General features: G+C 52.1%; 57 protein-coding genes, 2 tRNA genes and 1 pseudogene (2 of these 60 running past the window's edge). 27 read left to right on the forward strand and 33 right to left on the reverse strand.

Going from position 1 to position 57671, the window contains the following annotated elements:
• A protein-coding gene (locus DHf2319_RS12195; RefSeq protein WP_243478630.1) for a hypothetical protein crosses the window boundary here: on the reverse strand, positions 1-335 show its 5' portion. It extends 193 nt beyond the left edge of the window; 335 of the gene's 528 nt are visible here — the first part of the coding sequence; its start codon is at positions 333-335; its stop codon lies off the left edge, out of view.
• 108 nt (positions 336-443) lie between these two features.
• Here DHf2319_RS12195 and gshA point away from each other — a divergent pair, with 108 nt between their 5' ends.
• Complete coding sequence (gene gshA / locus DHf2319_RS12200; protein WP_369810195.1) at positions 444-2027, forward strand: glutamate--cysteine ligase; 1584 nt, start codon at positions 444-446, stop codon at positions 2025-2027.
• 22 nt (positions 2028-2049) lie between these two features.
• Here the strand turns inward: gshA and DHf2319_RS12205 are convergent.
• Positions 2050-2124, reverse strand: a tRNA-Arg gene (locus tag DHf2319_RS12205).
• Between the two features lie 116 nt (positions 2125-2240).
• Here DHf2319_RS12205 and DHf2319_RS12210 point away from each other — a divergent pair.
• Complete coding sequence (locus DHf2319_RS12210; protein ID WP_243478632.1) at positions 2241-3161, forward strand: c-type cytochrome; 921 nt, start codon at positions 2241-2243, stop codon at positions 3159-3161.
• Positions 3162-3221: 60 nt separating this feature from the next.
• On the opposite strand, the gene DHf2319_RS12215 is transcribed toward DHf2319_RS12210, so the two are convergent.
• On the reverse strand, positions 3222-4748 hold the full coding sequence (locus DHf2319_RS12215) for a 3-hydroxyacyl-CoA dehydrogenase (RefSeq protein ID WP_243478633.1): 1527 nt from the start codon (positions 4746-4748) through the stop codon (positions 3222-3224).
• Positions 4749-4796: 48 nt separating this feature from the next.
• Here DHf2319_RS12215 and DHf2319_RS12220 point away from each other — a divergent pair, with 48 nt between their 5' ends.
• Complete coding sequence (locus tag DHf2319_RS12220) at positions 4797-5657, forward strand: NAD(P)H-hydrate dehydratase (RefSeq protein ID WP_243478634.1); 861 nt, start codon at positions 4797-4799, stop codon at positions 5655-5657.
• A 7-nt stretch (positions 5658-5664) separates the two neighbouring features.
• Here the strand turns inward: DHf2319_RS12220 and DHf2319_RS12225 are convergent, their stop codons facing one another.
• The 14 genes from DHf2319_RS12225 to DHf2319_RS12290 form a co-directional block, all read right to left on the reverse strand.
• The gene (locus DHf2319_RS12225; RefSeq protein ID WP_243478635.1) at positions 5665-7701 is read right to left on the reverse strand and encodes a UvrD-helicase domain-containing protein; all 2037 of its coding nucleotides are present in this window, start codon (positions 7699-7701) and stop codon (positions 5665-5667) included.
• Positions 7702-7707: 6 nt separating this feature from the next.
• The gene (locus DHf2319_RS12230; RefSeq protein WP_243478636.1) at positions 7708-9810 is read right to left on the reverse strand and encodes a primosomal protein N'; all 2103 of its coding nucleotides are present in this window, start codon (positions 9808-9810) and stop codon (positions 7708-7710) included.
• 313 nt (positions 9811-10123) lie between these two features.
• Positions 10124-11200 (reverse strand): uroporphyrinogen decarboxylase, encoded by a 1077-nt coding sequence (hemE, locus tag DHf2319_RS12235; RefSeq protein WP_243478637.1) that lies wholly within the window; start codon positions 11198-11200, stop codon positions 10124-10126.
• Positions 11201-11239: 39 nt separating this feature from the next.
• Positions 11240-11998: a helix-turn-helix domain-containing protein gene (locus DHf2319_RS12240; RefSeq protein WP_243478638.1), complete on the reverse strand. Its 759-nt coding sequence runs from the start codon at positions 11996-11998 to the stop codon at positions 11240-11242.
• A gap of 181 nt (positions 11999-12179) precedes the next feature.
• Positions 12180-12611, reverse strand: coding sequence for a F0F1 ATP synthase subunit epsilon (locus DHf2319_RS12245; protein ID WP_243478639.1), 432 nt, complete (start codon positions 12609-12611; stop codon positions 12180-12182).
• Positions 12612-12620: 9 nt separating this feature from the next.
• Complete coding sequence (gene atpD / locus DHf2319_RS12250) at positions 12621-14021, reverse strand: F0F1 ATP synthase subunit beta (protein WP_243478640.1); 1401 nt, start codon at positions 14019-14021, stop codon at positions 12621-12623.
• A 59-nt stretch (positions 14022-14080) separates the two neighbouring features.
• On the reverse strand, positions 14081-14998 hold the full coding sequence (atpG, locus tag DHf2319_RS12255; protein WP_243478641.1) for a F0F1 ATP synthase subunit gamma: 918 nt from the start codon (positions 14996-14998) through the stop codon (positions 14081-14083).
• Positions 14999-15037: 39 nt separating this feature from the next.
• Complete coding sequence (gene atpA / locus DHf2319_RS12260) at positions 15038-16579, reverse strand: F0F1 ATP synthase subunit alpha (protein ID WP_243478642.1); 1542 nt, start codon at positions 16577-16579, stop codon at positions 15038-15040.
• Positions 16580-16608: 29 nt separating this feature from the next.
• Complete coding sequence (locus tag DHf2319_RS12265) at positions 16609-17151, reverse strand: F0F1 ATP synthase subunit delta (protein WP_243478643.1); 543 nt, start codon at positions 17149-17151, stop codon at positions 16609-16611.
• Positions 17152-17163: 12 nt separating this feature from the next.
• The gene (locus DHf2319_RS12270) at positions 17164-17634 is read right to left on the reverse strand and encodes a F0F1 ATP synthase subunit B (RefSeq protein WP_243478644.1); all 471 of its coding nucleotides are present in this window, start codon (positions 17632-17634) and stop codon (positions 17164-17166) included.
• Between the two features lie 134 nt (positions 17635-17768).
• The gene (atpE, locus tag DHf2319_RS12275; RefSeq protein WP_243478645.1) at positions 17769-18008 is read right to left on the reverse strand and encodes a F0F1 ATP synthase subunit C; all 240 of its coding nucleotides are present in this window, start codon (positions 18006-18008) and stop codon (positions 17769-17771) included.
• 85 nt (positions 18009-18093) lie between these two features.
• Entirely contained in the window at positions 18094-18975 is an 882-nt protein-coding gene (gene atpB / locus DHf2319_RS12280; protein ID WP_243478646.1) for a F0F1 ATP synthase subunit A, read from the reverse strand.
• Positions 18976-19059: 84 nt separating this feature from the next.
• A complete protein-coding gene (locus DHf2319_RS12285) occupies positions 19060-19506 on the reverse strand; it encodes an ATP synthase subunit I (RefSeq protein WP_243478647.1) in 447 nt (148 codons plus the stop codon).
• A gap of 246 nt (positions 19507-19752) precedes the next feature.
• The gene (locus DHf2319_RS12290; protein WP_243478648.1) at positions 19753-20544 is read right to left on the reverse strand and encodes an enoyl-CoA hydratase; all 792 of its coding nucleotides are present in this window, start codon (positions 20542-20544) and stop codon (positions 19753-19755) included.
• A gap of 36 nt (positions 20545-20580) precedes the next feature.
• Between DHf2319_RS12290 and DHf2319_RS12295 the strand changes: the two genes are divergently transcribed.
• From DHf2319_RS12295 to DHf2319_RS12315, 5 genes are all read left to right on the forward strand, one after another.
• Positions 20581-22350 carry a M61 family metallopeptidase gene (locus DHf2319_RS12295; RefSeq protein WP_243478649.1) on the forward strand — a complete coding sequence of 590 codons (1770 nt, stop codon included), beginning with the start codon at positions 20581-20583 and terminating at the stop codon, positions 22348-22350.
• 2 nt (positions 22351-22352) lie between these two features.
• Positions 22353-23453 carry a tRNA 2-selenouridine(34) synthase MnmH gene (mnmH, locus tag DHf2319_RS12300; RefSeq protein WP_243478650.1) on the forward strand — a complete coding sequence of 367 codons (1101 nt, stop codon included), beginning with the start codon at positions 22353-22355 and terminating at the stop codon, positions 23451-23453.
• Positions 23454-23585: 132 nt separating this feature from the next.
• Complete coding sequence (locus tag DHf2319_RS12305; protein WP_243478651.1) at positions 23586-23951, forward strand: dihydroneopterin aldolase; 366 nt, start codon at positions 23586-23588, stop codon at positions 23949-23951.
• A gap of 14 nt (positions 23952-23965) precedes the next feature.
• Positions 23966-24871: a tRNA 2-thiocytidine(32) synthetase TtcA gene (gene ttcA / locus DHf2319_RS12310; protein WP_243478652.1), complete on the forward strand. Its 906-nt coding sequence runs from the start codon at positions 23966-23968 to the stop codon at positions 24869-24871.
• 79 nt (positions 24872-24950) lie between these two features.
• Positions 24951-25682, forward strand: coding sequence for an SDR family oxidoreductase (locus DHf2319_RS12315; RefSeq protein ID WP_243478653.1), 732 nt, complete (start codon positions 24951-24953; stop codon positions 25680-25682).
• A gap of 23 nt (positions 25683-25705) precedes the next feature.
• Here the strand turns inward: DHf2319_RS12315 and DHf2319_RS12320 are convergent, their stop codons facing one another.
• The 5 genes from DHf2319_RS12320 to hemA all read right to left on the reverse strand — a co-directional run bounded on the left by DHf2319_RS12320 (position 25706) and on the right by hemA (position 29979).
• Positions 25706-26290: a UbiX family flavin prenyltransferase gene (locus DHf2319_RS12320; RefSeq protein WP_243478654.1), complete on the reverse strand. Its 585-nt coding sequence runs from the start codon at positions 26288-26290 to the stop codon at positions 25706-25708.
• Positions 26287-26613, reverse strand: coding sequence for a Grx4 family monothiol glutaredoxin (gene grxD / locus DHf2319_RS12325; RefSeq protein WP_243478655.1), 327 nt, complete (start codon positions 26611-26613; stop codon positions 26287-26289). Before grxD ends, DHf2319_RS12320 begins: the two co-directional genes overlap by 4 nt.
• A gap of 64 nt (positions 26614-26677) precedes the next feature.
• Positions 26678-27562, reverse strand: coding sequence for a peptide chain release factor N(5)-glutamine methyltransferase (gene prmC, locus DHf2319_RS12330; protein WP_243478656.1), 885 nt, complete (start codon positions 27560-27562; stop codon positions 26678-26680).
• Positions 27513-28595 (reverse strand): peptide chain release factor 1, encoded by a 1083-nt coding sequence (gene prfA, locus DHf2319_RS12335; RefSeq protein WP_243478657.1) that lies wholly within the window; start codon positions 28593-28595, stop codon positions 27513-27515. The genes prmC and prfA overlap by 50 nt, the downstream gene beginning before the upstream one ends.
• 109 nt (positions 28596-28704) lie before the next feature.
• Complete coding sequence (gene hemA / locus DHf2319_RS12340) at positions 28705-29979, reverse strand: glutamyl-tRNA reductase (RefSeq protein WP_243478658.1); 1275 nt, start codon at positions 29977-29979, stop codon at positions 28705-28707.
• 237 nt (positions 29980-30216) lie between these two features.
• Here hemA and DHf2319_RS12345 point away from each other — a divergent pair.
• The 4 genes from DHf2319_RS12345 (at position 30217) to mazF (ending at position 31882) form a co-directional block, all read left to right on the forward strand.
• Positions 30217-30292: transfer RNA gene (locus DHf2319_RS12345), tRNA-Phe, on the forward strand.
• Between the two features lie 206 nt (positions 30293-30498).
• The gene (locus DHf2319_RS12350) at positions 30499-31203 is read left to right on the forward strand and encodes an NYN domain-containing protein (RefSeq protein ID WP_243478659.1); all 705 of its coding nucleotides are present in this window, start codon (positions 30499-30501) and stop codon (positions 31201-31203) included.
• A gap of 95 nt (positions 31204-31298) precedes the next feature.
• On the forward strand, positions 31299-31541 hold the full coding sequence (locus tag DHf2319_RS12355; RefSeq protein ID WP_243478660.1) for an AbrB/MazE/SpoVT family DNA-binding domain-containing protein: 243 nt from the start codon (positions 31299-31301) through the stop codon (positions 31539-31541).
• Positions 31541-31882, forward strand: a complete 342-nt coding sequence (gene mazF / locus DHf2319_RS12360; RefSeq protein WP_243478661.1) for an endoribonuclease MazF — start codon at positions 31541-31543, stop codon at positions 31880-31882. The genes DHf2319_RS12355 and mazF overlap by 1 nt, the downstream gene beginning before the upstream one ends.
• A gap of 378 nt (positions 31883-32260) precedes the next feature.
• On the opposite strand, the gene DHf2319_RS12365 is transcribed toward mazF, so the two are convergent.
• Complete coding sequence (locus DHf2319_RS12365; RefSeq protein WP_243478662.1) at positions 32261-32404, reverse strand: hypothetical protein; 144 nt, start codon at positions 32402-32404, stop codon at positions 32261-32263.
• 16 nt (positions 32405-32420) lie between these two features.
• Between DHf2319_RS12365 and DHf2319_RS12370 the strand changes: the two genes are divergently transcribed.
• From DHf2319_RS12370 to DHf2319_RS12405, 8 genes are all read left to right on the forward strand, one after another.
• The gene (locus tag DHf2319_RS12370; RefSeq protein WP_243478663.1) at positions 32421-33077 is read left to right on the forward strand and encodes an NYN domain-containing protein; all 657 of its coding nucleotides are present in this window, start codon (positions 32421-32423) and stop codon (positions 33075-33077) included.
• A 30-nt stretch (positions 33078-33107) separates the two neighbouring features.
• Entirely contained in the window at positions 33108-33605 is a 498-nt protein-coding gene (locus DHf2319_RS12375; protein ID WP_243478664.1) for an NYN domain-containing protein, read from the forward strand.
• A gap of 715 nt (positions 33606-34320) precedes the next feature.
• The gene (locus DHf2319_RS12380; protein ID WP_243478665.1) at positions 34321-34659 is read left to right on the forward strand and encodes a type II toxin-antitoxin system RelE/ParE family toxin; all 339 of its coding nucleotides are present in this window, start codon (positions 34321-34323) and stop codon (positions 34657-34659) included.
• A gap of 19 nt (positions 34660-34678) precedes the next feature.
• Entirely contained in the window at positions 34679-34933 is a 255-nt protein-coding gene (locus DHf2319_RS12385; RefSeq protein ID WP_243480104.1) for a helix-turn-helix domain-containing protein, read from the forward strand.
• Positions 34934-35165: 232 nt separating this feature from the next.
• Positions 35166-35783 carry a LysE family translocator gene (locus DHf2319_RS12390; RefSeq protein WP_243478666.1) on the forward strand — a complete coding sequence of 206 codons (618 nt, stop codon included), beginning with the start codon at positions 35166-35168 and terminating at the stop codon, positions 35781-35783.
• A gap of 169 nt (positions 35784-35952) precedes the next feature.
• Positions 35953-36207 carry a DUF2061 domain-containing protein gene (locus DHf2319_RS12395; RefSeq protein ID WP_243478667.1) on the forward strand — a complete coding sequence of 85 codons (255 nt, stop codon included), beginning with the start codon at positions 35953-35955 and terminating at the stop codon, positions 36205-36207.
• Between the two features lie 186 nt (positions 36208-36393).
• Positions 36394-37491, forward strand: coding sequence for a patatin-like phospholipase family protein (locus DHf2319_RS12400; protein ID WP_243478668.1), 1098 nt, complete (start codon positions 36394-36396; stop codon positions 37489-37491).
• A gap of 171 nt (positions 37492-37662) precedes the next feature.
• Positions 37663-38868, forward strand: a complete 1206-nt coding sequence (locus DHf2319_RS12405; protein ID WP_243478669.1) for a porin — start codon at positions 37663-37665, stop codon at positions 38866-38868.
• Between the two features lie 105 nt (positions 38869-38973).
• Here DHf2319_RS12405 and DHf2319_RS12410 read toward each other — a convergent pair whose 3' ends face one another.
• The gene (locus DHf2319_RS12410) at positions 38974-39909 is read right to left on the reverse strand and encodes a LysR family transcriptional regulator (protein ID WP_243478670.1); all 936 of its coding nucleotides are present in this window, start codon (positions 39907-39909) and stop codon (positions 38974-38976) included.
• Positions 39910-40019: 110 nt separating this feature from the next.
• Between DHf2319_RS12410 and DHf2319_RS12415 the strand changes: the two genes are divergently transcribed.
• Positions 40020-41501: an NADP-dependent isocitrate dehydrogenase gene (locus DHf2319_RS12415; RefSeq protein WP_243478671.1), complete on the forward strand. Its 1482-nt coding sequence runs from the start codon at positions 40020-40022 to the stop codon at positions 41499-41501.
• A gap of 33 nt (positions 41502-41534) precedes the next feature.
• On the opposite strand, the gene glpK is transcribed toward DHf2319_RS12415, so the two are convergent.
• Positions 41535-43028, reverse strand: coding sequence for a glycerol kinase GlpK (gene glpK / locus DHf2319_RS12420; protein WP_243480105.1), 1494 nt, complete (start codon positions 43026-43028; stop codon positions 41535-41537).
• Between the two features lie 138 nt (positions 43029-43166).
• Here glpK and DHf2319_RS12425 point away from each other — a divergent pair, with 138 nt between their 5' ends.
• A complete protein-coding gene (locus DHf2319_RS12425) occupies positions 43167-44738 on the forward strand; it encodes a glycerol-3-phosphate dehydrogenase/oxidase (RefSeq protein WP_243480106.1) in 1572 nt (523 codons plus the stop codon).
• Positions 44739-44757: 19 nt separating this feature from the next.
• Here the strand turns inward: DHf2319_RS12425 and DHf2319_RS12430 are convergent, their stop codons facing one another.
• Positions 44758-45207, reverse strand: coding sequence for a rhodanese-like domain-containing protein (locus DHf2319_RS12430; protein ID WP_243478672.1), 450 nt, complete (start codon positions 45205-45207; stop codon positions 44758-44760).
• A 131-nt stretch (positions 45208-45338) separates the two neighbouring features.
• Between DHf2319_RS12430 and DHf2319_RS12435 the strand changes: the two are divergent.
• Positions 45339-45446, forward strand: a pseudogene (locus DHf2319_RS12435) (amino acid transporter); the annotation flags it as partial.
• 17 nt (positions 45447-45463) lie between these two features.
• Here DHf2319_RS12435 and DHf2319_RS12440 read toward each other — a convergent pair.
• Both DHf2319_RS12440 and DHf2319_RS12445 read right to left on the reverse strand, forming a co-directional pair.
• Complete coding sequence (locus DHf2319_RS12440) at positions 45464-46231, reverse strand: metallophosphoesterase (RefSeq protein ID WP_243478673.1); 768 nt, start codon at positions 46229-46231, stop codon at positions 45464-45466.
• Positions 46232-46423: 192 nt separating this feature from the next.
• On the reverse strand, positions 46424-47332 hold the full coding sequence (locus DHf2319_RS12445) for a LysR family transcriptional regulator (RefSeq protein ID WP_243478674.1): 909 nt from the start codon (positions 47330-47332) through the stop codon (positions 46424-46426).
• 115 nt (positions 47333-47447) lie between these two features.
• Between DHf2319_RS12445 and DHf2319_RS12450 the strand changes: the two genes are divergently transcribed.
• A complete protein-coding gene (locus DHf2319_RS12450; protein WP_243478675.1) occupies positions 47448-47861 on the forward strand; it encodes a DoxX family protein in 414 nt (137 codons plus the stop codon).
• 39 nt (positions 47862-47900) lie between these two features.
• A complete protein-coding gene (locus DHf2319_RS12455) occupies positions 47901-48692 on the forward strand; it encodes a DODA-type extradiol aromatic ring-opening family dioxygenase (protein ID WP_243478676.1) in 792 nt (263 codons plus the stop codon).
• Positions 48693-48707: 15 nt separating this feature from the next.
• Here the strand turns inward: DHf2319_RS12455 and DHf2319_RS12460 are convergent, their stop codons facing one another.
• The 4 genes from DHf2319_RS12460 to DHf2319_RS12475 all read right to left on the reverse strand — a co-directional run bounded on the left by DHf2319_RS12460 (position 48708) and on the right by DHf2319_RS12475 (position 52914).
• Positions 48708-49064 (reverse strand): cupin domain-containing protein, encoded by a 357-nt coding sequence (locus tag DHf2319_RS12460; RefSeq protein ID WP_243478677.1) that lies wholly within the window; start codon positions 49062-49064, stop codon positions 48708-48710.
• Entirely contained in the window at positions 49064-49645 is a 582-nt protein-coding gene (locus tag DHf2319_RS12465) for a DUF2165 domain-containing protein (protein ID WP_243478678.1), read from the reverse strand. Before DHf2319_RS12465 ends, DHf2319_RS12460 begins: the two co-directional genes overlap by 1 nt.
• A gap of 93 nt (positions 49646-49738) precedes the next feature.
• On the reverse strand, positions 49739-51685 hold the full coding sequence (locus DHf2319_RS12470; protein WP_243478679.1) for a glycosyltransferase: 1947 nt from the start codon (positions 51683-51685) through the stop codon (positions 49739-49741).
• Positions 51685-52914, reverse strand: a complete 1230-nt coding sequence (locus tag DHf2319_RS12475; protein WP_243478680.1) for an HlyD family secretion protein — start codon at positions 52912-52914, stop codon at positions 51685-51687. The genes DHf2319_RS12470 and DHf2319_RS12475 overlap by 1 nt, the downstream gene beginning before the upstream one ends.
• Before the next feature lie 437 nt (positions 52915-53351).
• Between DHf2319_RS12475 and DHf2319_RS12480 the strand changes: the two genes are divergently transcribed.
• Positions 53352-54137 carry a substrate-binding periplasmic protein gene (locus tag DHf2319_RS12480; protein WP_243478681.1) on the forward strand — a complete coding sequence of 262 codons (786 nt, stop codon included), beginning with the start codon at positions 53352-53354 and terminating at the stop codon, positions 54135-54137.
• A 3-nt stretch (positions 54138-54140) separates the two neighbouring features.
• Positions 54141-56054: a sensor domain-containing diguanylate cyclase gene (locus tag DHf2319_RS12485; RefSeq protein ID WP_243478682.1), complete on the forward strand. Its 1914-nt coding sequence runs from the start codon at positions 54141-54143 to the stop codon at positions 56052-56054.
• A gap of 44 nt (positions 56055-56098) precedes the next feature.
• Here DHf2319_RS12485 and DHf2319_RS12490 read toward each other — a convergent pair whose 3' ends face one another.
• A protein-coding gene (locus DHf2319_RS12490) for a putative bifunctional diguanylate cyclase/phosphodiesterase (protein ID WP_243478683.1) crosses the window boundary here: on the reverse strand, positions 56099-57671 show its 3' portion. The gene runs 1073 nt beyond the window's last position; only the last 1573 of its 2646 coding nucleotides appear in the window; its start codon lies beyond the right edge, outside the window — the gene reads right to left on this strand; it ends in the stop codon at positions 56099-56101.

Below are 57671 nucleotides of genomic sequence, written 5' to 3' on the forward strand. Positions count from 1 at the left end.
TGCCCCATACTGGTAGCCAGGGAGTCCACCAGCGCTCTCTGTGCCGATTGACGCTGCTCGGCAGTACTTTGCGTCGGTAATTGTGCCCATCCAATGGAAAACACCACGTCGTTGACATCAGCACTGGTCAACACAAAAGTCACCGGCATTCCAGCGAGATCAAGATTGCGCTTGGCAGTATCAACCTTGGCGGGGAATGCTAACGTCGCGAGACCATCCGCAACTGGTATCTCTCGCCAGTTATAGGTCGGATAACAAGCCACTAACAAAAACAGGCTTGCGAGAACACCTGCGCGTTTGAGCGAGAACAGCTTAGTGAATGAGGTTCCAAACAATCGATTTCCTTGATCATGTGATGCAGCAATCCAACAGCAAAGCGCGTGCCGTACAATGGACACTCTAGCGCGGTTACCGCGATTTTAATTACGAACCGGGGATTGCGGTTGGCCTCTCAGTTACAAGAACGCCTCAACCTGCTTCGACAGGAATCGGGCATGCTCGCGGGTTGCCAGCGCGGCATAGAAAAAGAAGGCTTGCGAGTCGATCGACAAGGGTGGCTTTCCACACACTCACACCCTTTAGCACTCGGTAGTGCACTGACGCATCCGCATATCACGACCGACTACTCCGAGGCACTTCTGGAGTTAATTACCAACACGCACCACAGCGCCAATGGCGTTATCGAGGAGCTTGACTGGGTACATCGATTGGCCGTGGCCGGGCTAGGCGAGGAATTGCTGTGGAACCACTCCATGCCGGCCTTATTACCCGCTGAACCTGACATCCCCATCGCCTGGTACGGTGACTCCAACACGGGGATGCTCAAGCACGTATACCGTCGTGGCTTGGCAGTGCGTTACGGCAAATTAATGCAATGCATCGCAGGATTGCATTACAACTTCTCGCTACCTGAAGCATTATGGACTCATGAAGGCTTGTTTCCCCATAGCCACACTGACGAGTCTCACCAGTCCAGCCGCCAGTCAGAAGGCTACGTGGCTTTGATTCGCAACTTCGTGCGTCACAGTTGGTTGTTGATGTACTTATTTGGCGCTTCACCTGCCGTATCAAATAATTTTTTACGTGGTCAAGGTGATCACGGCTTGCAAACCCTCGGCTCGACTACCGCCTACCTGCCTTGGGCAACTAGCCTGCGCATGAGTGATCTGGGTTATCAGAACAAAGCCCAATCAACGCTAAAGCTTTGCTATAACGACTTGCCAACATTTCTGAATCGCTTGTACTCGGCGGTGACCTCCCCATGGCCTGCTTATGAAGCCATCGGCACCAAGCGAGATGGTCAATGGATTCAACTGAACTGTAATTTGCTGCAAATCGAAAACGAGTTTTACTCAACGATCCGGCCCAAGCGCACTACCGGTCGGGGTGAGCGCCCGATTACAGCGCTCGCTGAACGTGGCGTGCAGTACGTCGAGGTTCGTTGCCTGGATATTGACCCATTTGAACCTACCGGTATTTCTGCGCAAAGTGTGCGGTTCATGGATGCTTTCCTGCTGTATTGCGCGCTCGAACATAGCCCCCAATTCGGTGATGATGGCTTTTGTGTGGAGAGCGCACAAAACTTCAATTCGGTTGTGATCCAGGGCAGAAAGCCTGAGCTCGCGCTGTCTCGTAACGGCATCCCCGTGGGCTTAGCGCAATGGGCCTCAGAAGTACTGGAGCGGATCGCAGATTGTGCGGACCTGCTGGCAACCGAGCTGAACGACGATGGCTATCGTCAGGCGGTTATCACGCAACAGCACAAAGTCAACGATATCAGCCTGACCCCCTCGGCCCGAGTACTGGCCACGATTCAAGCCGGGCAGTCGTTTCATGAATTTGCGCTTCAGTTATCGCATGCTCATGCTGAGCATTTCAGAAACGCTGGCTTGACTGAACAGGAACGGCAATCCGCACAAGCGATGCGCGATGAGTCAATCGCCGCACAAAAGTTACTTGAAGCTGACAAAAGCGTGTCGTTTGAACAATACGTACAAGACTTTCATCTGGCGTTAAAAGCGCCTTGATCAGTCGGCAAATGCTGATGACTGGCGCGCCCGACAGGAATCGAACCTGTATCGAGAGCTTCGGAAACTCTAATTCTATCCATTGAACTACGGGCGCTCGGGTCACATTATACGCACAGCGCTCGTTTGATTTATCTCAACCAACATGGCATTTTTGGGGGCATTGCCGCTATAATGCCCCAAATTTTTGCGATCGCAACTACAGGGCGTCTTATGAGTAATTCCACCGAAAAGCAAGAGTCTATGCACGCTGAAGATCACGAAATGATCATCAAAACCCCAAAACAGTTGATCGTGACCGTGGTTTTGTCATTCGTTATTCCGGTCGTGGTGTTGATCATGCTGGCTAGCTGGGTGACCACGGGCGATCGCAAAGCTGCTGGATCCGATGCGCTAGGGCCAGAGGCGACGGCATTGCGGATTGCGCCGGTGGCTAAGATCGAACTCGTAGACGCAAGCGGTCCAGTCGAGCTCAGAAGCGGTGAACAAGTCTACGCGCTAGCCTGTGCCGCCTGTCATGACTCAGGTGCGGCAGGTGCGCACAAATTTGGTGATCAGGTTGCGTGGTCAACCCCAATTGGTACCGGGCTCGAAACCATGATCAACAATGTGATTAAAGGCAAAGGTGCCATGCCCGCTCGAGGCGGCAATCCAAACCTGCAGGACATTGAAATTGCCCGTGCGGTTGTTTATATGAGTAACGCAGCGGGTGGTAACTTTGAAGAGCCTGCTGCTGAGCAGACCAGTGCTGCGCCAGCTACGACGCCAGCACCTGCTCCTATGGCAGTTGCTGCGGCACCCGCTGCTGCCACGTCTGCACCCGCGCCAGCACCTGCCGCTGCCCCTGCGCCAGCAACGAATTCAGCCTCAACATTGCCTGCTGGTATTGATTTAGCGCTCGGTGAAAAAATCTACAACCAGGCATGCATGGCCTGCCACCGCTCAGGCGTAGCAGGTGCACCCAAGCTTGGTGACAAGGCGGCTTGGGCACCCTATGTCGCAACCGGTATGGATACCATGATTGAATTGGCCATCAAAGGTAAGGGTGCCATGCCCCCACGCGGTGGCATGATGAACGCCAGTGACAATGATATTGCATCAGCCGTTCACTACATGGTGCAATCGGTGCAGTAAAGCTTTCTTGGCACAAGTAATACAAAAGCGCCGCTATGCGGCGCTTTTGTATTTCGGGCTTCAAGCAGTTGCCGACTGTTCTAACAATGACATGCCTAGCTGTACCCGGCGCTTTAGCCACAGACTTGGGCGGTAACGCATGTCACCCGTCACGGCTTGAATGTTGTTCAAGATTTCAAGTACTCGGGCGGGACCTAGGCTGTCACCATAAGCAAGAGGGCCTGCCGGGTAATTCAAACCCAATGTCACTGCTCGATCAATATCAACCGGACTCGCGATTTGCTGCTGAGCAATATCACAAGCAATGTTTACGATGGTGGCGAGCACTCGTTGCGCAACAAATCCAGGCGAGTCCTGAATCACACTGACCGCTACCTGGTCGCGAGCAAATATCGCATGAGCATAATCTCGCCACTGCGGCAAAGTCGCAGGTGACACCATGAGTGTGCGACGACGCGGCGGTTGCAAAGATCCAAACGTATCAATGGCAACGGTGCGAGCTGCATCAAGCCGTTGCTCGGAAATAACTGTCGAGACATCCTGTCCAAACGGTGTCACCACAATCAAATCATCTTGGTTGGGTCGACTACCAGTCTGCAGAGTGACACCGAGGCTAGTGAGTAGTGACATGGCGAGTTGATGACCATGCTCGTGCGCAGGACTTACCCACACGGAAGGCGGCGCAGTGATTTCAGGGATAGCCGGCAATGGAGATTCTTTTTTCTTGCCGTCCAGATACTCGTAAAAGCCAGCCCCCGTTTTACGACCATAGAGACCGCCCGCCACACGAGCAGTACCCAAGGGTGAGGGCCTGAACCTTGGCTCATCATAAAACTGGCGATAGACTGACTCCATCACAGCGTGTGAGACATCAAGGCCCGTCAAATCCATGAGTTCGAATGGACCCATGCGAAATCCGCATTGCTCACGCATGATGTCATCCACCGTTTCGTAACTAGCGACCCCTTCTTGCACTATGCGGAACCCCTCGGTGCCAAATCCGCGACCAGCGTGGTTCACAATAAATCCCGGCATATCTTTAGCGCGTACAGCCGTGTGACCCATGCGTTGGCTCAATCGCATCAATGCGTCACCGACTGCCGGGTCAGAGCGCAAACCATCGATGACTTCGACGACTTTCATGAGAGGCACTGGATTAAAGAAATGGTAACCCGCCACACGCTGCGGCCTGTTGCAGGCAGATGCAATGGCTGTCACAGACAAAGAGGACGTGTTTGACACCAGTGCGCAATCGGGACCAACCACCCCCTCAAGCTCACGAAACAGTGCCTGCTTGATATCAAGTCGCTCAACGATAGCCTCAATCACCACATCACAATCTGCCAGCTCACCAAGGGACTGCGCTACATGCACATTCGATAGCGCAGTCTGGGCAGCGGTTTGAGTCATTTTGCCCTTGACCACCAACTTATCCCACGTCTGTCCGAGCGCTTCACGAGCGGAATGAGTAGCCTGAAGTTGCTGATCGAACATGATCACTTTTAGACCCGCCTGAGCAGCGATCTGTACAATGCCTCTACCCATGGCGCCTACGCCAACCACACCAATTGTTTCAAACGAATACATCGATCTATCCTCTGAATATCTATTTTTTCTCTATTGTGCCCGACAAACATGTCCAAACGAGTGTCCGATTTGATTGATCCGAGCCAATTTGCTCAGATATTTGCGGTCCGGGATCCAGCCGGCCATAAAGGCAGCTTTGGCTCTAGTGCCATTGTTGGTGGAGCACCCAGTATGGTTGGGGCTGCAGTCTTGGCCGGTAGAGCGGCGCTTAAATCGGGTTGCGGGCGAGTCTACGTGGGCTTGGCGCAAGAGTCTGTATTGTTCGATGTAGACGTCGGCCAACCCGAGCTCATGTGGCGGGCCCTGGATGCGTTGATCGATATCTCCGAGCAGATCACTGCTTGGGGAGTCGGTTGTGGCTTGGGTGATAGCAACTACGGTCTGCAGTGCTTAAAAGCTGTTTTTAGTCATCGCGCAGGTAGTCCATTGGTCATCGATGCCGATGCTTTAAATGCCTTGGCGCGCGGTGATGTCAGTGCAACGTGGGGCCAAGGTAGCGTAGTGCTCACACCACATCCGGCTGAAGCAGCAAGGCTCTTGAACACTGACGTGAGCAGCGTACAGGCTGATCGAATTAAGGCAGCACAAACCTTGGCCGCTAGATTCAACGCCTGGGTTGTCCTAAAAGGGCAGCATACTGTCATCTGTCGTCCGGATGGTCAATGCCAGACGAACACCACCGGCAACGTTGGATTAGCTACCGCAGGCAGTGGTGATGTATTGACTGGCTTACTGACAAGCCTGTTGGCTCAAGGCTTTACGACTGAAGTAGCGGTACCCGCCGCTGTCTGGCTACATGGCAAAGCGGCTGATGAGCTGGTTGCTCAACTCGGTGGCCCGATTGGACTGACGGCATCGGAACTGATTGACACGATTCGCAAGTTAAGAAATACGCTCAAACCAAACTGAACCCTGATCAAGATGCGCCTGGCTTTAGCAACATGGCTTTAAGCATGTCCAGACGGCCTTTGGGTGTAAGAGATGCACCAGGGTCTGCAACCGCAGGCTGCTGCTCAAGTCCCATCTCGGCCACAAATCTGGAAATCTCACAAGCTTGATCCTGGCCGCCACGGCGGCGTCTAGCGCACCACGTCAGGTGCAGGCTGCGTTGCGCACGTGTAATGCCCACATACATAAGACGTCGCTCTTCTTCGATACGCTCGGGACCGCCTGCCAGCGAATCCTCATCGGACTCCCGCCCCAGGTGAGGTAACAATCCCTCCTCAACGCCAATCAAGTACACGTGGGGGAATTCCAGCCCTTTTGCAGCATGTAGTGTCGAGAGCGTCACTGCATCTGGCGACTGCTCACCCTGGCGCTCGAGCATCGTGATCAGCGCGACATGCTGCACCAATTCCGACAAGCTCCAGTTAGATTCGGTTGCACGGCTCTTGAGCCAGTCAAGCAGTTCAAGCACCGTCTGCCACCGCATTCTTGCAGCCCGATCATCAGAACTGACGTCATACAAATAATGTTCATAATTGATCGCTGCCATCAGTTCGTCTAATAGCGTGGCCACATGCTCTCGGCTAGCCGGCTGACTCGCTCTCATCGCATAGCGCTGCAAAAAGCCAACAAAAGTCTGCAGTGCCTGCAGCTGTTTAGGATTGATCGCAGCTTGCGCGCCTTGCTCGCATGCAGCTGCAAACATACTGATATGCCGCTTGGCCGCGTATTCTCCAAGCGCCTGTAAAGTAGCCTGACCAATGCCTCGACGCGGTGTAGTCGCCGCCCGAATGAATGCTGGATCATCCTGTTCATTGGCTACTAGCCGCAGATAGGCCAGGATGTCGCGGACCTCAGCCTTGTCAAAAAAACTTTGCCCACCCGAGACCGTATAGGGTATGCGCAAATCACGCAGCGCCTGCTCCATGGCACGAGCCTGCTGATTACTGCGATACAGAACCGCAAAGTCTTTCCAGGTCGCCCGCTTTTCCGTGCGCGCGGCTGAGAGGCGTATCGCGACGGCTTGGGCTTGCTCAAGCTCGCCATCCATACGCGAGACCGAGATCGCTTCTCCCGTTCCCAGATCAGACCAGAGTTGCTTGGGAAACAGCTTTGGGTTGCGAGTGATGAGGTGATTGGCCGCCGCTAGAATCGTCTGCGTAGAGCGATAGTTTTGCTCAAGTTTGATGAGTTTCAACACCGGGTAGTCATCTTGCAGACGCGCCAGGTTTTGCATGGTCGCGCCACGCCAGCCATAGATGGCCTGGTCATCATCACCCACGGCTGTGAACATGGCACGCACACCAGTCAAGTGGCGCATGAGCTCATACTGACACGCATTGGTATCCTGATACTCATCAATCAGTAAGTGGCGTATGCGGTTTTGCCATTTTTCACGAACGTCTTCGTTATCAGCCAGCAATTGACATGGCAACATAATCAGATCATCAAAGTCCACTGCCTGATAGGCGCGTAAACTCGTCTGATAACTGTGATAGACGCGCGCTGCATCCATCATCATGGCGTTTTGTGCGCTGTGTGTGGCAGCATCTGGGTCAAGCAAGGCGTTTTTCCAAAGTGAAATTTGCTGCTGTATAGCTTTTAACCTCGCCTTGTCAGTGCTTGCCACGAGCGACTGAATCAACCCAAAACAATCCTGTGCATCCATCACCGAGAAGCCGGTTTTTAAACCTGCCGCTTTAGACTCCTCACGCAACATACGCACACCCAGCGAATGGAACGTACTGATATTGAGCTCAAGCACTCGTTCAGCGCCAAGCATCTTAATTAGACGCTCGCGCATCTCAGAGGCTGCCTTGTTGGTAAAGGTCACCGCAAACACGCTCTTGGGTTCGTAGCCGCACTGGCCAACCAGGTAGGAGATTTTGCTGGTAATCACCCTTGTCTTACCCGAGCCAGCACCTGCCAGAACCAGACTAGGGCCATCAAGATAGCGCACTGCTTGTTGTTGCGCCGGGTTCATGCGAGACAGATCTACTCTATTCATAAGCTATTAGATTTCCAGCGGGTCTACCTCGAGCTGCCAACGTAAACCGCCGGTGCCATGCCGACTTCCCAAACTGATTAACCAACCTCGTAACAAACGATGCAGCGCAGCACGTGAACTTGCCTCAATTAACAACTGGGCCCGGCAAATTTTTGCGACTCGCACCACCCGCAACGGCACCGCATCATAAAGCGTGACCACTTCATTTAATTGATGAGCCTGTAGCCAAGCCAGCGCAGTCGCTCTTGCAGCCTCTAAAAAGCCAAGCGCATCAGGCAACTGCGTGGCCTCAGCCGTCAGTAGCGCCTGAAAAGCAAACGGCGGCAAACCCGCTGCCTCACGCTCAAGCATCAAGCTGCGAGCAAAGCCTTCATAGTCATGACGCTTTAAGGCCTGATAAAGAGGTTGCTCCGGATATCCTGTCTGAATCATGACCAAGCCTGATTTGCCGTCACGACCGGCCCGGCCAGCAACTTGTAGCAGCTGTGCAAACAAGCGCTCTGGTGCCCTAAAGTCTTGGGAGAACAGCATTGCATCGGCATTCACCACACCGACCACCCCTAAATTTCCAAAGTCATGCCCCTTGGAGACCATTTGGGTGCCCACCAAAATATCTACCTCACCCGCATGCACCTGTTCAAACAAATCCTGCGCACTGCCTTTACGGCGTGTACTGTCGGCATCAATGCGGGCGATTCGGGCCTGCGGAAACAGCTGTGCCAAGTGTTCCTCTAGTCGCTGCGTACCTCTTCCCATAGGCTGTAGGTCAGGATCGCCGCAGCTCGGGCAAGACGCCGGCGCAACCCGCTGCGCGCCGCAGTGATGACAATGCAACCGCATGCGATGGCCCCCTGCCCGATGGACCACACTAAACGCCGTGCAATGATCGCATTGGCTCACCCAGCCGCAACTATTGCAGTGCAAGACCGGTGCATAGCCTCGTCGATTAAGGTAGACAAGCGCTTGTCGTGCCTGCGACAGCGCAAGGCCGATCGCATCAATCAGTTGGGGGGCTAGCCCTTTGTTTAATTCAAGCCTGCGCGTATCGATTAACTGCACCGTTGGCAAGGCAGCAGCACTGGCACGCTCGGTAAGCGTCAGTCGCTGGTAATCGCCCCGCTCGGCCTTATGCCAAGACTCAAGTGATGGGGTAGCTGATCCTAGAATAACTGGTGCATTCTCCTGGCGAGCGCGCCAGACAGCCAGGTCGCGCGCCGAATAACGCAAACCCTCTTGCTGCTTATACGACGGATCATGTTCCTCATCAACGACGATCAGATCGATCGCTGGCATTGACACAAAGATGGCCAATCTGGTTCCAAGCACAATGCGAGCCTGACCCTCATGGGCTCGCAACCAGGCGTCAAGCCGCTCGCCATCAGCAAGACGGCTATGCAAAATGGCGACCTCATCATGGGTAACCACCGAGCCTAGCTTTTGCAGCAGGGCCTGCGCAAACTGTGGCGTCAGATTAATCTCTGGCACTAAAAACAAAACTCGACCACCTCGAGCCAGCACCGCCTGAGCCACGGTTAGATACACCTGGGTTTTACCGCTGCCAGTCACGCCAAATAACAAGAACGCTGCGAACCCACTGGCCGCCATGATTTGGTCAGCAGCGTGTTGTTGTTGTGAGGTTAATGTCAAAGAGTCCGCCAAGGGTGTGCCCACTTCAGGCTGTGATTGACTGACTCGCCGTTTTTTAAGTCGCTCGACTGGACCCTGCTGACCAGCCCGCTTACCTTCGTAACTGCTGACGCGCCGCAATGGGACTGGCAACGCCGGTAACATAACCTCGCCAACAGGACGCTGGTAGTACCCGGCTGCAAACTCGGCCAAAGCAAGCCACTTCGGAAGTAGCGGACCAAGGTCACGAAGCACACGCTCAATCGGGCGTATTTGTTCGGGTGGTAGTGTTGGCTCTATATCGATCTGGATCACTACCCCGATCAGACGACGACGACCAAACGGCACCAAAACACGATCACCCGCCTCTACCGGTTCTGCGCTAGCGTAGTCAAAAGGTCCGGCCAACGGCACATCAAGCGCCACCCGGCAATACCGCAGGGCACTCGCTTCAGATATCGGGACACGGCTGACAGGTGGCATAACTTAAAGTAGATTCTTGATGAGGGCTGTAAAACGCTGACGACTTGAAACTATTTTTCAGGGGCAGACGGTGTGATTAGCCAGCCTGTGGATAACTTTGGGGAAAACCTTCTGAAACCCTAATTTTTGAAGACTGTCAAGTCGGCCAACAATCACCAACCAAATCAAAGTTCCATATAAATTTAATTACAAATCAACGGGTTATAAAAAATTATGACGTAACTCCCTACTGAAATCAGGGTTTGCCCCATCATTAATATTTTCTGTGCATAACCCGAGGCATCATGCCCTGAAACTGGGCATGAAACGTCCCTCAACAGGCGTGAAACTGACGACTGTAGGTGTGCACCTCATCGACCAGGGCGGCCACATTGTCCACTGGCGTATGCTGGGAAATGCCATGCCCGAGGTTGAACACGTGCCCACCGTTACCGACCTCACCGTAAGAATCGAGCACCCTACGAGCCTCGGCACGCACTGCTGCCTCGTTGGCAAAAAGCGACATTGGGTCCATGTTGCCTTGCAGTGCAACACGATCATTGACCCGTCGGCGCGCCTGCCCGAGATTAACCGTCCAATCAAGACCAAGCGCATCACAACCAATATCGGCGATTTCCTCAAGCCAAAGGCCACCGCCCTTGGTAAACACGATCACAGGAATCGCCACGCCATCAACTTCACGCGTCAGACCTTGCACCACTTGACGCATGTACTCGAGAGAAAACTCCTGGTACTTACCGTCGGGCAATACGCCGCCCCAGCTATCGAACAGCATCACAGCCTGAGCCCCTGCAGCGATTTGAGCATTAAGGTAGGCAGTGGTAGCGCGCGCGTTGATATCAAGAATATGATGAAGTAGGTCTGGCCTTGCATACATCATGGTTTTAATTAGCCGATATTCGCGGGTACCTTGACCTTCAATCATGTAGCACCCAATCGTAAACGGGCTGCCTGCAAAACCAATTAATGGTACGCGTCCATTCAGCTCACGGCGAATCATTGCAACTGCATCAAATACATATTGAAGCTTGTCCATGTCGGGTACAGCGAGTGCTCTGACAGCAGACTCATCTTGCAATGGCTTGTCAAACTGAGGACCTTCTCCTGCGACGAACTGCAACCCCAAACCCATGGCATCAGGCACAGTCAAAATATCTGAGAACAAGATCGCTGCATCCAAGGGAAAGCGATCGAGCGGCTGCAGGGTTACTTCCGTTGCAAACTCGGGATTCTGTGCCAGGCCCATAAAGGAGCCAGCCCGTGCACGCGTCGCGCGATACTCATCGAGATATCTACCAGCCTGACGCATTAGCCAAATCGGTGTGTATGCCACTGACTCACGCTTTAATGCTTTTAGAAAAGTATCGTTCTTTAACGCAGCAAAACTCACGGGCTCACCCTGTTGAAATGACAGTCGGGTTGATTGTACCTAGTCCTGACCATCTGACGTGATGTTGTGCCTGCGCATCAATTCCCAATAGGAGCGACGGTCTTTTTGCGCGAGGCGAGCTGCTTGAGTGATGTTGCCGTTGGCACGCCGCAGAGTCAACATCAAGTACTGTTTCTCAAACAAAGCGATGATTCGTTGCTTGTTTTCTTGGAATGGCACGGTTGGCCACGCCAGATGTGACACGGCTAACCGCTCTGCTGGTGGTTCAGGTCTGATCCTGGGATCTGTGCACGCCGGGTTACGTGGATCTATCAGAGTAGGCGCAATGCCCACCGTCGGTTCGCGCAAGGGGAAGTAGCGTGGCGCACGGCAAACGACTGCAATTAATCTGGCTCGGAACTCGTGGGGACAAACCGCTGGCTGCACAAAGTCGGCCATGCCAAGCTCAAGCAAATCAATCATGGCGCCGGATTGAAGGCCTTCGAGCATACCGATGATCGGTACCACCGGCGTCTTGGGCAAGGCTGCCAGACAACGACGCGTCCAAACCAGTGTGTCGAGCGAAACCGTGATTAGCAAAGCATCGTAGCGCCTAAGATCGACCACGGCATTAGCCAACACTTGTGCCGATTCCTCAGCGCGCTGGTTCTGATCCCGGGCAAGCTCAAAATCCGCGAGCCAATTCAGCTCATGCAAACGCACCCTGCTTAAAGCAGGTCGTAACCCGGTCAGCGTTCGCTCGAACCAGGACTGATGATCTGCTCTAGATAGCCATGCCAAGTCTATGTGTTGCCTCATTGCAATCTCCTGTACAGAAAGCCCGCTAGCCTACAGAGATCAAGTGGTCATTTCTATTCGGAGTTAACGCATTGCGGCAATTGCTCACATATGAGGACTAACAAAAAGGTGTCCTTGCAACACCCCAAAAAAAACGCACTCGATTGATACGAGTGCGTTTGAGCTCACTAGCAATAACTAACTAGTTCATTCCACGTCGGCTAACACCACGTAGCTTACGGGCTGCGAGCGCCTGAGCGGCCAGCATTTCGAGCTCGGCCTGAACAACCGCTATATCGGCTTTGTCCTTCGCGTTACGCAATGACTCCTCAGCCTGACGACGCGCCTCTTCGGCTTTGGCCTCATCCAGATCTGCCGCCCGGATCGCAGTGTCAGATAGCACCGTGACATGATTCGGCTGAATCTCTAGCAACCCGCCAGCGACAAAAATTGTCTCTTCCGAGTCGTCGGGCATCACAATCTTTAGCGTTCCGGGACGAATCCTGGTAATCAGCGGGGTGTGGCCGGGCAATACACCTAGCTCACCAGCCTCACCCGGCAAGGCCACAAACTTGGCCTCACCTTCAAAGAGAGACTGCTCGGCGCTGACTACATCAACTTTGATCAAGCTCATGTCGCTTCCTTATTGGATCGTCTTGGCTTTCTCGAAGGCCTCGTCGATAGAACCCACCATGTAGAAGGCCTGCTCGGGCAACGCATCGCACTCGCCTTCAACAATCATCTTAAAGCCACGGATGGTTTCAGACAGGGGCACGTACTTGCCAGGTGAACCCGTAAACACCTCAGCCACGTGGAAGGGCTGCGACAGGAAACGCTGGATCTTACGAGCGCGAGCAACCGCCTGCTTGTCTTCTGGCGAGAGTTCGTCCATACCCAGAATCGCGATAATGTCACGCAATTCCTTGTAACGCTGCAGCGTTTGCTGAACACCACGTGCCACGTTGTAGTGCTCTTCGCCCACCACGTGCGGATCAAGCTGACGGCTAGTGGAGTCAAGCGGATCCACAGCAGGATAGATACCAAGTGCCGCGATGTCACGCGAAAGCACCACAGTCGAGTCCAAGTGCTGGAAGGTGGTTGCAGGCGACGGGTCGGTCAAGTCGTCGGCAGGCACGTACACGGCCTGAATCGAAGTAATTGAACCGGTCTTGGTTGAAGTAATGCGCTCTTGCAGAACGCCCATTTCTTCAGCAAGCGTTGGCTGGTAACCCACCGCAGAAGGCATACGACCGAGCAAAGCGGACACTTCGGTACCGGCCAGGGTATAGCGGTAGATGTTGTCCACGAAGAACAGAATGTCACGGCCTTCATCACGGAACTTCTCGGCCATGGTCAAGCCGGTCAATGCCACACGCAGACGGTTACCTGGTGGCTCGTTCATCTGACCAAACACCATGGCCACTTTGTCCAGGACGTTCGACTCTTCCATCTCGTGGTAGAAGTCGTTACCTTCACGAGTACGCTCACCCACACCGGCAAACACAGACAGACCACTGTGCTGTTTGGCGATGTTGTTGATGAGCTCCATCATGTTCACGGTCTTACCCACGCCGGCACCACCGAAAAGGCCGACTTTACCGCCCTTGGCAAACGGGCAAACCAAGTCAATCACCTTGATACCCGTTTCAAGCAGCTCAACCGAAGGCGACAGCTCGTCAAACTTCGGTGCGGTCTGGTGAATCGCACGCTTCTCATCCGAAGCGATTGGGCCGGCTTCGTCAATCGGGCGACCCAACACGTCCATGATACGACCCAGAGTGCCGGTGCCAACCGGTACTGAAATCGGTGCACCGGTCTTGTTAACTGCCATGCCGCGACGCAAGCCATCGCTTGAGCCAAGCGCAATCGTGCGGACAATGCCGTCACCCAATTGCTGCTGAACTTCAAACGTCAGACCCTTTTCTGCAAAAGAGCTGGATTCGTCAGCCAAGGTCAGCGCTTCGTAGATGTGCGGCATCGCGTCACGGGGAAACTGAATATCCACCACTGCGCCGATACATTGAACGATGGTTCCGTTGCTCATTTGATTTCCTTACTCGATCTCTTGTAGCGTTGTTCGGATGGGCTAGCTTGAGTGCGACATCACACCGCTGCTGCACCCCCCACAATTTCAGAAATTTCTTTGGTAATGGCGGCCTGGCGGGTCTTGTTGTAGACCAGCTGCAGATCTCCGATCACCTTTTTGGCGTTGTCAGACGCCGCCTTCATGGCCACCATCCGGGCAGACTGTTCCGAAGCCATGCTTTCAGCGACTGCCTGGTAAACCACGCCTTCGACGTAGCGTTGCAACAGCTCGTCAATGACTGACTTCGCATCTGGCTCATAGATGTAATCCCAGCCATACTGCGACTGGTTCTCACCGGGAGTCTCAACCCCTTGAGCCGGTGTCTCGAACACCGTATTGGGATCAGCGAGCTTGCCTGGCAAAGGCAGCAAGCGGAAGAACACGGGTTCTTGACGCATGGTGTTCACAAAACGATTGGTGGCGAGGTAGACCGCATCGATCTTGCCTTCAACGAAATCGTCAAGTTGCACTTTCAATGCACCGATCAGGCGGTCAAGTTGAGGCATATCGCCCAAGCCTACTTCCTGAGTCACTACATTGGCGCCCACACGTGACAACACGCCCAAGCCCTTGTTACCAAAGGCCGTGAACTGCGACTTAATGCCTTGCGCGTTGAATTCTGAGTACTTGTTGAGCACCAGACGCATGATGTTGGTGTTCAAGCCACCACACAGGCCTTTATCGGTCGTCACCACCACCACACCAACTGCTTTGAGCGATTCACGCTCGGTCAGATAGGGGTGATGATAATCAGGGTTGGCCTGCATCAGGTGAGCCGCCATGTTACGGACTTTGACGGCATACGGACGGCCGGCACGCATACGATCTTGTGCCTTGCGCATCTTGGAGGCCGCCACCATTTCCATGGCTTTGGTGATCTTGCGCGTGTTTTGCACGCTCTTGATCTTGGTTCGAATTTCCTTGATTCCTGCCATTGCAGTTCCCGGGTTCCGTTATCTCAAGCCATCTGCCAATTAATAGGTGCCGTGCTTTTTGAACTCCTGCAGCGCGGCAACCAACTCGGCCTCGTCGTCCTTGGAGAGCTCTTTGCTGCTCTCTACACGCTCGATGAACCCAGCGTGCTTGGCCTTCAGATAGTCTTTCAAGCCCTTCTCAAATGCCAGCACTTGCTCAACAGCCACATCATCGAGGTAGCCGTTATTCACCGAGAACAGCACCACACCAAGTTCCCACACCTGCAAAGGCTGGTACTGCGGTTGCTTGAGCAACTCAACCACGCGCTTGCCGCGCTCGAGCTGACGACGGGTTGCTTCATCGAGGTCAGAAGCGAACTGTGCAAACGCCGCGAGTTCACGATACTGAGCCAAGTCGGTACGAATACCACCTGAAAGCTTCTTGATAATCTTGGTCTGCGCAGCACCACCGACTCGCGATACCGAGATACCTGCGTTGATAGCAGGACGCACACCGGCGTTAAAGAGGTCAGTTTCCAGGAAGATCTGACCGTCGGTAATCGAGATCACGTTGGTGGGCACGAAAGCCGACACGTCACCGGCCTGGGTTTCAATGATCGGCAAAGCCGTCAATGAACCTGTCTTGCCTTTGACTTCACCGTTGGTGAATTTCTCAACGTACTCAGGGTTGACACGAGCAGCACGCTCGAGCAAACGGGAGTGCAGATAGAACACATCACCAGGATACGCTTCGCGACCTGGTGGGCGGCGCAACAGCAGCGACACCTGACGGTATGCCCAAGCTTGCTTGGTCAAGTCATCATAGATGATCAATGCATCTTGACCGCGATCACGGAAGTACTCACCCATGGTGCAACCAGCATAGGCTGACAAGTACTGCATCGCTGCGCTTTCCGATGCGGCGGCGGCCACCACAATCGTGTACTCCAGCGCACCGTGCTCTTCGAGCTTGCGCACGACGTTGTTAATCGTCGATGCTTTCTGACCAATTGCAACGTAGACGCACTTAACGTCTTTGCCTTTCTGGTTGATGATGGTGTCAACTGCAACGGCCGTCTTACCAGTCTGGCGGTCACCAATGATCAGCTCACGCTGACCACGACCAATCGGCACCATGGAGTCGATGGCCTTCAAGCCAGTCTGCAGTGGTTGTGACACGGACTGACGTGCAATCACGCCTGGGGCCACTTTTTCAATAATGTCGGTTTCCTTGGCATCGATAGGACCGCGGCCATCAATCGGCACACCCAGTGCATTCACCACGCGACCAAGGAGCTCAGGTCCGACCGGCACTTCCAAAATACGGCCAGTGGTGCGAACCGCATCACCTTCCGAAATGTTGGTGTAGTCACCGAGAACCACGGCGCCAACCGAGTCACGCTCGAGGTTCAGTGCCAAGCCAAAAGTGTTGTTGGGGAACTCGAGCATTTCGCCCTGCATCACGTCCGACAGTCCATGGATGCGGCAAATACCGTCGGTCACCGAGACGACGGTGCCCTGGGTACGAATATCCGAAGAGGTACCCAGACCTTCGATTCGGCTCTTTAGTAGTTCACTAATCTCTGACGGATTGAGTTGCATGTTCAGACTCCTGAAAACTGTTCGTTGGCCTAGGCCATCAGCGCATCGCGCATGCGGTTAAGCTGGGCTTGCACCGAAGTGTCAAGCACGTAATCCCCTACCACGACGCGCACGCCACCAATCAAGGTGTCGTCCACCGTCACGTGCGGCTTTAGCTTTAAATTGAATTTGGGCTCCAGCAGTTGCACAAGCTCAGTGACCTGGTCATCTGACATCGGAAAGGCACTGACGATTTCAGCCTGAGCCACGCCTTCAGCCTTGTCCTTGAGCGCCGCAAACTGCTCGGCAATTTCCGGCATGAGCAACAAGCGGTCATTGCTGACGAGCAGCTCGACAAAGTTGCTCAAGTGCGCGTCAAGCGAAACGCCTTTTAACAATCCTTTGACTAGATCACACCGATCGGTGTCATCGAGCCGTGGATCGGAGACGGTTTGCCTGACGTCTTCCATACCAATGAGCTCAGCAAGCAACTGCAGATTTTGGGCAGTCACTTGTAAGCCATCGGCCGACGCTTTGGACGCCTCAAACAGCGCTTCAGCGTACGGACGTGCGATGGTGGAGTTTTCAGCCATGAGACACGCCCCTTACAGTTGTGTCTTTAGCTGCGCGAGCAGTTCTGCGTGCGCTTTCTGGTCAACTTCGCGCTTCAGGATTTGTGATGCGCCCTGAACCGCTAGTTTGGCCACTTCGTCGCGCAAGGCATCGCGAACTCGCTGAGCTTCTTGCAGTGCTTCTTGACGAGCCTGCTCAACAATGCGTGCACGCTCAGCCTCAGCCTCTTGACGAGCCTGTTCAATAATTTGAGCACCGTGCTTTTCGGCTTCGGTGGTGCGCAAGTGCAGGTCAGCCTTGGCTGATTGCTCCATAGCGGAGATTTTTGCCTGCGATTGCGCCAGATCCGACTTGCCCTTCTCAGCAGCAGCCAGCCCCTCGGCAATTTTTTGCCGGCGCTCTTCAATCGCCTTCGTGATCGGTGGCCACACGAACTTCATTGTGACCCACGCCAGCACGAAGAAAACGATCATCTGAAAAAAGAGTGTCGCGTTCAGATTCACGGTCGTTTCCCTATCACACCCAGGCACCCGGCAAAACAATATGCCAAATGCCCGATTTGACTAATACCCAAGCACTGGATGTGCTTAAGCGATACGCGCGCACTGCCTTTAGACAGTGCGCCCAGAGTCATGGATCAGACGAACGGGTTTGCGAAAGCGAACAGCATCGCGATACCGACACCGATCAGGAACGCAGCGTCGATCAGACCAGCCAACAGGAACATTTTGGTTTGCAAAGCGTTCATCAGTTCAGGCTGACGGGCCGAAGCTTCGAGGTACTTGCCACCCATCATACCGATACCGATGCAGGCACCGATAGCACCCAGACCGATAATGAAAGCGCAAGCGAGAGCAACGAAAGCGACGTTGGTCATGACAACTCCTTGGTTAATGTCTCAAAAATCAAAGTTAAAAAACAAACTACTCGTTAAAGCCAACCCGACTATGTCAAGCCAACTGTTAGTGCCCTTCATGCGCCTGGCCGATATACACCAGCGTGAGCATCATGAAGATGAACCCTTGAAGTACAACAATCAAAATATGGAACAAAGCCCAAATGGTGCCCGCCAGAATGTGGCCAAATCCCAACGCCAGACTAGCAGCATTGAACCCGGTCCAAGCACCACCCAACAAAGCAACCAACATGAACACCAGTTCGCCAGCAAACATGTTGCCAAACAGTCGCATGCCCAAGGACACGGACTTGGCAGCGTACTCGACGATATTCAGGAGAAAGTTGGCTGGGGCCAACACCAAAGCGGCGACACCGTGCGCGTGAAACGGCGCGGTAAACAGCTCTTTGACAAAGCCGCCCGGGCGCTTGATCTTGATGCCGTAATAGAACATCAGCAGCAAGACACCAAAGGACATGCCTAATGGAACGTTCAAGTCCGCCGTCGGCAAAATCTTGTGATAGTAGAGTGGGTCACCTGGAGCGTAACCAAGGCCAGTGGTCTTCCAGATCCAGGGCATGAGGTCAACCGGTACCAGATCCAGTGCGTTCATCAAAACGATCCACAAGAAAATCGTCAGCGCCAGCGGCGATACGAACTTGCGGGTTTCCTCAGAGGGCACGATGCTCTTGGCTTGTTGCTCAACCATGTCAACCAGCAACTCGACTGCGGCCTGCACTCTGCCCGGTACACCAGCGGTTGCGCGGCGAGCGCCACGCCACATAAAAAACAAAACAATGACGCCCATCAGCAACGACCAGAACATAGAGTCGTAGTTAATGACGCTGAAATCGGCGATAAGCTCCTGCTTGCCACCAATATTGTTGTTGTTCACCAAATGGTGCTGAATGTAATAGGACTGGGGGGAGACGTCACCAGCGGCAGCCATGCGAACCCTTACGTTGTCTGATTGCCCGTCAACCGAGCTTTAGTTCCAACACGGAGCAAATAAACCCCTGCTCCGACCCAAATTTCACTTACTCAACCTGCCACCCGAAAATAGCAGGCCGAACCAATATCCCTTTAATGCAGCAATCAAACCAACTATTGCAGCCACCCAGTCAAGACGCCCAGCCTCGACATCTGCAAGCAGCCAAAGCAGGCCGATCGCGACAAGAACCTTCACCGCATTGCCGATCAGAAAAGTGGCAGCACCAGCCCCTTGAGGCTTAAACGTCGCCAATACCAAACGCAATACAAAAACCGCATTAGGCGCCAGATAACAAGCTGCGCCCAATAAAGCACTAACCGCTGAACCGGACCCCGAGACCACCCAAAAAACCAGAGCGACTACCAGGGATGCCACCAACTGAGCCGTCAAAACCCTGAAAAGATCTCGACGCGCCCTGTAGGCCAAACGTTGCTTGTCCTCTTCACTTAACACCACGTGATCAGTGGCAGACGCTGTTGAAACACTCATCGTCATTTACTCATCACATTTTGCTTAAGTAACCCTTCAGAGACCTGACACGCCCGCTATTTCAGGCGGTCCCGATCAAAAAGGACACTACTTCCGTGAAAATAAACCCACAATTTGCCGGCGTCGGAGCGCTATACACTCATCGGCCCAGAAAATTGCCAACGCAAAGCCTGAAAAGTATAGCGGTTTTCCCTAATATGTGCAAAACGTCTGGGACCCAGTCTGTTTCCCCAGGTGCCAACCTGATTACCGGTGTTTGAACTCGGGCGAGCGTTTTTCAACAAAAGCTGTCATTCCCTCTTTTTGGTCCTCGGTAGCAAATAGCGAGTGAAACGCGCGGCGCTCGAACAACACACCTTCACGCAAGCTGCTTTCCCAAGCTCGGTTGACCGACTCTTTGGCCATGATGACCGAGGGCAGTGACATCGAAGCAATGACCGTGGCGGCCTCTTTGGCCTGAGCCAGCAATTGGTCAGCCGGCACTACGCGGGAGACCAGCCCCGATCGCTCAGCTTCCTCGGCATTCATCATGCGGCCCGTTAAGACCATGTCCATGGCCTTGGACTTGCCGACCGCGCGCGGCAAACGCTGTGTGCCGCCAGCACCAGGAATGATGCCCAACTTGATCTCTGGCTGGCCAAACTTGGCCGAGTCAGCAGCAATGATGAAATCGCACATCATGGCAAGCTCACAGCCGCCGCCAAGTGCGTAACCAGAGACTGCAGCGATGATAGGTTTACGCACACGCGCAATTGGATCCCAGTTGCGCGTGATGTACTCAGATTTATAGACGTCCATGTATGACCACGATGCCATCGCGCCGATGTCTGCTCCCGCGGCAAAGGCCTTTTCGCTGCCGGTGATAATGATGGCGCCAATGTTGTCATCCCCGTCAAACTTGGCTAACGCAGCACTTAGCTCATCCATCAAGGCGTCATTCAACGCGTTCAGCGCTTTAGGACGGTTCAGCGTGAGAATCGCCACACGACCTTCAACTTCCTGCAAAATCAGGGTTTCATTTGTTTGTGTATCACTCATGTTCAGTCTCCACGAAATTCTCATTAAGATAGCAGGATGAAACAACAAACTCTACGTTACACCGTCGACCCCCACGATCTAGCGGGTCATCGCTTGAGGATAACCCTGCAGATCGAACAAGTCGCAAGCGCCAGTCAAGTTGTGTCGATGCCTGCATGGATTCCGGGCAGTTACCTGATCCGGGACTTCTCGCGCCACATCGAAAGCATCCGTGGCAGGCATGGCGGGCGCTGGCATGCCCCAAAAAAACTCGATGATCACCGCTGGGTCTTTGATCGTTGCCAAGGCAGCCTGACCGTTGAAATCGTTGTTTACGCCTGGGACTTGTCGGTCAGAGGTGCGCACGTAGACGACTCGCATGCATTTTTTAATGGCACATCGGTTTTTCTAAAGCCTCATGGCCTTGAACATTGGCCATGTATGGTTGACATCATACGTCCGGCGGGCCAACGCGGATGGCGTGTCTACACCAGCATGCCAGCTTCGACCACACGCTTGCCAGCCGATTCGCTGGGCCGCTTCATGGCGCCAGACTACGATGCGCTGATCGATCACCCGTTTGAATTGGGTCGACCTGCTGTGGTGCGTTTTGAAGCATGCGGGGCCAAGCACAGCATGGTGTTCACAGGCCATGTCCCGAATCTGGACTTGGCTCGTATCGCACGCGACGTCAAACGGGTTTGCGAGGCCCAGATCCGATTGTTTGACCCAGTCAATGCCCGCGCACCGTTTTTGGACAGCGCGCCAGAATATGTGTTCATGACCTTGGTCACTGCTGATGGCTATGGTGGCCTAGAACACCGCGCCAGCACTGCACTGGTCTGCTCACGGCAAGATTTGCCAACCAAGCACCAAGAAAAAGCGCCGGACGGCTACGTCACTTTTCTGGGTTTGGTCAGCCATGAATACTTCCATACCTGGAACGTCAAGCGCATCAAGCCAGCAGCTTTTGTGCCTTATGACCTGGCTAGACCCAATCACACCCGCTTGCTTTGGATCTTTGAAGGTTTCACGTCTTACTACGATGATCTGATGCTAGTGCGTAGTGGCGTCATCGACATGCCAACCTACTTGAAACAGTTAGCAAAGGCTATCACAGGCGTTCATGCGGGACCCGGGCGTCTGAAACAGTCGCTGGCTAATAGTTCATTTGACGCTTGGACCAAGTACTACAAGCAAGACGAAAATGCCCCCAATTCAATCAGCAGTTACTACGCCAAAGGATCTTTGGTGGCGCTCGGACTGGACCTGACCATTCGCCGGCGTAGCGACAATCGCCATAGCCTTGACGACGTGATGCGGGCGCTGTGGCAACAATTTGGTGAACACTTCTATCAAGGCCAGCCCAAAGGCTTAAGCGAAACGGGCTTTGTGCAAATCGTTAAACAAGCCACTGGCGTGGATGTCAGAGACGAGATTGCGCAGTGGGTCGAGCAAACAGCAGACGTCCCGCTGGAAAAACTGTTGAGATCGCAAGGCTTCGAGCTGAACTGGATCGCAAAAGACCAAACACCAGAGATTGGCGCAACGTTCAAGCCACATGGTGAATCACTGACCATCCGACAAGTCATCGAGGGTGGCAGCGCCCATCGAGCCGGGCTTTCGGCTGGTGACATACTGGTGGCATGCAACGGCCTGCGCATTGGCAACAGCGCCAACTCGTTCAAGCAACTGCTTGCCGCGTATCAGCCCGGTGAGACGGTTCAACTCCAGGCATTTCGTGGTGACGTATTGCAAGCGCGCATGGTCAAGCTCGCAGCACCCGCTGCATCAACCTGCGAAATCAAGCCGCTCAAGGCAAGCTAACTGTGTCCACACCGGAATTGGTCAGCGATTACGCGACGCTGCTGTTATCCGACACCCCGCTGCTCGATGTGCGAGCACCGATTGAATTCGCACAGGGCTCGTTTCCGTGCGCTGTGAACCTGCCATTAATGAACGATACTGAACGCGAAGCTGTTGGCATTGCCTACAAGCAGCAGGGGCAAGACGCCGCGGTTGCACTTGGTCACCAGCTTGTCAGCGGTGCTTTGCGTGATGAACGCATCGCGAAATGGGCTGATTTCATGCAAAAAAATCCCGAGGGGGTGCTGTATTGTTTCCGCGGTGGTATGCGCTCACAAATCTCGCAGCATTGGCTCAAACAAGCTGGCCATGATCGCCCCCGGATTGCCGGTGGCTACAAAGCCATGCGCCAGTTTCTATTACAAAATCTAGAGACCGTTGTACAACGCAGCAGCTTTCTGGTTGTTGGCGGTCTGACAGGCTGCGGAAAAACAGATGTGATTCAAACGCTCGATGTCAAAATCGATCTTGAGGGTCTTGCACGTCATCGCGGTTCAAGCTTTGGCGGGCGAGCGCAGCGACAGCCTAGTCAAATAGATTTTGAGAATAGCTTGAGCATCGAGCTGCTCAAGCTATCACGGCAACAACACACGCTGATCGCGGTTGAAGACGAATCGCATTTGATCGGGCGTTGTGCAGTACCACTGACACTTAGACAAAAGACGCAGCAAAGTTCTCTTGTATGGGTCACAGCACCACTTGAGCAACGGGTTCGTCGTATACAACGCGACTACATCGAATCCTTGGCTAGGGACTATGTGGCTGAATACGGCGAAGCGAAGGGACTTGAGCTTTACCAGGCGCACCTCACCAAAAGCTTGCATAACTTGCACAAACGTCTAGGTCTTGAGCGGTATAGCCAACTGCAGCAGCACTTGAAAACTGCACTATCAAGGCAGATTTCATACGGAGAATTCGATGCCCACCGGGCATGGATTGAACCGCTCATGACCGATTACTACGACCCGATGTACCGCTATCAGCGACAGCAAAAGCAAAGTGCCGTGGTATTTGAGGGCAATGCCCAGGATGTAATCGCCTACCTCCAAGCGCAAGGACATTAAATTTGCAGGCGAAACCCTCGGCACTTGCGCACCTAACGATTTGAAGCAATGGTTTGAGGCTCAAGCGCCTAAAGCTGAAATCCCTGCGCGGCTGCCCTACAATTGGGCCTTGGCTTCATCTCCTAACACATCATGCCCACACGACGAATCATCTTCTCGCGCATCGCGCTAGACGCCAGCATTGGTATCTTGGAGCACGAACGTATTGCGACCCAACCGATCCATATCGACGCTGAAATTGAGGTTGATGTCAATCAGCCCGTTAATGACACTGACATCAACAGCGTGCTTGATTACCGCACGCTGCATGAATCCATTGTCAAAGAATGCACAAGTGGTCACGTCAACTTGCTCGAGACGCTGACTGATAACGTGGCCAATCGCCTGCTCACCACCTTTATCGAGACGCGTGAAGTGACGGTGCGCATCACCAAACCCTCAGCGTTTGCAGATTCAGCCGGTGTTGCGATTGAGGTCCACAAACAACGTAGCAGCTGATAGACCCGTTAGCCATGACTACCGTTCAAACGATCGCCATTCATCGTACTAGCAATCAAAAGATTGAACTCAATGCGAATAAGCTGCAAAAGCGCTTACTACGTGAAACGGGCAAAGCCATCGCCGATTATCAAATGATCGAAGAAGGCGACAAGGTGATGGTCTGCCTGTCCGGCGGCAAGGACTCATATGCATTACTGGACTTGTTGATGACCCTACAGCATCGCGCGCCGATTGCCTTCGATTTGGTTGCTGTTAACCTCGATCAAAAGCAGCCTGGTTTTCCAGAGGCTGTCTTACCAAACTACCTTTCGGCGCTTGGTGTGCCATTTCACATTGAACAACAAGACACCTACTCAATCGTCAAACGATTAATACCCGAGGGTAAGACGACATGTTCACTCTGTTCCCGCTTGCGTCGTGGCGTTCTATACCGGGTCGCCAGTGAGCTAGGGGCCACCAAGATCGCGCTTGGACACCATCGCGACGATATTTTGGCGACTTTCTTTTTGAACCTGTTTTATGCCGCGCGCCTGAAAGCCATGCCACCGAAATTAGTGTCCGACGATGGGCGCCACACGGTAATTCGGCCACTGGCATACGTCACCGAGGCAGACCTGATTAAGTTCGCCGAGGTTAAACAGTTTCCTATTATTCCCTGTAACCTGTGCGGCTCACAGGAGAACCTCAAGCGCCGTGAGGTCAGCGAAATGTTAAGAATGTGGGAGCGGCAACACCCACAACGTGTCTGGAATGCGTTTAATGCTTTGGCAACTGTTGTGCCGTCGCACCTAATGGATCGTGGGCTTTTCGATTTCGCTGGATTGAAGCCCGGTGGTAACGCTAATCCAGGCGGTGACCTGGCATTCGATCCCGAACCCCTTGCGACATCGCCTTCGGTCACCCAATTAGACGATTGACAGTGAGTTGGCAGTCACTTTGCCACCCGGTTGTTTCTTGAGATACGATCGACTCATTATCAAGCTCAAAGGGTAGATCGTGAACCCAAGAAACAAAGTGCTCGTCACAGGTGGCAGTGGCGGTATAGGTAGAGCTATCGCCAAACGCTTAACTGATGACGGCTACCGGATCGTTAATGTTGACTTGGTTGCCCCCAAAGCGCTCGAGCCAGGCGAAGAATTTGTCAATGTTGACCTGATGGATTGGGACGCTGCTGAAGCAACGCTACAAACAATTGCTACTCGCGGTGACGTTTTACGTGTCGTCAATAATGCGGGCTTTATTCGTCCGGCGTTACTTCAAGACACAAGCGTGGAAGATTTTGAGGCGGTAGTCCAATTGAATTTGCGCGCACCCTTGCTGGTGGCTCAGAGTTTTCTTCCGGCTATGCGACAAGCAAAGTTCGGTAGGATCGTGAACATCACCAGTCGATCGGCCTTGGGCAAAGAGCTGCGCACTGCCTACAGCGCCACAAAAGCTGGTCTGCTAGGCATGACACGCACATGGGCACTCGAAGAAGGCGCCAATGGGATAACCGTTAACGCCATCGGTCCAGGTCCAATCGCTACCGATCTATTTTTATCCGGTAATCCGCCCGACTCCCCAAAAACCAAACAAATTATCGATACGCTACCTGTTAAACGCATGGGCGAACCGGCAGACGTTGCACATGCGGTCGCCTCATTTCTAGATGATCGGGCGGGATTTATTACCGGACAGATTTTGTATGTTTGTGGCGGCATGACTGTGGGTCTAAGCCACACAGCCTAGAGCAACTTAGTCGAGCCCAGACCTCATTGCAGCTCAGACTTTAAGCCTTGCCAGCTCGCACGCGGCACCTCAACGCCAGCGAGCTCAAGCATCCTGGCCGCTGAGTGATCGACAAGCTCATCAATGGTCTTGGGCAGATGGTAAAAGGCGGGCAAAGGCGGAAACACGATCGCGCCCATTTCAGTGACCGCTGTCATATTGCGTAAGTGCGCAAGGTTAAATGGCGTCTCGCGCACCGCAAGCACCAATCTTCGACGCTCTTTGAGCGTGACATCTGCTGCACGCGTGATGAGGTTATCGGCTAAGCCAATTGCGATGGCCGCAAGTGTGCGCATCGAGCATGGCACTACCACCATGCCCGTGGTGGCAAACGAACCACTGGCCAAGGTGGCACCCACATCCCGGATGTTGTAGACGCGGTCTGCCAATGAGTGTATCTGCTGGCGGCTTAAACCAAGCTCATGACGTACGTTCAGCACCCCCGACGCCGACACCACCAGGTGTGTCTCGACGTCTTGAACAGCACGCGCCATCTCAAGCAAGCGAATGGCGTATGCCGAACCCGTGGCACCCGTAATACCTACGACGAGCCTGCGAGTTTCGCTCACGAGGTGGCGCCCGCTTCCTGAAGAAGTTTTTTAAGTTCGCCGCTTTGATCCATCTCACCCATGATGTCACAGCCACCAATGAATTCGCCGTTTACATATAGTTGTGGAATGGTCGGCCATTGTGAGAAAGTCTTAATTCCCTGGCGGACTTCATCGTCCTCGAGCACGTTAACCGTCACAAGCTTGGTCACACCACTTTCGCGTAACAGCTGTATGGCTCGCCCCGAGAAGCCGCACTGTGGAAACTGTGCAGTACCTTTCATAAACAATACGACTGGATTGTTCGTCACGGTTTCTTTAATGAAAGTTTGAGCGTCTGACATGGCTCTGATTCCTTAGATTCGATTTGACAAATCAGTAATATGGCCGGTTCAAAATACCAGCATTTCACCCATTATATGAACCCATCGTCACCCGTGGGTGGCCAGCCAGGTCCTGTATGGTTTTTACATTCAAAAACCCCGCATTCAGTAATAGCTGCTTAACCGCATTAGCCTGAGTAAAACCGTGCTCCAGACACAGCACACCCTTTGACGCTAAAAACGCGGGAGCGCCGCTGGCCAAAAAACGATAAGCTGCTAACCCATCCGATTCATCAGTTAGCGCATTCCTTGGTTCAAACCGCAGATCACCCTGAACCAGGTGAGGGTCGCCCGCAGCAATATACGGTGGATTAGACACAACCAAATCGAACTGCTCGTCTGCTTGATCCAGCGCTGCAAACCAAGACCCGGCCGCAAACTTGACATTAACACCGTGTCTGACAGCATTGCGCTGAGCCAGAATAAGCGCCTCTTGGCTAACATCCGTTGCACAAACCCTGGCATCAGGCCGTGCATGCGCAATCGCCACCGCGATGGCTCCGCTACCAGTGCCGAGATCGAGCACCCGCGGCGCCTGAAGATCATCCATCCATTTCAAGGCGGTTTCGACCAGCAACTCTGTTTCCGGTCGCGGGATAAGCACAGCGGGACTGACCTCAAACGGTAATCCCATAAACTCACGTACACCGACCAGATACGCCATAGGCTCACCCATCAGTCGACGCTGACAAAGCCCATCAAACCTATCGAACTCGTCACCCGAGAGTAAATATTCGTCGTGCGCAATCAGCCACACACGTGGCTGCTCAAGCACATACTCAAGTAACATCTGCGCCTCCAGCCGTGGTAAGCCTGCCTGCATAACGGCATTGGCCAGACAATCTTTTACCGTGAACCGTTCAGGCCGCATCTGCCAAGGCTGCCAATTGGTTAGCTTGATGCTCAGCAATCAGTGCGCCAGTCAATTCGTCTAGATCACCCTCCATAATCGCTTGCAATTTGTAGAGTGTCAGATTGATTCGATGATCGGTCATGCGACCCTGAGGAAAGTTGTATGTGCGAATACGCTCTGATCGATCCCCTGAACCCACGAGACTTTTACGTTCGGCCGCTTCTTTGCTTTGCTGCTCGCGCAGCTGCTGGTCTTTGAGCCTGGCCGCCAAAACTTGCATCGCCTTGTCCCGGTTGCGATGCTGAGATCGATCATCCTGGCACTCGACGACAATACCCGAGGGTAAATGAGTAATACGGACCGCAGAGTCGGTTTTGTTGATGTGCTGGCCACCTGCGCCACTTGCTCTGAATGTATCGATTCGCAAATCCGACGGGGAAATGTTGATCTCTGTCTGCGCATCGGCCTCTGGCATAACGGCCACCGTGCAAGCTGATGTGTGAATACGGCCCTGAGACTCAGTCTCCGGCACACGCTGAACGCGATGGGCACCTGACTCAAATTTGAGCTGCCCGTAGACACCTTCACCCTCGATGCGAACAATCACTTCTTTATAGCCGCCGAGCTCCGAAGGGCTTTCAGACATGAGCTCTACACGCCAACCTTTTTGCTCAGCGTAACGCGTGTACATGCGCAATAAATCGCCGCAGAACAGGGCACTTTCATCGCCCCCCGTGCCGGCGCGAATCTCTAGAAAGACGCTGCGAGAATCATCCGGATCTTTTGGCAATAACAGAATCTGCAGCTCATCTTGCAACGTCTCGATGCGCTCTTTGCAATGCTGCATTTCCTCGCTGGCCATCTCCTTCATATCCGGGTCACTCATCAGCTCTTTGGCCTGCTGATAACCATCCTCTGCACGCACCAACTCACCAAACGCGGTAGCGACCGGTTCCAATTCAGACCGCTCGCGCGACAGTGCCGTAAAACGCTTCATTTCTTGTCCAGTTTCGGGTTCGGACAAAATGGCGTCAATTTCTTCAAGCCTATTGGCTAGTTGCTCTAGGCGAGAACGCATGGAGGGTTTCATGACAACTCACTACAAAATAGGTTACGGAAAACGATACGGCGCAGTCGAAACGGCAAACAGTCATGGCACTCGAGCCAAGTGAGGCCCGAGGCAGTTCCAGACAGCTTCGCTAACGACGGGTATCGCGAGAGGGGAACAAGCGGGGAAGCCAGCCAAGCAACTGGGCACGCTCAGCTTCCTCGCTCTGATGAATGGCCGCTAAGGTGCCGTGAAGATATTTTTGTGTCAAAGAATGAGCGAGTTGCTCCATCACAGCCTCAGGCGACTCACCTTTGGCCAATGCGCGTTTGGCGCGTTCAAGCTCATGCGCCTGCACGGCCTGGGCGCCGGCTTGCAGGCCCTGAATGATCGGCACAGTTGAACGCAGCTGCAACCAATGCATGAAGCTGCGCACGCGAGCATCAATGATCGCTTCAGCTTGCACGACAGCCGCCTGACGAGCCTCGGCGCCAGACTGCACTACCGCACCGAGATCATCAACTGAATAAAGATAAATGTCGTCTAACCGCCCAACTTCAGGTTCAATGTCACGCGGCACTGCCAAGTCCACCATGACCATAGGCAAACGGCGACGCTTTCGAGTGGCACGCTCAACCAATCCCAAACCCAGAATGGGCAAAGTACTGGCCGTACAGGAGACCACCACGTCATAATCTGCCAAACGGTCGGGCAAATCTGCCAGACGCATCGATGAAGCATCAAAACGCGTGGCGAGCAAATCAGCGCGCTCAAGCGTGCGATTGGCCACGGTCATCATCTGCGGCTGCTTGGCCGCAAAGTGTGTGGCACAGAGCTCGATCATCTCCCCTGCACCGATAAAAAGAATCTTGGTCTCTGAGAGGTTGCCAAACACCCGTTCGGCCAACCGAACGGCAGCAGCAGCCAGTGAGACCGATTGTTCACCAATTGCTGTGGTGGTCCGCACTTCTTTAGCGACAGAGAAAGTACGCTGAAACAACTGGTGCAATAGCGTGCCAAGGGCCCCTGCTTCTTCTGCCGTGCGAACTGCGCCTTTCATTTGGCCCAGAATTTGCGGCTCACCGAGCACCATCGAATCCAAGCCACTGGCCACACGAAAGGCGTGCCTGACTGCCTGATCCTGATCATGCAAATACAGGTGCGGCGCTAACGAGGAGTGTTCAAGCTGGCGAAAATCAGCTAGCCACTGCGGCAGGCTCTGCGCCACATGCCGGTCAGCCGCACAGTACAGCTCAGTTCGATTACAGGTCGAGAGCACCGCCGCTTCCTGAACCGAGCTACCAAACGCAGCCCTCAGCGACTCGAGCGCCGGCTTAACCAATTCATCTGAAAGTGACACGCGCTCACGCAGCGCCACAGGGGCGGAGACGTGATTTAGGCCAAGCGTGTAAACACCGACAGACATTTGGGCAATGCAACTAAAAATTGATTGGGGTCAAACGGATTATAGGACGCTACCGCGCTGAACGCCATTGTCCTGAACGCTCGCTTAACTCTTAAAGCCTTAGCCATTGATCTGAATCAAATGCGCAGGCGGCATCAAATCGGCTCAAACAACAACGAAGGCAATGGTCACCATCAAGCTCGCTCACGGAGGCCAAAAGTCAAAAGGCGAAATTTGGTGTATCATCTTGCGTTCCTTGGCCCGGTAGCTCAGTCGGTAGAGCAGAGGACTGAAAATCCTTGTGTCGGCAGTTCGATTCTGCCCTGGGCCACCAAGGTTTGAAGCCCCAGCGTTATGCGCTGGGGCTTCGTCGTTTGGGGGTCAAGTAACTGGTTTGAGGTGACAACTGGGACTTTGCCAGAGTCACTTGTGCTTCGACTATCAATTGGAATAACATCAATTCACATAGAGAAACGGCTGCCCTACGGGCGACATATAACAGGGGGCATCGACCTCCGGCCTGTTCGGCGGCCAACTTTTATGCAAAGTTACGCAATACTTATTGATGGCGGATTCGCCAAAAGAAAACTTGGCTCCAACAAACGCCACGCATCGGCAGCCGATTTTGATAGGCTGGTAGCCGCAATAAAGGCAGCACCACCCCTTTTCGGAAAGCAGCTCCATCGGATTTATTACTATGACTCGCTACCGCTGGAAACCGCTCATGAACAACCATTAAACGGAGGCATCGTCCGTTTCGGAGATAGTCCGGTAGCCGCGCGATCGAGGCAACTCTTTGACCAACTATCTCAGCAACCGTTTACCGCCCTAAGGCTGGGAGAGTTGTCTTTTGACGGCTGGCGAATCAGCAACAAAAGCCTGAACAGAGTTGACACATCCGAAATAACCGTAGCTAGCACCGACCTCCTGCCGCAGATCTCACAGAAAGGTGTTGATATGCGCATCGGGATGGACATTGCTGCGTTGACCCTAAAGAAACATGTACAGGTTATTGTGCTCGTGTCTGGTGACAGCGATTTTGTACCGGCGATGAAATTTGCCAGACGTGAAGGAGCTCTCGTATTTTTGGTACCGCTTGGGCAGAAGGTAAAAACATCCATGCTTGAACACAGCGATCTGACGTTATCAATCGATCAAACGCCGGTGGTAACCGAGCGCACGCTCAACAAGTCACCTTCGGTGGTCAATAACGCGAAAGCAGAACTCCATGAAATATCAATGTGAAAGCAGAAGCCCCTTCGGATTTCCATCGTGAGCAGGCTGACCTGATTGACCACGCCACCCTATGTATCTACAATGTAGAAACATAGGAGGTCAAAATGCAAGCAACCATCAAGAAATGGGGAAACAGCCCTGCACTACGGATTTCAAGTTCGATCATGGAACAAGCTCAGCTGACAGTTAATCAGGCGGTCAATATCAATGTTCTGAAGGGAAAAGTCATCATCGAACCTATCGCACCTAAAAATACTCGTCTGGATGAGTTGCTGGCTGGAATTACTCCAGAGAATATCCACGACGAGGAAAGTTTTGGCCAGCCTGTCGGGAAGGAGATTCTCTAGTGCCTAAGTCTTACATTCCCGATGCGGGGGATATTGTGTGGCTTGAGTTTGACCCTCAAGCAGGCCGAGAGCAGGCTGGGCACCGACCTGCTTTGGTACTTAGCCCGGCGAGCTACAACGACAAAGTGAGTCTGGCAGTATGTTGCCCACTTTCAACAAAAGTAAAGGGCTACCCGTTTGAGGTTGAAGTTGAAACCGGCAAAAAGACCAGCGTCGTGCTCTCGGATCAGGTCAAATCGCTAGACTGGCGTGAGCGTAAAGCAAAATTTAAATCCAAAATTTCTTCAGCTCAATTGAGGCAAGTGCGTGAGAACATAAAAGCTCTACTTTGCATCTCTTGATCCACAACAAGGACTGAAAATCCTTGTGTCGGCAGTTCGATTCTGCCCTAGGCCACCAAGGTTTCGCGCCCAACCGCTCTCGGTTGGGCGTTTTCTTTTTGCGGCCCCACAATCTGCGCGGGGCGCGCGCCGGTTCTACGTGTGTCGACAAGTGCGTGCAATTTGGCTATTCGGCCAGTTTGTAGTTAACTTTTGCTCTCTGTTCTCAAAAAATTTCCAAAGTATTGTTTAAATCAACACACGTAAAGTGATCAGGAAATCGATCTATTGCACTTGTGTCTACGGGGTCAGTTTGTTCGATCCGAAGCTCTGCGCGCAAGCGAAAGCAAATTGTTCTGTGCCCTTCGATCTGCCAAAACACCACAGAATGCAAAACATCTAGCTCAGCTTGGCGTTTTCAAACGCCTCAATTCGCAAAGTGGCTAGCGTTTGATGTACACTATCACTACGACTCACCCTTTGACCGTCTGGTTTGGCCAGATGCTCTTTGGGCGACAGGCCGCCTTCTGGCGGCTTTGTCATTTCTGGAGATGGCTTTTTGAGAACTGTTGTTTATGTTGATGGCTACAACCTGTACTACGGATTACTGAGAAGGACCAAACTCAAATGGCTAGATCTTTTTGCATTATTTCGAGACCATGTGCTTGATAGCAGCACCGATCTCGTCCAAGTTCGCTACTACACTGCACCCGTGCTGGGCAGGATGTGTGACAGCGCAGAATCACCGCAACGTCAGCGACGTTACTTGCAAGCACTTCGCAAGATGTACCCAGAAAGAATTGCCGTTGTAGAAGGCAAAATTCTCGCCAGCACCCCCTATCAACGCCTCGTCAAACCAATTGACAACGCGTCACACCTGAAGCTGGTACAAGTCTATGATTTCAATGAAAAGAAAACCGACGTCAACCTTGCTGCTGACTTGATTACAGGAGCATGGACAGGCGCCTACGAACAGGCTGTTGTGTGTAGCAACGACACCGACCTTGAGGCCGCTCTCGCAGCAGTACGTAATTACCACCATGACATCCGGTTGGGATTGGTTGCGCCGATTCCGGGGCACGATCACCGCAGAATTTCAACGGACCTCTCAAAGCACGCTCATTGGTCAAAACCGCTAAGCCCCGTGCATCTGCAAGCTGCACAATTGCCAGACCGTATTCCGCACTCAACGTTACGAAAGCCGGAGAGCTGGTGATAGCAGCATGAAACACCGAATGAACCATGAGTGCTGTTTTTTTATGCGGGACAGACTGGACATCGCAACGAAATCAAACGAAGAGATAGTCGCAAGATGTACCCAGAAAGAATTGCCGTTGTAGAAGGCAAAATTCTCGCCAGCACCCCCTATCAACGCCTCGTCAAACCAATTGACAACGCGTCACACCTGAAGCTGGTACAAGTCTATGATTTCAATGAAAAGAAAACCGACGTCAACCTTGCTGCTGACTTGATTACAGGAGCATGGACAGGCGCCTACGAACAGGCTGTTGTGTGTAGCAACGACACCGACCTTGAGGCCGCTCTCGCAGCAGTACGTAATTACCACCATGACATCCGGTTGGGATTGGTTGCGCCGATTCCGGGGCACGATCACCGCAGAATTTCAACGGACCTCTCAAAGCACGCTCATTGGTCAAAACCGCTAAGCCCCGTGCATCTGCAAGCTGCACAATTGCCAGACCGTATTCCGCACTCAACGTTACGAAAGCCGGAGAGCTGGTGATAGCAGCATGAAACACCGAATGAACCATGAGTGCTGTTTTTTTATGCGGGACAGACTGGACATCGCAACGAAATCAAACGAAGAGATAGTCTAATCAGGCGAAATCTAGATCGCCACCAAGACACGGGAGAGATAACTGCCAATATCAATGACTGCCTGTTCCTGACTCTTCCTTAGCATAGTCGCCCCCTAACCCCACCAATCGCTCACATCCAAGTAAGACAAGTATCGAAATTGTTTCTTTTGCACCACCAAAGTTTCGCGCCCAACCGCTCTCGGTTGGGCGTTTTGTTGTCGGGGACCTCTAATTCGCTCGACCCCTGCCAATTCTGCGTGTGTCGACAAGTGCGTGCAATTTGGCTATTCGGCCAGTTTGTCGTTTGATTTTGCTCTCTGTTCTCAAAAAAGTTATCAAAACTGCTTTAACTCAACACACGCAGAATGTCCGTGCAGTCAAATGGTTACACATGTGTGCGAAAGGTGGGTTTGTATCGCTCCTGGCCAGCGTATAAGGCAAGACTGACTTTGTGGCATCCAGTAAAATTGCCGAATCTGAGCGCAAAAGCGCTTTTTTCCGTAGAAATGAGAAGCCGTTTGGGGATTGTGACCCCAGACGGCTTCGTCGTTATTCGAGATCGATAGTTGCAAAAGTTAGTTGCTGCACCACTAGACTGCATCACTAAATTCCCGTGTTAATAACAAATTTGTTATTATTATGTCTGACCAATATCAGATTGAGTATTACAGCGACAGCGTGCAGATGGACATTCTCAACTTGCCTGACAAGTTGGCTGCACGCTACATATTTTTGACTCGCCGGATGCTGGCCATAGGACCAAATCTTGGTGAGCCACATACCAAGGCGATCAAAGATGGTTTGTTTGAGCTACGCCTGAAAGGATCAGAAGGTATTGCCAGAATTTTTTACTGTACGTTAGTTGGGAAACGGATAGTAATGTTGCACAGTTTCATTAAAAAGACTGGTCGAATCCCTTCGCGGGAATTAGAGACCGCAATGAACCGTTTGAAGGAGCGTAAACGTGAGAAAACATGATGATGTTGTAAAGGCACTGATGAGTCGGCAAGGCGTGAAAGCCGAACTCGAGCGAATCGAACACGAAGAAGGCGAGCTATTAGACGCCCTGCTTAAAGCCAGGCAAGACGCTGGACTGACACAAGCCGAGCTTGCCAAACGCATGGGCACCCAAGCACCCGCTGTGGCACGACTAGAACGCTCACTAGCCACTGGCAGACATTCCCCCTCGCTGGCCACGTTGCGACGTTATTTAAAAGCTTGCGGTCGGAGTCTGGAGTTGCGGGTAAGCTAATTTGCCCTTTTGACTCATCAGCCATCGAACTAGTATTGCTTGCGATGCTGCCTACCCACACTGGAGCGCAGCCAAGTAAGACAAGTATTGAAATTGTTTCTTTTGCACCACCAAGAACGGCGTCACATCAATTGGTAGCGGGGTACATATTTTGATCGAAGGTCCAGTTAAGATCTGGTGCATATATTTCCTGGTAACTAGTTTGGATATATAGCCGCCGCTAAGACCCGACATGATCGATTTCCCTTCCCTTTTGGCTTTTGTAGCGGCTGCTACGATTCTGGCATTGACCCCCGGCGTGGACACTGCCATTGTCTTGAATACAGCAGTCAGCCAAGGTAGACAACCTGCACTGATGGCAGCGCTGGGAATTTGCTTGGGATGTTTGCTGTGGGGTACAGCAGTCTCTTTCGGTCTCGGTGCTGTGATCGCAGCGTCCGAGGCGGCTTATACAACGCTGAAATATGCCGGTGCACTCTATCTCTTGTGGCTGGGCATCAGACTATTGTTTAGACCCTACAGCCCCAGTTTGTCGCATGCCTCAGTTGAACACGATTTCTCAAGCTCGCGGGCTTTTGGCAAGGGTCTGATGGTCAATGTCCTCAATCCCAAGATTGGCATTTTCTACGTTACCTTTTTGCCACAATTCGTTCCCAACGGCACCGAAGTTGCTGCCTATTCGCTGGGGCTGGCAGCTATTCATGTGATGGTGTCGATGTTGTGGTTTTGTGCCCTGATTGTGGCGACTGTCCCTCTGGAACGTTTTTTGAAGCGACCCTCAATATTGAAGACCCTAGATCGCATCACCGGGAGCATCTTTGTAATCTTCGCATTCAGACTGACCGCTTGATTTAACCCCCACAGACCAACTGCGCACAATTTTGTGGCGATTAATTTTGCGTGCCGCTGAACTGCGCAGAGCAATAAACTTCTTCTATTGTTTGGTTTTAATGAATTAATTTTACACATCAAGCTCTGGATGGCATCCTCGTGGTTATGTGTCAGCTACGAGGGTCGTCATGACCAAGTTCATAAGCACTAATGCTTTTACGATCAAAAAAACGGTCTCTTACTATTTCACGCACATCACAGTGGCGGCTGCAGTAGCCTACGCAGTCACCGGCAGTTGGGTCGCGGCCGTGACGCTCAGCCTGCTTGAACCCACGGTTCAAACAATCGTTTATTTTTTCCATGAAAAAATCTGGTCGCGCTACGACCGCAAGAAATTGACTGGCACAGACACTGCACTGGCTGGCAACACTGATTCGAATTAAGGCAAGGCTCTCCACCCGGGGTATTCACCCCTCACGGCTTCTTCCGGGGGCATCTTGGTGGCTGCTTTAGTTGTAAATGTAAGTATTTTTTACACGACAACATCACAAAGCATCACTACACTTCACGAGGCAGCCGGTATGCACTGAGTCGGATGCTTTGGATCCGTAACCAATGGGAGAGCAGCCGTGTCGCGTCGTGAATTTTTAAAGTCATCTTCTATCGCCGTTTCCTCGCTTGTTGGCGCAAGCAGTGTTATCCCTGAGGCAGCATACGCGTCATCAATCCCAGCAGCCAGCACTTACGCAGACAAAGCAAATGCTATTTCGGAGAAACTGTTTGCGGATGACGGTTTAGCAATCCCGATCGCCACCAAGCCAACGGTATCTCCATTAGCCAAAGGGCTAGATCGCACTCTGGTTCTAGGCGGTGGTGGCGAGTATTACATCGCTTGGTATTGCGGTTTCTTTCATGGCTTGCTTGAAGCAGGGCTCGATATGGCGCAACTGCCAGGGATGGTTGTGGGCACCTCCGCCGGCTCCTATATGGGCTCCTCCTTGCTATCGGGGCATTTCACACGCCTACGCAATGAAATGGATTTCTTTGGTGAATTCCCAAAGATTTTTGCAAAGTTAGCGCCAGTCACTAGCCCCAATATCAGCCAAAAACGCGCGATGGAAATCAACATGGCGGCAACAGATGGCAGCATTGAGACCCGGCAGATCCTTGGCCGTGCTGCACTTGCAGCGAACAATCATCTAAACGGCCCAAGGGTAGAGGCACTTGCAGCACTTCTCACCGGTGACAGCAAAACCGACTGGCCGACACCAAGGATGTATACGACTGGCATCGACTGCTACACCGGAGAACGTTTAGTTGTTAGTCAAGCAAGCGCAAAAAGAAACAACATTGCGCTTGCTCATGCTGTCGCAGCGAGCAGCTCACTGCCAGGCATCGTCGGCCCAACTCTGATTGGACAACGCTATTGCATGGATGGCGGCATGTGCTCCAATCCGGCACACGTTGACCTGGTTGCTGGATCAAAGCGGGCATTGGTTATCTCATTAACTGATGGTGTCACTGGCCCCATCCTCACCAAAATCCCGCATCCCATGGCTCAAAACATCGCAGATGTCCGCGCCACAGGCACCAAAGTAAAGTGGATAGTCGCTGGGGCCCCGTCCGGTATTAGCCTCACCGACCCTCGAGAGATCGCACCGGCAATCAAAGCCGGCTATGAGCGGGCAAAGAAAGAAGCGGATGAGATCAAGTCCTTTTGGATGTAACGTCGCATTGGTTTGGTGATTCTAGATACCGACACCTTATTGGAGCTTCCGAAGGCTGATTACCCGTTGACCCCTATGCGTCTAGCACCAGGTCGCCAATGGGCCTAGGCTGCGACAATCAATCTGAAATGACTGCTTCTTTAGTCATGCAAACCTGCTAATCTCAGATCAATGAAATCGTGCCCCACAAAACTTAGGGTGTTGGCAGTTGTTACGACCGCATGCCTGTTATCAACTGCTCCTGTGCATACAAGCGCTCAGCTTTCGCTATATGGTGCAGCTGACGTTGGAATCAGCTATGTCCGCACATCACAAAACGGTGCTACGGAAAATCGCTTGGGCATGGATTCGAGCGTACTTGACGATTCGATGATCGGGTTTAAAGGAAGAGACAGGCTTAATCACGATTGGACCGCGACCTTTAACCTTGCTACCGAAATTAACTTATATAACGGCAATATCTCGTACACAGAGTTTTTTGGGATTGAATCAACGCTCGGTCTGACCAGACGCCATTGGGGGTCATTCAAATTCGGGCGCCAACAAACCGCTTCAACCAATTTCTTTACCGCCATTGACCCCATGGGATTGAGCTTTGGCCAAGCCAACATGGGTACTTCCTTTACTGCCATCAATACCCAGATATACAACAACCTTGCGCAGATTACGTCAGATAACTGGAAGGGATTTCAGTTTTCTGTTGGATACTCGTTCGATACCGGAGAGACAGCTTTATACGAAGGCAGTGGAACAAATAACCCCATTCCATCAACGAATGGGTTTAACACGACCGACAAAATGCGTGCACTAACTAGCGCCATTCAGTATGAAAACGGTCCTTTGCTAGTGGTGGCCTCTTATGATCGAGCCTACCCGAGTAAAAGCATCGGATCGCCAAGTATCTCGGGCCAACCGCAACCCAATCCCACGACTGCCAATCCTCAAGCTTGGTACGTCGGACTTGCTTATACATTACACAAGGTAGTCCTTTCAGCTGCCTGGGGGCGAGGCATTAATGGCGCATTCTCAGGCAGTGGTCCAGGCAATGACATTGATGGCAGCCGCCTTGCCTCCCTGGCAGGAGACGCCGATATGCTCTTTAGCCCTGGGTTTAATCAAAATGCTTATTTGCTCGGGTTTAGCTGGGCAATCGATGACCGAACCCAACTCATGGCCTCCTGGCAAATGCTACAGCCGACCGGCCAGCTCGCCAGCATGCCGGGCGTGAGTACACAACAAATTCTTGGCGCCGCATTGACTTACAACCTGTCACCGCGGACCACTGCATACGTTTGGGCCTCATACGGTCAGAACTTTGAGATGGCGTCTGGGGCCCAAGCGTCTGTGATAGGCACTGGCATACAGACATTGTTCTAAACCCAATAGCTTTGTATCGCTCAGAGACCGCTGCATTGAGATCATCGCACTTGATAGTGAGCCGGTTGTTTATGAGTCTGGGCTCGCAGTGCTTACTGCAGCGCGTCAGGCTATTGTGTGGTTTGCCGATCTAGACAACTGATAACGCCCCCTAACATCCGAGATAAAACGTCTGGCGGCCAACGATAGGCGTCGATCCTTACGCCACACCAATTGCCACTGACGTTTGATCGGGAAACCCGTAACAGGCAAAATCGCTACACCATCCTTGGTCGGGTCTGCGGCCAGTGCATGTAGTGAAACAACGGCCAATCCTAAGCCCGCAGCCACTGCGTGTTTGATCGCTTCGTTACTACCGAGCGTGGCGCGGACATTCAGATCCAGACCATATTGCTTGAAGTAAGCTTGCGTGGTCAGGCGGGTGCCCGAGCCTTTCTCGCGCATCAACATCGGCACCCCATCTAAAACCTGTCGGGTTAATCGGCTTTTTTTACTCCATGGGTGATCCTTTGGACCAATCAACACAAGCGGGTTTTGCATAACTGGCAAGGTCTCAAGCGGCAACTGTTGTGGTGGCATCATCATGACAGCCAACTCGATTTCGTCGTTGGTCAAGTACCTCACCACTGCATCTCGATTTTCTACTGCCAATTCGATCTCGATGCCTGGGTGGTCCGCCGTGTAATCTGAAAGCCACTGCGCAATGAAGTACTCAGTCGTTGTGACACCGGCAATCTTTAGTGTCCCCCGCTCCAATCCATGCACGGCCTGCAACTCTTCTTCAAATTGCTGCCATCTCACAAAGATGTCAAGCACTGTTTGACGCAATAACCCAGCAATCTCAGTTGGACGAATACCACGGCCAATCGGCTCGAGCAATTCGGTATCAAGTGAGGCTTGTAGATCTTGTATCTGTGTCGATACGGTTGGCTGAGTCAGATGTAATTCCTGAGCCGCGCGTGTAACTGAGCCAAGTCGCACCACAGCTTCGAGTGTGCGTAGCTGATTGAAGGTAACCCTGGGCGCTCGAATCTTATTCATAGATATAAATCTATCATAAATATCCATATTTATTATTTTTATTTAATCATTGGTCAGTTCAAAATTCAGTCCTGAAAGACTTTGGACATCAATAAATATTGGATACGCACATGGATAACCTTACCGCTATCACGGTCGCCCGCGGAGATGGCATCGGCCCTGAAATCATGGATGCCACACTCGCCGTATTAGATGCTGCTGGGGCGCGCATTAAACCTGAATTCATTGAAATCGGAGAAAGTCAGTACCTTGCTGGATACAGTTCAGGGATTTCACAACAAGCATGGGACAGCCTGCGGCGCACCAAAGTGTTTCTCAAAGCACCTATCACGACGCCTCAAGGTGGAGGGTTTAAAAGCCTTAATGTCACAATCAGAAAAACGCTTGGTCTATACGCCAACATACGGCCGTGCGTCAGCTACGCTCCATTCGTGCAAACTCTGCATCCCAAAATGGATGTTGTGATTGTTAGAGAAAACGAAGAAGATTTATATGCGGGTATTGAGCATCGGCAAACTGATGATGTGTATCAGTGTTTGAAACTCATCACCCGTCCTGGCTGCGAACGCATCATTCGCTACGCCTTCGAATACGCGCAAAACCATGGTCGTCAACATGTCACTTGCATGACCAAAGACAATATCATGAAGATGACAGACGGCTTATTTCATAAAGTATTCGACGAAATAGCCAAACAGTACCCTGCGATTACCACCCATCACATGATTATTGATATCGGAGCAGCGCGACTCGCAACACGTCCTGAGCAATTTGATGTGATTGTCACGCCGAACCTGTATGGCGACATTATTTCCGATATCGCAGCTGAGCTAACCGGCTCCGTCGGTTTAGCCCCTAGCGCCAACATTGGCGAACATTGCGCTATGTTTGAAGCAATCCATGGCAGTGCGCCAGACATCGCTGGCCAAGGCATCGCTAACCCGTCTGGATTATTACTGGCCTCGGTGTTAATGCTTGTTCATATTGGACAGCCAGCAGTCGCGCAAGCCATACACAATGCTTGGCTCTGTGCGATTGAGGATGGTATTCATAGTGCAGAGTTGCATCACGCACAAAGCCAACGTATTGCGGTCGGCACTCAGGCTTTTGCGCAAGCCGTTATCGATCGTCTCGGGCAACAGCCCAAGCACTTTACCCCGGTTTATTACTCGGGCAGTCCAGCAAGCAACGGATCGGAAACAACCGTAAGCGCAAATAGCTCACCGAGCGAGCTGCTATTTAAATCACCCAAGGCAGATAAAAAAATGGTGGGTGTAGATGTATTTGTGCACGCATCTGATACGAGCGCTGACTTTCTAGCCGGGCAGCTCAGTGCATTGACCACATCGGCTTTTGAGCTGCAGATGATCACCAACCGTGGTGTCAAAGTTTGGCCAGCTGGCTTTGCGGAGACATTTTGCACCGATCACTGGCGTTGCCGTTTTGCCGCACCTGGCACTAACACGATCACCCATACGGACATTATTCACTTGTTAGAAGCACTCACTGCGCGCGGGATTGACGTCATCAAAACAGAAAATTTGTGCACCTTCGATGGCGAGCGTGGTTACGCCCTTGGGCAGGGGCAATGACCAACGCAATCGCCAGACATTACGGTCAAATCGTCAGGCCGCCGTGGCCTGACGTACTGCTTGCTCCCAGCGGCGCATGCGCTCTTGAGCCTGCCCGCTAGGCAGCGTCGGATGGAACGTACGATCAACCCGCCATTGACCACTCAAGTCCTGCAGGTTTTTATAGACGCCAGACTGTAAGCCCGCCAAATATGCAGCACCGAGTGCAGTGGTTTCGATGACTGCCGGACGCACCACAGGTATTCCAAGCAGGTCCGCCTGTATTTGCATTAAGAGGTCATTGACGCAGGCACCACCGTCGACCCGCAGCTCACTAACAGGCACACCACCTGCAGCAACCACATCACGATTCATGGCCTGTAACAATGCCGCGCTTTGAAATGCGATGCTTTCGAGGGCTGCTCGGGCAATATGCGCAACGGTGGTACCCCGTGTCAGACCAACGATGGTACCTCTGGCATCAGGGGCCCAATAGGGTGCACCGAGCCCCGTAAAAGCAGGCACGAACATTACCCCGCCTGAGTCCGGAACGCTTTCAGCCAGAGGTTGTACCTCAGTGCTTGAGGTAATTGCACGTAAACCGTCCCGCAGCCACTGTACGACCGCACCACCTATAAAGATGCTTCCTTCGAGTGCGAACCTTGTCACATCATCTGGTTGAGCAGCAGCTGTCGTGATCAAGCCATTGGCACTTTGTTGAAATTGGTGACCAGTATGCATCAGCATGAAACAACCCGTACCGTATGTGTTTTTAGCCATACCCGGCTCAAAACAAGCCTGCCCAAATAGCGCGCTTTGCTGATCTCCCGCTACACCACCGATTGGAATACTCTGACCAAATACCGACGCGTCGGTTTCCCCAAACGCCGCACTTGATGACAAAACTTGTGGCAAAACCGATGATGGGATATTCAGCATCTCCAGGATCTTGTGGTCCCAGTCATTGCGCTGGATATTAAACATCATCGTGCGCGATGCGTTACTGACATCCGTGGCATGGCTTGCACCACCAGTCAATTGCCAGATCAGCCAGCTATCAACGGTGCCAAACGCAAGATCCCCCTTTTGAGCAAGCGCTCTGGCTTGCGGCACATGCTCTAGAATCCAGTGCAACTTGGTTGCTGAAAAGTAGGCATCAATCAATAGCCCTGTACTTTGCGCCACGTATGCCCCGAGGTTTTGTTGGCGAAGTTCGGCGCAAGTTGGTTCGGCTCGACGGTCTTGCCAGACAATGGCGTTGTAGATGGGCTCACCCGTTTGTCGATTCCAGACAATCGTGGTTTCACGCTGGTTGGTAATACCAATTGCAGCAATATCCTTAGCGGTCAATTTGGCTTTGGCGAGAGCCTCAAGCGCGGTATCACGTTGCGTCGACCAGATTTCGCGGGGATCGTGCTCAACCCAACCAGGCTTGGGGAAGATCTGTCTAAACTCGCGCTGAGCCATGCCAACCATCTTGCCACTGGCATCAAAGATTATGCTGCGAGAACTTGACGTACCTTGATCCAATGCCAGGATAAAACTCACAACGCCCCCTTGTTTATCGGATGCCCAGGCTAGATTGCTTGCCATGTCTGATGAGTCTAGCTGATAAACGACTAGAATGAGACGAAACTTATGGCTGCATTACGCTGCCTAATTACAACGGACACCACAACGTCTCACATGATACGCACGGCACAATGGAATCAGGCCAATCAGACTGATCTCTACGACATCACCATCATTGGTGGGGGCGCAACCGGACTTGGGGTGGCACTCGATGCTGCCTTGCGTGGTTTCAGCGTGCTGCTACTGGAGTCGCACGACTTCGGTGGCGGGACTTCTTCTCGCTCGACCAAACTGTTGCATGGTGGTGTCCGGTATTTGGCGCAGGGCAATATCTCACTTGTGCGTGAGGCACTCGCTGAACGCACAACTGTCTTGCATATCGCGCCGCACCTGGCTCAGCCACTGCCATTTGTGATGCCTTCTTATCAGTGGTGGCAAACACCGTTTTACGGCATGGGCTTAAAGGCTTACGATTTGCTTGCTGGCAAAGCTGGCTTAGGATCAACGCAATTGCTTAGCAGCCGTGAGGTTAAAGCCGCTTTGCCGGGCATCAACGACAAGCATCTGCAAGGCGGCGTTCAATACTGGGACGGGCAGTTCGACGATGCCCGTTTGGCGTTGGCCTTGGCACGCAGTGCAGAGCGCGCAGGTGCTGTGACGCTCAACTATGCTGACGTCACCGCCATTGAACACATCAACGCCGGTGAGGCCAAATTCAATATCGCTGTCACCGACAGGCGGCTGGGCCTGGATCATCACTTCAAGACACGGGCATTGATTAATGCCGCCGGCGTCTGGGTTGATCAGATACGCCAGATGGCACAGCCGGCCACCGACAAAACCCCGCATCATCGGATGGTTTCGCCGAGCCAGGGTGTGCACGTGGTTGTCGACCGCTCATTTATGCCAGCCGAGCATGCGCTGCTCGTTCCCAAGACCGAAGATGGCCGGGTGCTTTTTGCTGTGCCATGGATGGGTTCGATTATCCTAGGGACCACGGATACACCGAGGCAAGATCTACCACGCGAACCAGATCCCTTTGCCAGTGAGCTGGACTTTATTTTGCAGGAAGCGTCCAAGGTGCTCAGCAAGCCGGTCACACGAGACGACATCAAAAGCGTCTGGGTCGGTTTGCGACCGCTCGTGGCCACACCTGCCGCCAACGACAACACCGCAACCAAGACGCTGTCGCGCGAGCACACAATCGTGACTGATCCAAACGGACTTGTGACCGTTACCGGCGGCAAATGGACAACATATCGCGCCATGGCCGAAGATGTCATGGATGCCTGCTTTAAAGCTGGAATTTTGCCCACCCGCCCAGGGGGCGCTACTCGAACGCATGCCTTGGTCGGAGCTGCACAGATAGGTGGTCAAAACCACGCCTTGTGGCAACCCCCGGGACCACACCTATATGGCAGTGAAATCGAAGCAGTGCAGCAATGTCCGGGTGCTGATCACGAAATTGGCTTAGGCTTAACTGAGGCCATGGTCCGTTTTGCTGCCCGTCATGAATATGCTCAGACTATCGAAGATGTGTTGGCAAGGCGCTGGCGCGTACTCTTCCTTGATGCCAAACTGGCATGCTCGATGGCACCAGAGGTCGACCGTATCCTCCGAGAAGAAACCGGGTTAGACACTGATCTAGCAGCATTTGAAAAACTGACTGAACATTATCTGCCATGAAACCGCGTTCGCTAGTTGCCTAGCAATCTTTACATGGCTCAATTGGCAGCCCTTGAGCGATCCACCCGGGCTTTTTCCGATTACCAAGTGTCCCCTCCGGAACATGTTTTACATTGGTAAATCCCACTTGCGTCAGAATCGGTTGTAAACGGCTGGTTCGACTGCCCGTACGGCAAATCAGCACAATCGGTGCATTCAAGTCGCCACCAACAGCGGTATATATCTCTTGTGCGAAACCCTGAAATCCCTTTGGATGCAACATATTGATACGAAGCGCCCCTTGCGCAACTCCTGTTTGCCGCCACTCTTCTGGACGACGTATATCAATTAGCGTGATCTTGCCGTCTTTAACTAGCTCATACGCTTCGGTAGCACCGATTTCCGCATCAACCGTAGCTGTTTGCGCAAATACACCCGTGGTCATCAACACGAGCATTACCGCAATAATCGATTTGAATTGTCCCAACATAACTTTCCCTAAAAAACTTCCAAAAAAGCGGGATTGCTCAAATTTAACGCAAGCCGCATGATGCGCACACTATGACATCAATCAGTTCATCACTATCTACCGAGTTGGCAGTCTTCATCTAGGCCTTTAGTCTGGGCTTGGGCCTTATTGTGGCCATTGGCGCACAAAACGCCTTTGTTTCGCGTCAAGGCTTACGTCAAGAACACGTCGCCATTGTCATGCTAACGCTAGCAGCGCTATTAATCAGGCAAGCGCTCTAAACCTCGATCACCAAGCCGGGATCAAACGCTGGGTTTTCTGGCCGTCCAACGTTATAGGCACAACCACGCGGATTACAGATCACCCTCGTGCCTGCCAACTCATAGTCGACTGAATCGTGAGTGTGACCATGTATCCAGAGTGCCATCGGACCAAACAGATGATCTAGCTCTGACGCAAAACAAGCCGATAGGACATCAAGCTTGTAACGTTCAGCGACTGAGCGGGCGCTAGGTAGGTGGTGTGTTACTACGACGGTTTTCCCGGGAAATGATTTTTTCAATTGCTCTTGCAACCACCGCACATGATCTGCATGCCAGCGCGCAGTTTGTTCGGGCAATAACTTGCGTCCACCATCTTTAATCCACCGAAAATCATTCAGACCTACACTAGCAGCATTCACGCAAAACGTTCGCCTGGCATCACCAAACAAACGGAAATCAGTCCAAAGTGTGCAACCTAAAAATCTCACCAGGTTGCCGCGGTCATCGTCGAGCACCACCTCATCGTTATGAAGTAAAAAAATGCCAAGCTCATGTGCTGTCTGGCGCAATTGCCTGAGCACTTCCGAGCACTCGACACCATAATATTCGTGGTTGCCCGGCACATAAATCACGCTTTGCCGCTCAAATTGCTTAGCCGCCCATTGCAGCCCATCGACCCCGCCGGCGATGTCACCGGCGAGCACGATCACATCGGCATCCGTTCGCGGGGGTGTAAACCCTGAAAACTCCAAATGTAGATCACTCAAAACATGTAGCTTCATGTTGCTGCCTTACCCAACCTATAGATTTCAAGAGCGAGAATTGTAGGCAGGCTGTAGCTGCGGCTAATCGATTTTGATGAAGCGTAAGCACAAGTAAGGCGCGTTCGGGTTTACACTGAACCCACCTTCACAAAACATCCTGAGAGTGCTAGCACATAGTGTCTTGCGTATCTGAACAGATACGAGGCAGCGCTAGCGACCTGGTTTGTGAGAAATCAAATGTGTCACCAGAAAATCGATCATGAGTCTAACCTTAGCCGGCAGGTGCCTGCGGGTTGGAAAGACAGCATAAATACCAAACTCCTCTGCCTGCCAGGTCGGCAGTAGTTCAAGCAACTCCCCATGATCAATATGTTTCTGCACCATGAAATCGGGCTGTAACACAATGCCTTGGCCTGCGATGGCCGCTTGCGTACAGGTGTCGCCGTTGTTACTACGCATCACCGGCTTGACATCAACGACCTCGCGTTTTTGCGGCTCAGCCTTCATCGACAGTGTCCAAGTGTCACCAGTTGATAGCAAGCTGTAAGCTAGTATCCGATGAGCCGCGAGATCGGTTGGTCTGTTTGGCCTGCCATGATTTTTGACGTAACTCGGTGCGGCACAAACTTTCAGCCTCATGCTCGCGAGTCGGCGACTGACCAATGATGACGATGGTAGCTGTCCGATGCGAACTGCCAAATCGAAACCCTCATCAACAAGATCGGCCACCCGATCTGACAGCGTGATCTCCAGCAAGACCTCGGGGTGCTTTTGCATGAACACAGGCCAGAGCGGCGCTAGGTACATCACCCCATAACTAAACGGTACATTGACTCTGAGCGTGCCACGCGCCTGAACAGTTCGGTGACTGACTTCGTCTGTGACCTCTTGCCATTGCTGCAACAATTCACGACTGCGCCCAAAAAACAAGTCGCCATCGGAGGTCAGGGAAACCCTTCTTGTGGTTCTATGCAACAGACGCGTGCCCAACTCATCTTCTAGCAAGGCCACCTGTCGCGACACCACTGCTTTGGATAGTTGTAGCTTGTTTGCTGCCGCCACGAAGCTACCAGCCTCGACCACTGCCACAAACGCCTGCATGGCTTCTATGCGATCCATTGAATTCCTATTGTTTCAATTTCTTTGACAATTTATAACTTTTTACCACCTTTATCTTAAATAAAGAAACTGACAGAATTTGCCTACTGAAACACTCAACTTTTAGGAGCTCAATATGCAATCCTCAGTGAACAATGTTCTCGTTCTTATCGGTCGCTTGGCTCTGGCCGCCCTGTTTTTACCAGCGGGTCTTTCCAAAATTACCGGCTTTACCGGAACCGTTGGTTACATTGAATCGGTGGGCTTGCCGCTTGCCGCGCTAGGTGCGGTCATTGCCATCATCGTTGAAATCGTAGGCGGCGTTGCATTGATCGCAGGTTTCTTTACGCGCACAGCAGCAATTGTTCTGGCTATCTTCACACTGTTGGCCAGCATTTTTTTCCATGCCTATTGGGCAATGCCAGCAGATCAGGCTTTCATGCAACAACTGCTGTTCTATAAAAATATCGCGGTCATTGGGGGGCTATTGATTCTGGCTGCACATGGTGCCGGACAACTTAGTCTCGATCAAAAGCGCGTTGGTAAGTAATCACAATTTAGTGTCCAAGAACTATCTGCGGGAATCATCATGAGCACAAACCCTGACACCGCCCCTAGCTTATTCATCTCCCATGGAGCGCCGACATTTGCTGACCAACCTGGTGAGCTTGGATACAGGCTGGGTCAATTGGGACAAATGCTTGGCAGTGCCAGGGCAATCGTAGCTGTCTCGCCACACTGGGAAACCAATGGCTTGCGGGTTTCAAGCCACCCATCCCCTGAGACGATTCATGACTTTTACGGCTTCCCGAAAGAGCTGTATGCCATTCAATATCCAGCCCACGGGTCTCCAGAAGTTGCCAAACTGGTTGTGGACACTCTTGCATCAAATGGTCTAGACGCCGGTCTGGATCCAGATCGAGGCATGGACCATGGCGTATGGGTACCACTACGGTATTTGCGGCCATTGGCTGACATACCAGTGATTTGCGTATCACTACCTATCAACAGCACGCCCGATCAAGCCTGGCATCTCGGTCAGACACTTGCCGTGCTTCGCCAATATGGCTGCTTGGTCCTGGGAACCGGCAGCCTGACGCACAACCTCGCGGAGTTCCGTGGTTCGAATACAGATCAAGTATCTCCCTATGTGCATGAATTTGCCAACTGGATTGAGGACCGGATTAAAGATGGCGATTATGACTCTTTACTGCATTACCGTGAATTGGCACCCCATGGGCAACGGGCCCACCCCACCGAGGAGCACTTGTTGCCACTGTTCTTTGCCCTTGGCGCCACAAGCAAGGCAGACCGTTTTGAAGTGATTTCAAGGGAGGTTCGCTACGGTATGTTATCCATGGCGTCCTACTGCTGGCAGTAGCGATAAATCCAGTGGCTACTTCTCATTACTCTCTATGTGGATCGCAAGCCAGACCGTTGGCGGACTGGCTTGCGTGAATTGCACGCGATGCCGGCGATGCGGTGCAATGTATAGGAAATCGCCCACAGCCAAGTTTCTTCCGTATAGCTCATCCTCAAACCTGAGGGTGGCACTACCTTGCACCAATAAAATCCATTCGGCTTGTGTTTGGTCATACCAAAACCCTTCCGGGCTAACTTGACCAGTCGACACAATACGTTCGATACGCACATTTCCGAACGACAACAAGGCATGAAAAACTTCAGCAGCTTCAGGCGAACTCGGAAGATCACTGAGCAAATTACCGGACACCGCGTCCCGAGGCGTCATCATCACAACTGAGCGTTCTGACCGTTGGGTGACGACATATCTTCTGGCTTGCGAGGATCGGATACGGTCGCTTCTGGTTGAGCCAAATAAATCATCGACAACAATAAAATCCCGGAAAACGCATACGCTGTTGCCTGCCCATTCCAACTGTTAGCCCACATGGCAAAGTATTCAGCACCGATGACCGCAAAGCCCAGATACCAGATCAGGACACCAACCCCGCAACCAGCCAAACCAAACGCCTTGCCGATCGCCAAACGATTCGGGTTAGCACAAAACACGCAAAACAGCAGCAGTAATCCACCAACGCTGCACAGAATGCCAACTACAAACTCAGCAAAGATAATCGCGGCGTAAGCCATCTGGTGCAGCATCGGGTCTTTGATCGCGCGATGCAATAACGTCTCGACTTGCGCCCAACTGGCAAGTGACTCCATGCTGAGCACTTGTTGCACAAATTGAAAATTAATACTGTAGGCGATGAGGTTAGTCCATGCGACCACCAACCCAAACAAGCCGATAGATAGAGTCAACACTGCCTTTGTCAGCAGGCTGACCTGTTGTAGGCGATCATTTGCTGCCACAACGGCTCTCCTCGATAAGCTGTTTTATTAAACAAGATTACAACTGCTCGCGAATACCGATCAAATCAAACGTACGTTAACAGACTAACCGAATCAGTCTCCAAACGCTCTTCGCCAAAGCCGAGCAAGGATAGTCCCAAATCCCGACACATCATCTACTTGATTACGGTATCGACCACTGAACAGCTTAGCAATCATCAAATCACGCTGATTCGCTTCATACTCAAAGATCGCTGCAATCGCACCACGGTTAACCCGGATAGGCTTAAGCCGTACTGCACCCACACCCGATATCCTTGCGACCATACTTGTTGGTAACGGCGTTGACAACCAGTTGGAATCAAGCTGTATCTTGCAACCGTCGACGCTGGCGTCAATAAGCTCGCCTAAGGTTTTAAAGTCGTCGAGCTCAAGCTCAACAGACTCATGCACATCAAATCGTTCTTCCCGCCGAAATCTTGGCCCCTCAAAACACAGCAATGCTGCGAGCACTAGAACCACAAGATTAAAGGCAGACCAAAAAACAGCGATCGGATAGAACTCATCAAACCGAATGACTGCAATTTCAGGTTGCACGTTGATCAGCAAGCCCGCCACAGTCAAAGCAATGGCAAGGAGAATTTGATAGAACGTGAAAAGCTCAGCGCCGCGTCCACTGACAGACGAGGAACCCTTGGGCGTAACCTTAAACGGTGTGCCAAACGGTTTGATGAGTGATGCCACGACAGTGGGAAACATCCGGAAACTCGCAAACACACTAGCCGCTACTGAGACCAAGGGCATGTACTTACCGCCCACTAGCCATCGCATGTTCAAGAAGAACGCCAGAAACACCGGTACCTGAAAGAAAATCAAATCATTGATACTAGTGAAGTAAAACGGGATCATTCCAGTTAAAAGATATACGATGGGGATAAGAATCAGCATGATTCTGACGGTGTACTGGATTAACCAACTCGTGGGAAAGAACAGCAGCCGCTGGATGGCGGTCAGCCCTGCACCCAACGGCCCAGTTGGCAGAAACAGAGACTGAATGGCTCCTCGACACCAACGCTCGCGTTGAACAAAAAAGCCTTGGATCGATTCGGCCGCCAGGCCCATGCTCAGTCGTTCATTCAAATAAAGTGTGCGGTAACCTTTACGCAGCATGACCAAGGTACTTAACAAATCCTCCGTGATACTTTCGGTTGGCACACCACCCACAGCAACCAGTGCCGCGCGGCGCTGAATGCTACAAGAGCCGCAACAAAAGGCAGCATCCCAGGCATCACGGCTTGCTGCCATCTCATCAAAAAAAAGACGCTGCTCATCAGGGTAATCTTGCGAGATACTCAAGTTTGTTTGAATCGGATCCTTGTTGTAAAAGTGCTGCGGCGTTTGCACAATGCCCACAGTCGGATCATCAAAAAAGCCTATGGTTCTTCGCACGAAATCTGGAAATGGCACAAAGTCGGCATCAAAAATGCAAATGAACTCCCCCTTTGTCTTTGCCAATGCATGGTTAAGATTCCCGGCTTTGGCATGCGCATTATCCTCTCTGGTCAGATAGCCGACCTCTCGATCCCGACAATAGTCTCTGAGCCAGTCACGCCGGCCATCATCGAGAACCCAAACTTTTTTATTTGGCCAATCAATGTTGCACGCGCCAATAATTGTTTTTTCTAGAACGTCAATCGGCTCGTTATAAGTCGGGATAAGTATATCAACCGACGGTGAGGGTTCACGTGGTAACTGGGCAAGTGCATCGGCTTGAGCACTGCGTTCATTGGTGCGGCTCATAATTAGCAAGAACGTACCGACCTCAATGAAGGTCAATAATTCAACGAGCCACAATAAGATGGTCCATACTTGATTTGCCCAACCAAGTTCGGGCGGCAGGTAAAGCGTAGCGATTGCTCGCCAGGCAAGGTAGACAACCCCCAGTAAAACACTGACTAGCGCAAAGAAAGCTCGGTTTTTATTACTCGATTTGGTGGCATCCCAAAACAATAAATAAATTGATGCCACCAGCAACAGTGGCATATAGGCAGTCAGCGTCATTACTGAAAAAGACCAGTCAATCGTGTCAACAGCACCTTGGGATTGAAGGTGCGGTCAAATGTGACTTCCGCAGCTCGACCAACGTAACACTGATTGGCTTGAATATCGGGCAATGTATCTTTCGCTATGCGCACAAAGACACGCCCATCACGAGAATCGGTATCGAGCTCAGCTGCCAGCGTCTCATCACGAACCTTGTTGCCGCTGCCCACAATCTTGAACACCTCCGCAACTGCCCATTCAGAGCTACCGACGAGCCGATAATTTACTTTGCTGCCCTCGGATAAGCCGGCTAAATTGCTATCGGGCACAGCCGCTTCTACAAACAGGTCATTGCAATCGACTAGCGCCGATAGACGACTCCCCAGCACAACATCACTGCCGACTGGAAAGTACAGGCGCCAAAGCATTCCACTGACTGGTGCAGCCAAGGTGGCTTCACGCAATTTCTGCAAGTTCGAACGCTCAGCGGCAATCTGATCCTCAAGCGCCATCAAGCGTGCATTGGCCTCACTGATCTCGGCCTGAATATTGATTAATTGCACCGTGATGTCCTCGAACTTTTGTTGCGTGTAAGGCACATCGTTTCGACCTTGACCGAGGTAAACGCCTGCCGCCAACGCAGTCTGCTCAGATTCGAGTGTTCTGATTTTGGCTTCGATCGCTTGCAGTTGGGCTTCGCCCACTTCAAGCCCAAATCGAGATCGGTCAAACTCTAATTCGGAAATAAACTTCTGAGCCAGTAGTTTGCGGTTTTTTTCGAGCGTAAGCTTTAATTCATTGACTGTGCCCTGCTGAGCCAACGCCTGCGCTCGGGCCTCCGCGATTTGATGTTCAAGACGCGTGGTTTCATGACTATTGTGCAATTCAATCCGCACCTGCAGGTCTGATTGCATGGACTGCAAACTCGTTTGCTGTCGGGTCAATCCATTAATTCTTTCCATGACTGTCTGGCGCAACGCTTTCAATTCCTCTAGCAATCTTTCGCTGATTCTAGGGTTGTTGACGACTATCAGTGAATCACCGCGCTCAACTGTTGAACCAACCGACTTGAACACTTCCGTTACAACACCTTCAAGCGGCGAATTTACATACACGACATGTGCATTGACAATCGCATTGGCACTTTGCACCTTAAATAAGGCTGGCCCAACCACGATGACGAGTGCCAATAAAATAATGATGCCGATCAGACGCCGGAAAAACTTGCCATTGAAATTTATTTGCATATGAAAAATTATTCAGCCAGTATCACCGGTGATCAAATAGCGTCACCATGACAGGTTTAGCAAGAACCGAAGATACCTTCTTCGGTTGAGAGGATTACACCTTAATTAAGCGCCTGATACCTCAGTAAATTACTCAAGCAAATCACCTCCGTATCCGGTTAGATTTTACCTGCAAGATAATAACCACTGATTATTTTCGGTTTTTTCTGGCTTTCTCTCCATTATGGATGCGCTGGTATCGAAAAGAGTGACGGGTTATCAATTATGATGAATGCACCGCTTGCAATTGTGATCAGGTTGATTAAAAAGGCTATCGGGTCTGTTCGCGACACTAGAATCACTTAACTCTGACAAGTGCGGAACCCACAAGGTTCCGTGAGGTCCAATGGCTATTGACTGCCCAAGAGGATGTCATGCTCACTCGAAACATACGAATCATGAATGTATTATTCGGCAGCCTAATCCTGTTGGTTGCACTGGGGCCAGGAACCACGTTAGCCGGCACACTAGACGCGGTCAAAGCGCGCGGTACGCTTTTAGTTTGTCATTGGCCACAATATTTTGGGATTAGTTTCGAACATCCGAGAACAGGCATACTGCAAGGCATCGACATCGATATGTCCAAGGCATTTGCAGACGATCTTGGCGTGAATCTTGAGTATGTCAAAACCGACTTCGCAAACTTCATGGATCGCTTGGAGGCCGGCGACTGTGACATTGCGATGATGGGAGCGGGTGTAACCCCTGCACGTCAAGAAAGGGTTAGTTTCTCGGCACCATATCTGCGTAGCGATATTTATTTCATTACAACAAAAGCGAATACAACCCTGCAATCTGTTGAGGATCTCGATCAACCAGGTGTAGTGATCTCTGTGCAGAAGGGAACCTACATGGAGCCATTCTCGCGCGACTATTTCAAGAATGCGACTTTATCAATCGTCTCCAAACCGTCCGAGCGCGAGATAGAAGTCGAAACGGGTCGGGCCGACGCTTTTGCGACCGACTACCCCTACAGTCAGCGCATGTTGCGTAACGTTGATTGGGCGAGATTAATCAGCCCTACCAAGGAACTTAAAACGACTGATTATGCCTACGCGGTGCGCAAAGGTGATCCGCAGTGGCTAGCAACAGTCAACGAATTTTTGATCCGCGTCAAGCAAGATGGCCGTCTTGAGCAAGCAGCAAGAGCCAACAACCTGCTACCCATTCTAGTCAGGGACTAGCGCTTGGATACCAACACCTCCATGCGTTTAAAGCCACAACAGGTCAGACGACTGGGTGTGGCGGTGGGTCTTGCCTTGCTCATACTTGTCTGGTCGAGCTACTTTTTTGCGTATCAATCTGTTCAGAATAGTTTCACCAAATCCACAGAGAGTGCCTTGGCCTCAGAGACCACGTTACTGGAGGATCATCTTGAGCGCTCACTTAATCTTGTCACGACCATTTTGCTGACCATGGGTGAGATGACCAATATCACCATGGTCACTCCGGATGTGCTGACACCGGAGGAATTGCAACGTGCGATCGGAAACTCACATGTCATTCGCAGCCTGTCCTTGATCGATAGCGCTGGTCTGGTGCTCACGAGCTCAAACCCTGGCAACATCGGTAAAACCATCAGTCCGGATAGTTTTTCTGATGATAGTCATGACATCACATGGCGTATTGGTAAAGTTAGATTCGGTGAAGTCCTGCCGTATCGCGACATCTCGGATTGGTCACAAGAGAGAACCTCCCCGACCCAACAGCTTATGCCTGCCTTCTACTCAGTCGATCAGGACGGCAAACAACTCATTTGGGTCGCCACGATCAACATTTCTTTCTTTGAAAACGTCTGGAGCAGAATTGATCACAACCCTGCCGTTGAGATTGCCATCTTCAACTACACGGGTAAAAAAGTGATGAATCATCATGCCCAGCCAGTATCCACAGCAGAGGTCTTCAAACAACTCTCGAGCGCAATCTCCTATCAAGATATCGGAAGTTTCTATCTAGCCCAAGACGATAATTTTCTGGTGGTCTACCGGTCTGACAGCCAGTCGCCCATGATTGTGACAAGCATCGCCAACATGGATACGCTAAGCGCAGACACGGTACAAACCCGCGAGTTTTTATTGCTTATCGCAACACTGGGATCTTTGCTTATTGTCGGGGTGTTATCCGCTCTATACCGACTCTACATCAGGCAAGCAAGGGCAGCCGTGATGTCAGACAATCTGCTGGCTGGCATCACCACGCACCTGTTGATGACACGCTCAGACCTCAGAGGCCGGATTGAAGACGTTAACGAACCTATGCTTGCAGCCACTGGGTACTCTAGAGCAGAGCTGCTTGGCAAAGATCACAAAATACTCAACAGCGGTCTGGAAAAGCCAGAGCTCTTCGAACACATGTGGAAGACTTTGGCTGCCGGCGAGATCTGGCGGGGCACATTTCGTAACAAAACAAAGTCTGGTGAATTGTTATGGCTGACGGCCACCATCATCCCGTTTCGTAACGAGTGGGGGGACACCACCCACTACATCTCCCTCTACAGTGATATCACCCAAGCAATCCGACTGTCACAAGAGTACGAACGGGAAAAGGCCGCGCGGTTAACTCTCGAGTCACTCAATCAAAAACTGCGTTCGGAGGCTACCCTTGATCCATTGACTCAGGTAGCAAATCGTCGTGGTTTGGACGAGTTTGTCCGGGAAATGAATGAGCAGAAAGACCTCGCCCGTATGTCACTGGCAGTCCTGATGATTGATATTGATCATTTCAAGCAAATCAACGACACTTGGGGGCATGGTGTTGGTGATGTGGTTCTTCAAACACTTGCCGAAAAGTGGTCTGGTGCCATACGCTCATCAGATCTATTGGTTCGCCTTGGCGGTGAAGAGTTTGCCCTTATCCTGCCTCGCACACCCCGAATCAGTGCTGAACGGATAGCTGAGAAGCTATGCGCACAGACTGCAAGTCAGCTAATCGAGATAGCCGATAGCGACCAGCCTCTGCGTGTCACGATTAGCATTGGTGTGGCGTATGCGGCTCATGTTGCCGATCAGACAATCGATGCGCTGCTTAGCCAAGCTGATGATGCACTGTATGCTGCCAAATCAGGTGGACGCAACAAAGTGGTCACCCTCAGTGTTGATTAGTCTGACTTGATGATCTGCTTGTATTGACTGCTTAAATTGTCCACTTAATCGTGGCCTTTCATTGGGCTATTCAAGGCTAAAGCATCCTCGAGCCTCATGGCACGAGCATATAACCACCCTTGTGCTCGCTGACAGCCGGCCGCATGCAACCATTTTCTTTGTTGCTCAGTCTCAACACCTTCGGCAGTAACCGTCAATCCGAGCGTATGGGCAAGCCCCAAGATCACTTCAATGATGTTCTCCTGCACACCATCGCCAATGCCAGCGACAAATGCTGCATCAATCTTAAGCTTGTCTAGCGGCATGTTCGCTAAACGCGACAGGGACGAATGCCCCTTACCAAAATCATCGATTGCCACTTTAAGGCCAAGCTCTCGAATTTGCTGCAACTGAGCAATCAGCAATTCTTCCTGATTGGAAAGATCCGTCTCTGTGATCTCAAGTACCAGGCTAGAAACAAAATCCGGATGGTCTGCTGCAAATCGCTTCAAGCTACTTAGCAGCTTCTGATTCAGAAACTGCCTAGGGGAAACGTTGACGGCAATCTGGGCCCCGGCAAACTTGGCTTGCAATTGCGGCATGGCTGCAAATACCTGATCTAGCATACTGTGCGATAGGCTGACGATTAAGTCAGACTCTTCAGCCACTGCAATGAATTCATCTGGTGCAACAAATCCAAGCACCGGATCATACCAACGGGCTAACGCTTCGAATCCAACCACACGACCGGTGGCCAAGCTGACTTCCGGCTGAAAGTGCGGCACGATTCGCCCAGCCCTGATTGCTTCTGGCAATGCGGCCTGAATGACTAATTGACGCTTCATTTTCTGACCCAGGCGGTCGTCGTACCAGACGATTTTGCTGCCAGAAACAGCACGTTTCGCTTCGTAAAGTGCGGCGTCAGCTTGTTGCAGCAAATCTTTAAGTGACTGCCCGAACTGCGGATATTGAGTGACGCCGATGCTGGCTGTCGCCTCGTATAGATTGTCATCGAGCATCACGCGGTATTTAACCAAGTCAGCCCGAAGTTGCTCCCTGAGCATTTGCAGCGACTGCGACGCATCGACAGGAACGTAGGCCAGAAACTCGTCACCCGAACGTCGGCCAAGCAAGTGCCCGTGTGGCAAGCATTCACTAAAATGATCTGCAGCCGCCTGAATAATATCGTCACCTTTTTCATGGCCCCACAAATCATTGATTTGCTTAAGCCTGTCAAGGTCAATAAACAAAAACAAGAATGGCTTGTTTTCTGTGGCCGGGTCATTGATCTGCTGGACAATAAAATCAGTAAAAGCACGGTAATTGGGTTTGCCTGTCAGAGGATCCTCATAAGCCAATTGGCGCAGACGCTCTTCGGCGTGCTTGATTTGACGGATATCGGTAAAGATAGCAACTCTGCCAGTCTCTTTGCCTTCGCTGTCATGTACGACCGATACGGCAAGCTGAACCGGTATTGAATGACCCTCACAATCAAAAAAAACTGTCTCGCCACGCCAGCGACCCGTTTGCGCAATAGTCTGAGCAATCGTCTGATCCGCGCTATCTTGTGTGGGCGCGCGATAAATTTTCCCTGATTGCTGACCAATGATTTGCTCACGGGTGTAACCAGTAATCGAC

The sequence above is a fragment of the Orrella daihaiensis genome, assembly GCF_022811525.1.
In the GTDB taxonomy this organism is placed as follows: domain Bacteria; phylum Pseudomonadota; class Gammaproteobacteria; order Burkholderiales; family Burkholderiaceae_B; genus Algicoccus; species Algicoccus daihaiensis.

Excerpts from the sequence above, each read along its gene's own strand:
- DHf2319_RS12210 (WP_243478632.1), top strand. The coding sequence starts at position 2,241 with ATGAGTAATTCCACCGAAAAGCAAGAGTCTATGCACGCTGAAGATCAC.
- DHf2319_RS12215 (WP_243478633.1), bottom strand. The coding sequence starts at position 4,748 with ATGTATTCGTTTGAAACAATTGGTGTGGTTGGCGTAGGCGCCATGGGT.
- DHf2319_RS12220 (WP_243478634.1), top strand. The coding sequence starts at position 4,797 with ATGTCCAAACGAGTGTCCGATTTGATTGATCCGAGCCAATTTGCTCAG.
- DHf2319_RS12225 (WP_243478635.1), bottom strand. The coding sequence starts at position 7,701 with ATGAATAGAGTAGATCTGTCTCGCATGAACCCGGCGCAACAACAAGCA.
- DHf2319_RS12230 (WP_243478636.1), bottom strand. The coding sequence starts at position 9,810 with ATGCCACCTGTCAGCCGTGTCCCGATATCTGAAGCGAGTGCCCTGCGG.
- DHf2319_RS12240 (WP_243478638.1), bottom strand. The coding sequence starts at position 11,998 with ATGAGGCAACACATAGACTTGGCATGGCTATCTAGAGCAGATCATCAG.
- DHf2319_RS12245 (WP_243478639.1), bottom strand. The coding sequence starts at position 12,611 with ATGAGCTTGATCAAAGTTGATGTAGTCAGCGCCGAGCAGTCTCTCTTT.
- atpD (WP_243478640.1), bottom strand. The coding sequence starts at position 14,021 with ATGAGCAACGGAACCATCGTTCAATGTATCGGCGCAGTGGTGGATATT.
- atpG (WP_243478641.1), bottom strand. The coding sequence starts at position 14,998 with ATGGCAGGAATCAAGGAAATTCGAACCAAGATCAAGAGCGTGCAAAAC.
- atpA (WP_243478642.1), bottom strand. The coding sequence starts at position 16,579 with ATGCAACTCAATCCGTCAGAGATTAGTGAACTACTAAAGAGCCGAATC.
- DHf2319_RS12265 (WP_243478643.1), bottom strand. The coding sequence starts at position 17,151 with ATGGCTGAAAACTCCACCATCGCACGTCCGTACGCTGAAGCGCTGTTT.
- atpE (WP_243478645.1), bottom strand. The coding sequence starts at position 18,008 with ATGACCAACGTCGCTTTCGTTGCTCTCGCTTGCGCTTTCATTATCGGT.
- atpB (WP_243478646.1), bottom strand. The coding sequence starts at position 18,975 with ATGGCTGCCGCTGGTGACGTCTCCCCCCAGTCCTATTACATTCAGCAC.
- DHf2319_RS12285 (WP_243478647.1), bottom strand. The coding sequence starts at position 19,506 with ATGAGTGTTTCAACAGCGTCTGCCACTGATCACGTGGTGTTAAGTGAA.
- DHf2319_RS12290 (WP_243478648.1), bottom strand. The coding sequence starts at position 20,544 with ATGAGTGATACACAAACAAATGAAACCCTGATTTTGCAGGAAGTTGAA.
- DHf2319_RS12295 (WP_243478649.1), top strand. The coding sequence starts at position 20,581 with ATGAAACAACAAACTCTACGTTACACCGTCGACCCCCACGATCTAGCG.
- DHf2319_RS12305 (WP_243478651.1), top strand. The coding sequence starts at position 23,586 with ATGCCCACACGACGAATCATCTTCTCGCGCATCGCGCTAGACGCCAGC.
- ttcA (WP_243478652.1), top strand. The coding sequence starts at position 23,966 with ATGACTACCGTTCAAACGATCGCCATTCATCGTACTAGCAATCAAAAG.
- grxD (WP_243478655.1), bottom strand. The coding sequence starts at position 26,613 with ATGTCAGACGCTCAAACTTTCATTAAAGAAACCGTGACGAACAATCCA.
- prfA (WP_243478657.1), bottom strand. The coding sequence starts at position 28,595 with ATGAAACCCTCCATGCGTTCTCGCCTAGAGCAACTAGCCAATAGGCTT.
- hemA (WP_243478658.1), bottom strand. The coding sequence starts at position 29,979 with ATGTCTGTCGGTGTTTACACGCTTGGCCTAAATCACGTCTCCGCCCCT.
- DHf2319_RS12350 (WP_243478659.1), top strand. The coding sequence starts at position 30,499 with ATGCAAAGTTACGCAATACTTATTGATGGCGGATTCGCCAAAAGAAAA.
- DHf2319_RS12355 (WP_243478660.1), top strand. The coding sequence starts at position 31,299 with ATGCAAGCAACCATCAAGAAATGGGGAAACAGCCCTGCACTACGGATT.
- DHf2319_RS12365 (WP_243478662.1), bottom strand. The coding sequence starts at position 32,404 with ATGACAAAGCCGCCAGAAGGCGGCCTGTCGCCCAAAGAGCATCTGGCC.
- DHf2319_RS12380 (WP_243478665.1), top strand. The coding sequence starts at position 34,321 with ATGTCTGACCAATATCAGATTGAGTATTACAGCGACAGCGTGCAGATG.
- DHf2319_RS12385 (WP_243480104.1), top strand. The coding sequence starts at position 34,679 with ATGAGTCGGCAAGGCGTGAAAGCCGAACTCGAGCGAATCGAACACGAA.
- DHf2319_RS12390 (WP_243478666.1), top strand. The coding sequence starts at position 35,166 with ATGATCGATTTCCCTTCCCTTTTGGCTTTTGTAGCGGCTGCTACGATT.
- DHf2319_RS12395 (WP_243478667.1), top strand. The coding sequence starts at position 35,953 with ATGACCAAGTTCATAAGCACTAATGCTTTTACGATCAAAAAAACGGTC.
- DHf2319_RS12405 (WP_243478669.1), top strand. The coding sequence starts at position 37,663 with ATGAAATCGTGCCCCACAAAACTTAGGGTGTTGGCAGTTGTTACGACC.
- DHf2319_RS12410 (WP_243478670.1), bottom strand. The coding sequence starts at position 39,909 with ATGAATAAGATTCGAGCGCCCAGGGTTACCTTCAATCAGCTACGCACA.
- DHf2319_RS12415 (WP_243478671.1), top strand. The coding sequence starts at position 40,020 with ATGGATAACCTTACCGCTATCACGGTCGCCCGCGGAGATGGCATCGGC.
- DHf2319_RS12425 (WP_243480106.1), top strand. The coding sequence starts at position 43,167 with ATGATACGCACGGCACAATGGAATCAGGCCAATCAGACTGATCTCTAC.
- DHf2319_RS12430 (WP_243478672.1), bottom strand. The coding sequence starts at position 45,207 with ATGTTGGGACAATTCAAATCGATTATTGCGGTAATGCTCGTGTTGATG.
- DHf2319_RS12440 (WP_243478673.1), bottom strand. The coding sequence starts at position 46,231 with ATGAAGCTACATGTTTTGAGTGATCTACATTTGGAGTTTTCAGGGTTT.
- DHf2319_RS12445 (WP_243478674.1), bottom strand. The coding sequence starts at position 47,332 with ATGGATCGCATAGAAGCCATGCAGGCGTTTGTGGCAGTGGTCGAGGCT.
- DHf2319_RS12450 (WP_243478675.1), top strand. The coding sequence starts at position 47,448 with ATGCAATCCTCAGTGAACAATGTTCTCGTTCTTATCGGTCGCTTGGCT.
- DHf2319_RS12455 (WP_243478676.1), top strand. The coding sequence starts at position 47,901 with ATGAGCACAAACCCTGACACCGCCCCTAGCTTATTCATCTCCCATGGA.
- DHf2319_RS12460 (WP_243478677.1), bottom strand. The coding sequence starts at position 49,064 with ATGATGACGCCTCGGGACGCGGTGTCCGGTAATTTGCTCAGTGATCTT.
- DHf2319_RS12470 (WP_243478679.1), bottom strand. The coding sequence starts at position 51,685 with ATGACGCTGACTGCCTATATGCCACTGTTGCTGGTGGCATCAATTTAT.
- DHf2319_RS12475 (WP_243478680.1), bottom strand. The coding sequence starts at position 52,914 with ATGCAAATAAATTTCAATGGCAAGTTTTTCCGGCGTCTGATCGGCATC.
- DHf2319_RS12480 (WP_243478681.1), top strand. The coding sequence starts at position 53,352 with ATGAATGTATTATTCGGCAGCCTAATCCTGTTGGTTGCACTGGGGCCA.